The organism is Mycoplana rhizolycopersici (assembly GCF_013378445.1).
Taxonomy (GTDB): domain Bacteria; phylum Pseudomonadota; class Alphaproteobacteria; order Rhizobiales; family Rhizobiaceae; genus Mycoplana; species Mycoplana rhizolycopersici.
Window position 1 is genome coordinate 170,883 of the sequence record NZ_JABXYK010000009.1, and the last position, 56,647, is coordinate 227,529.

Sequence of the window (56,647 nt, forward strand, 5' to 3'; positions counted from 1 at the left end):
GCGCGGCTATCGCGACGGCGGCCGGTACTATCGCGGCGGCAACCGCTACCATGGTGGTGGAGGATATTATCGCGGTTACCGCGGCTATCCCTACTACCGCGATGGCTACCGCCGCTATGACGACGGCTACTGGTATCCGCTCGCGGCCTTCGGCGCCGGCGCGATCATCGGCGGCGCGATCGCGAGCCAGCCGCGCTACGTAGAGGAAGGCGGCATCAATCCCCGTCACTTCGAATGGTGTGCGGCGCGCTATCGCTCCTACCGGGCTTACGACAACACGTTCCAGCCCTATGGCGGCCCGCGCCAGCAGTGCCTGTCGCCCTACTATTGAAATGACGAAGGGCGGCGCCAAGGCCGCCCTTCCCTTTTCCCGCCGGTGAACACGTCACCGCACCAATCCTGCTATTCCGCGACTTTCTGCTGCGCTGCAGAAGCGTCGCCCTTCTTCAGGAGCACCACTTCATCGGATGGGGGTGCCGACTGCTGCGAGATGCTTGCGGTCGTCGTGGTCTTGTCGACATCGGCGGAGGCACTTGTGTTTTTGTGATAGGCGCAGTCGGCAAAAGCCATGGGAGCGGACAGGCCGAGCGCGCAAGCGATTACGAGGATGCGTTTCATGATCGTCTCCTTGTTCGTTGCGGCGGCAGAATAGCGGCGGCATCCGGAAAGTGGAAATCACAAAGTCGCGCGGCCGAAGCGTGTCTGCCCTGGCGCGAACCGCAGGTAACGCGTTTCGCCGATGTGGCCGGCCGGCCACCTCCCGTTAAACCGTCCTTAACCACCCCTTAAATCGCCGCAATTACAGTTCAACCGACCACCGTGTGTTTGCAGGCGCAGCGCGTCCGCAAAATCAAGACCTTAGGGCACTCGCGGCGATTTTCGCCGCGCACGGCCGAAGCAGGAAAGGCGCATTTCCCCCAGCATGGCAGGCCGGCGCAACTCAGGACGGATCGAGCCCTCATTCGAGGTTGAAGACGACGATCTGCGTATCGACGAGGATGATCGCGTGACCAGAACTCCGAAGCGCAAGGCGAAGGCAAGCGCGCGCAAGCCCGCAGCTGTGCCGCGCGGAAAGAGCCCGGCCCGGCGCCGCACGCGCAGCGGCGGCATCTTGGCGCCCATTCGCTTCCTTGCCTACTGGTGCATCGTGCTCGGCATATGGGGCGGCATGGCTATCGGCGCGCTTGTCCTCTACTACGGCGCGCAGATGCCGAGCGCGACGACCTGGTCGATCCCCGCAAGGCCGCCGAACGTGAAGATTGCGTCGACGGACGGAACGGTGATTGCCAATCGCGGCACGACGGGCGGGGAAGCGGTGCCGCTGGAACAGATGTCGCCGTATATCCCGCAGGCCGTCCTCGCCATCGAAGACCGCCGCTTCTACTCGCATTTCGGCATCGATCCGTTCGGCCTCGCCCGCGCCATGGTCACGAACCTGACGACCGGGCGCATGGTGCAGGGCGGCTCGACGCTGACGCAGCAGCTCGCCAAGAACCTGTTTCTTTCGCCCGAGCGGACGATGGAAAGAAAGGTCCAGGAGGTGCTGCTCGCCTTCTGGCTGGAGCACAAGTACACCAAGGACGAAATCCTCGCGATGTACCTCAATCGCGTCTTCTTCGGCTCCAATGCCTATGGCGTGGAGGCGGCCTCGCGGCGCTATTTCGGCAAGTCCGCCCGCGACGTCAATCTCGGGGAGGCGGCCTTGCTTGCAGGACTCTTGAAAGCGCCTTCACGCCTTTCGCCGGCGCGCGATCCGGAAGCGGCCGAGGAGCGGGCACAGGTCGTTCTCGGCGCGATGCGCGATGCCGGCTTCGTCACGGATCGCGAGATCACGACCGCGATGTCGCAGCCGCCGACGCGGGCCAAGAGCTACTGGTCGGGCGCCGAGCACTATGCCGCCGATCTTGTAATGGACCAGGTGCCGAAGCTCGTCGGAGACATTACCGAGGATCTCGTCGTCGAAACCACCATCGACCTCGACCTGGAGAAGAAGGCCGACGAGGCCATTGCCGCGGTCATCGACGCGGAGGGCGAGAAGCTCGGCGCCTCGCAGGCGGCACTTGTCTCGATCGACGGAACCGGCGCCATCCGCGCTCTCGTCGGCGGGCGCGACTATGCGACAAGCCAGTTCGACCGCGCCTCCAGGGCCAAGCGCCAGCCGGGCTCGGCCTTCAAGCCGTTCGTCTATGCCGCCGCGCTGGAAATGGGGCGCTCGCCGCAGTCGGTGCGCAACGATGCGCCGGTGCGGATCGGCAAGTGGACGCCGGAGAACTACGACCAGAAGTACCGCGGCGAGGTGACGCTCGCCGATGCGCTGGCCAATTCGCTGAACACGATCGCCGCGCAGCTCGTCATGGAGGTCGGCCCCAACCAGGTCATCAAGCTGGCCCATCGGCTCGGGATCGAATCGGAGATGCAGTCGAACGCCTCGATCGCGCTCGGCACCTCCGAGGTGTCGCTGGTCGAGCTCACCTCCGCATACGCCCCCTTCATGAACGGCGGCTACAAGGCGACTCCGCACATCATCCGCCGTATTTCCACGGCTGCCGGCAAGGTGCTCTATGAGAACACCTACGACAACCCGCCGCGCGTGCTGCAGCCGGAAATCGTGGCCATGATGAACGGTATGATGGTCGGCGTGATAACGCACGGCACCGGCAAGAACGCCAATATTCCGGGTTGGCAGGCCGCCGGCAAGTCGGGCACGACCCAGTCGTTCCGCGACGCGCTGTTCGTCGGCTACACCAGCAACCTCACGACCGGCGTCTGGTTCGGCAACGACGACGGCAAGTCGATGAAGAAGGTGACCGGCGGCGGGCTGCCGGCCAAGGCCTGGAGCCGCTACATGACGGCCGCCCATGAGGGGCTTTCGCCTTCGCCGCTGTTTGGCCTCGGCAGCGGCGATGTCCCTGTCGCGGCAGTCGGCTCCGGCGCTGGCCCGGACGCCGGTGCGGCACGGCGCGATTCCTGGGCCGAAATGGTGGCACGCGCACTTGGCACGAGCAGCCGGGAGACCGGCCCCAACCAGGGACCGACGGCCATACCGGATCGCCAGATCGACGACGAGGGGCTGCCCGTCCCGCCCGCCGATGTCGGTCAGCAACAACAGCCACAGCCTCGCCGTTCGACGCTTCTCGACGTGCTGATGGGCGGCTGATCGTTCTTCCCTCCGGCCCCAAAGCAGATCGCGATCCTTCCGTTTCCCTTGCGGCGCTTTTAACCGTTGATTTTACACCTGTTATAGCCGCAATGCCGGCGCGCACTCATGTGCGACATGCTGCATATCGAGCCGCGTCCTGCCGCAGCTCTTGACGGCAACGGGCGGGCCTCCCACATTCCACGATGGCGGAGCTTTCTGCGGCCGCGCATCGGTTCGAAATGCCTGCCATCAGGGAAGATTGATGCCTTGCAGTCACCTAGACTGATCCTTATATAGCCGGAAACCGCGGCTTCCGTCGCGTATTCGTGCAATACCATCCCACTAGGGACTGCCGAACGAATGCCAGAATTGGGTTCCGGCAGTTCGCTTCAAGGAGAGAATGACATGGCAAAAGTTATCGGTATCGACCTCGGAACGACAAATTCCTGCGTCGCCGTCATGGATGGCAAGGACGCAAAAGTCATTGAGAACGCCGAAGGCGCGCGCACCACGCCCTCCATGGTCGCCTTTTCGGACGACGGCGAACGCCTTGTCGGCCAACCAGCCAAGCGCCAGGCCGTGACGAACCCGGAAAATACCCTCTTTGCGATCAAGCGCCTGATCGGACGGACCTTCGACGATCCGACCACCCAGAAGGACAAGGGCATGGTGCCCTACAAGATCGTCAAGGCGCCGAACGGCGACGCCTGGGTCGAGGCACACGGCGAAACCTATTCCCCTTCGCAGATCTCCGCGATGATCCTTCAGAAAATGAAGGAAACCGCTGAGTCCTATCTCGGCGAGAAGGTCACGCAGGCCGTCATCACCGTTCCCGCCTACTTCAACGATGCTCAGCGCCAGGCAACCAAGGACGCCGGCAAGATCGCCGGCCTCGAAGTGCTGCGCATCATCAACGAGCCGACGGCTGCTGCCCTCGCTTACGGCCTCGACAAGAAGGACGGCAAGACCATCGCCGTCTACGACCTTGGCGGCGGCACTTTCGATATCTCCGTTCTCGAAATCGGCGACGGCGTCTTCGAGGTGAAGTCCACCAACGGCGACACCTTCCTCGGCGGTGAAGACTTCGACATGCGTCTGGTCGAGTACCTGGCCGGCGAGTTCAAGAAGGACCAGGGCATCGACCTGAAGAACGACAAGCTTGCCCTGCAGCGCCTGAAGGAAGCTGCGGAAAAGGCAAAGATCGAGCTTTCGTCCTCGCAGCAGACAGAAATCAACCTGCCGTTCATCACGGCTGACGCATCCGGGCCGAAGCACCTGACGATGAAGCTGACGCGCGCCAAGTTCGAGGCACTCGTCGACGACCTGATCCAGAAGACCGTCGCGCCCTGCAAGGCTGCGCTGAAGGATGCCGGCGTTTCGGCTGCCGAGATCGACGAAGTCGTTCTCGTCGGCGGCATGAGCCGCATGCCCAAGGTCCAGGAAGTGGTCAAGCAGCTGTTCGGCAAGGAGCCGCACAAGGGCGTCAACCCGGATGAAGTGGTCGCCATGGGTGCCGCCATCCAGGCCGGCGTTCTGCAGGGCGACGTCAAGGACGTGCTGCTTCTCGACGTGACCCCGCTGTCGCTGGGCATCGAGACGCTGGGCGGCGTCTTCACCCGTCTGATCGAGCGCAACACGACGATCCCGACGAAGAAGAGCCAGACCTTCTCGACTGCCGAGGACAATCAGTCGGCCGTGACCATCCGCGTCAGCCAGGGCGAGCGCGAAATGGCCGCGGACAACAAGCTGCTTGGCCAGTTCGACCTCGTCGGCATTCCGCCGGCTCCGCGCGGCGTGCCGCAGATCGAAGTGACCTTCGACATCGACGCCAACGGCATCGTCCAGGTCTCGGCCAAGGACAAGGGCACCGGCAAGGAACACCAGATCCGCATCCAGGCATCCGGTGGTCTTTCCGACGCCGACATTGAGAAGATGGTCAAGGACGCCGAGGCGAATGCCGAGACCGACAAGAAGCGCCGCGAGTCCGTCGAAGCCAAGAACCAGGCCGAAAGCCTGATCCATTCGAGCGAGAAGTCGCTCAAGGAATATGGCGACAAGGTCTCGGCCGATGACCGCAAGGCCATCGAGGACGCCATTGCCGCGCTGAAGACATCCGTCGAGGCTTCCGAGCCCGACGCCGACGACATCAAGGCAAAGACCAACACGCTCATGGAGGTTTCCATGAAGCTTGGCCAGGCGATCTACGAAGCCCAGCAGGCCGAACAGGCCGGCTCTTCCTCGGCCGAAGGCGGTGACAACGTCGTCGACGCGGACTACGAGGAAGTGAAGGACGACGACGATCGCAAGCGGTCGGCATCGTAATGAAACCGCCGGTCGCGCCTGCCGCGACCGGCCTTCCTCCGGATAGGAGCGGACCAAAGACGAAGGGCAAATCCATGATGCTTGGCGTTCACTACGGTGACGAAATCATGGTACCGTCTGCTCGAAGCGTCCCGCCACCTTGCTTTTTGGCCGTGAAGCCGGATAGATCGACTGACGGCTGGCATTTCCTCCTTCAACGAACAATGATCCCGTACACGAAGCGGGCGCGGCAGTGATATGGCTAAAACTGACTTCTACGAGACGCTGGGCGTTTCCCGGACAGCTGACGAAAAGGAGCTGAAGAGCGCCTTTCGCAAGATGGCGATGAAGTATCACCCGGACAAGAATCCGGGAGATGCGACCGCCGAGGTCCGGTTCAAGGAAGTCAACGAGGCCTACGAGATCCTGAAGGATCCGCAGAAGCGCGCCGCCTACGACCGCTACGGCCACGCAGCCTTCGAGCAAGGCGGCATGGGCGGCGGCGGCTTTGGCGGCGGCGGGTTCGGTGCAGGCGGCTTCTCGGACATCTTCGAAGACATCTTCGGCGAAATGATGGGCGGCGGGCGCCAGCGGCGCTCCTCCGGCGGCCGCGAGCGCGGGGCCGACCTGCGATACAACATGGAGATCTCGCTCGAGGAATCCTTCACCGGCAAGACGGCGCAGATCCGCGTTCCGACCTCTATCACCTGCGACGTCTGCACTGGAACGGGCGCCAAGCCGGGCACCAAGCCGCAAACCTGCGGCACCTGCCAGGGGGCTGGCCGCGTGCGCGCGGCCCAGGGCTTCTTCTCGATCGAGCGCACCTGTCCGACCTGCCAGGGCCGCGGCACGATCATTCCCGATCCCTGCACCAAGTGCCACGGCCACGGCCGTGTCACCGAAGAGCGCTCGCTTTCCGTCAACATCCCGCAGGGGATCGAGGACGGCACCCGTATCCGTCTGGCCGGCGAGGGCGAGGCGGGCGTGCGCGGCGGACCTGCCGGCGATCTCTACATTTTCCTGTCGGTCAAGCCGCATGAGATTTTCCAGCGCGATGGAGCGGATCTGCACTGCAGCGTGCCGATCTCGATGACGACGGCTGCCCTCGGCGGCACCTTCGACGTCTCCACGCTGGACGGCACGAAGTCGCGCGTGACGGTGCCGGAAGGCACGCAGAACGGCCGCCAGTTCCGCCTGAAGGGCAAGGGCATGCCGGTGCTGCGCTCCAACCAGGTAGGCGATCTATACATCCAGATCATGATCGAGACGCCGCAGAAACTGACGAAGCGCCAGCGCGAGCTACTGAAGGAGTTCGAGGAAATCTCCTCGAAGGACAACAATCCGGAATCGACGGGCTTCTTCGCCCGCATGAAGGAATTCTTCGAAGGCTGATTGCCGCGATTTTACGACACGTTTCCAATGCCCGGCACAGCCGGGCATTTTCATTTCGAATGGCTGTTAGCCTACCGGATCCTGTCGACGATGAAATCTGCGCGGCTCTCAATGGAGGTCTTCGGCAGTTCCAGCGGGTGGTAGTTCAGCCTGCGGAACGTCGAAAGGGAGGCGTCGTATTGGGCGACGGCCTCCTCATAGGAATGGCGGCGCTCCCTGTCGCCTGAGTATATCTCCGGCCAGGGCGGGGTGACGAAGACCGTCCGACAATAGCGCAGAAGCCCTGCCGCCCTTTCGAGGTGAGCGGGCACGTCGCGGCGTAGATATTCGAAGAAGGCGACGGCGTCGACGATACCGCGGTCGAAGAAGACGGACCCGGTACATTCGGCCGCGGCCGTCATCTGCCGCATGGCGCGGGAAACGCACAGCTCGGCGAAGAGCGCCTGGTCGCGCCAGGGCAGCGCCGGGCCGTCGATCAAAAGCTGCTCCCGCACCACCTCGCGGCCCGGCTCCTCGAAAGCGGCGAAACCACGCATTCGCAGGGCGGAAAGCAGCGCCGACTTTCCTCCGCCGGAACAGCCGGACAAGAGAACGAAGCGGTCTGCGTAATCCGCCAGGCGGTCCAGCGGAAGGGTTTCTTCAAGCATGAAGCCTCCATGAATGAACGAACGCCGCCCCGCGTCCGCGCAGGTGTCGATTATTCCTCAATGTTCGGGAAGGGCGGGCGTGATGTGCCGCGGCTCTTTTCTGTCACCGCCAGTCGGGATCGTCAAGCGTTTCAGCTGTCCAGCTCGGCTGCGGCAAGGGCTGCGACGGCGAGATCGATGTCGGCCGGCATTCCGTCGTCCAGATACCAGACGGCCGACAGCCCCGCCCAGGCGACAATCCATTGCAGCAACCGGTGAGGGTCGAGGTCGGCCTCGGCGCAGACGATCCCGAGACGCGCTGCGAACCGTTCCGGCAGCGTCGCGACCGGAACCGACGGATCGGCAAGATCGGGATTGCAGAAGATGTTGGCATAGTCGAAGACGCGCTCGCCAAGCAGCCCCTTGGGATCGATCGCCAGCCAGCCACGCTCGCCGAAATCGAGGAAATTGTCGTGATGAACGTCGCCGTGCAGGACCACCATTTCGCGCTGGCTGGCCAAGAGTTCACGCGCCGTGGCGGCGCAGCGGTGCAGGATGCCGCCGTGACTGACAGCGCCGGGCTCGAGCGCCTCGAACCATTTCCCCAAAGGGACAAGTTCCGGCAACGCGCGTGGCTGGGGCCGATGCAGGCGCTCGACCGCAGTACAGAGGATATGTGTGGCCTCGTCGTCCCGACCACTGCGGGCGAGCGCGGCAAGCGACTGTGCGCCGCAGGCGCGCTCCAGCAGAATGGCGTCCCCTTCCGCGGCATAGACCGACGCCGCCCCCTCGCCGTTCCACCAGGCCATCAGCCTGCCGCCGGTCGCTTCGTCCGGCACCGTCGCCACCTTCAGCATCGCCGGGCGGCCGTACCATTGCACGGGAAGCAGATGGCTGCTTGGCGTGGCGACGGCTACACCGTCCGGCACAAGCTTCCATTTCCTGACGAACGGATCGAGGAGGGGATTGGACGTGAAGTAACTCCCTCTCAGGATGTGACGGCGGGTGCCAGTGTCAGAACGCCGCTCGCATCGACGCTCAGGCGCAACTGGCGATAGCTTGCGATCGACGGATGGCCTGTCACCGGTTCCTCCGCATGGGTCGCGGTGACGACGACAACGCCGGCGCCGGCGCGCTCTCCCGCTTTCACGCCGGCCTCCACGTCCTCGAACACCAGGCAGCGTGCGGGATCGACACCGAGCCGTGAAGCGGCGAGCAGATAACCCTCGGGCGAAGGCTTGCCGGTCTTGACGTCTTCCGCCGTCACGATCGTCTGCGGAAGCGCGATGCCGGCGGCCTCCAGCCTGCGTCGCGCCAGCGCGATCGGCGCGGAGGTGACGATCGCCCAGCGATCGGCCGGCAAGGCCGCCAGGAATGCGATGGCGCCGTCGATCGCCACCACACCCTCGACATCCTCGATCTCGCCGCGCTCGACCTCTAGCGCCTCGGCGCGCGGATCGACACCCGGAAGGTTCAGCGCAGTGATCGTATCGATGCCCCGCCTTCCGTGCATCGTCGGCAGGAAGGCCTCGACGTCGAGCCCGTGCTTGCGCGCCCAATTGCCCCATACGCGCTCGGTGGCCGCGATCGAATTGATCAGCGTGCCATCCATGTCGAACAGGAAGGCGTCGAAGGTTTGGCCAAAGGTCGGGAAAGTCTGTGTGTCCACGTCTCGTCCATCCACCATTCAGGATTGCATGCGCCGTGATGGCGCGGTCAGGACGGGATACCGCCCGCCGGCGGCAGAAGCAACGCTGTCGCGTTCACGATCAATAACGTCCGTTTTGTGGACGGTCCATTCAATCCCGGGATACTGGCGGAGTCCGGAAATGGCAATTATGTTTCTCTACAAGTCGGCGCCGGACAGGACATAAGGGCGCCAGTCGGCCGCGATCCGGCCAAGGGGTGTTGCGATGCTCTTCCGATCCTTTCTTCTGCTCACCGTCTCCGTAGCGCTGGCCGGCACCGCCTCTGCCACGTCTCGCGACCGGCGTGACCACCCATCCTACGACCTGCCGGTTGTCGTGCGCGGCAAGACCAGCATGCGCCAGGCCATGGGAACCAGTTCAACGTTCAGCTTCAAGACGTTCCAACGGGACGGACAACAGAAGCCAGAGCCCTATTCCTATCCCGAGCCCGACAGCAACCGGTAAGCCGGCCGACGCGCCTTGCTCTGGGCGCGACGGCCGGCTCTGGCCTCACATGGCGCTGGCCTCATATGTTGAAGGCGGCGCCGATCAGGGATTTCGTGTAGGCGTTGGCGGGCGCCTCGAAGATCGAATCGGTCTCCCCCTCCTCGACGATGCGGCCATCCTTCATCACCACGACATAGTCCGACATCGCCTTCACCACCGATAGATCGTGGCTGATGAACACGTAGGAGAGACGGTGGCTCATCTGCAAATTGCGCAGAAGCTCGATCACCTGCCCCTGCACCGATCGATCGAGCGCCGATGTCGGTTCGTCGAGAATAACGACCTTCGGCTTGAGGATCATGGCGCGGGCGATGGCGATGCGCTGACGCTGGCCGCCCGAGAATTCGTGCGGGTAACGGTTGCGCGCCTCGGGATCCAGTCCCACCTCGCTCAACGCTGCGATCGCCCGCCGATCGCGCTCGGCCTTGCCGAGTTCCGGCTCGTGCACGAGCAGGCCCTCGGTGATGATCTCGCCCACCGTTTGGCGTGGTGAAAGCGATCCATACGGGTCCTGGAAGACGAGCTGCATCGCCTTGCGCAACGGACGCATGCGCGAACGGTCAAAGCCCGAAATGTCCGTCGAACCAAACCGGTATCGTCCCTCGGCGTGGACGAGCCGCAGCAATGCACGTCCCAGCGTCGATTTTCCCGATCCCGATTCTCCGACGATGCCGATGGTCTGCCCCTCCCGCAGCCTCACCGTCACGCGGTCCACCGCGCGGAACTTCGACGCACCGCCCGAAAAGAGCCCGCCGCCGATCCGGTAGTCCACGACGACGTCGCGTCCTTCCAGAATGATCGGTGCGGTATCGGCCGGCGGCGCCTTTCGGCCATGCGGTTCTGCGGCGAGCAGCATCTTCGTGTAGTCGGACGTCGGCCGCTCGAAGATGTCGGCGGTCGTCCCCTGCTCCACCACCTCGCCGCGCCGCATCACCGCCACGCGCTCTGCGAAATGCCTGACGATGCCGAGATCGTGGGTGATCAGGACGATCGCCATGCCGAAGCGCTCCTGCAGCGAGCGCAGAAGCTTGAGGATCTGCGCCTGGATGGTGACATCGAGCGCGGTCGTCGGTTCGTCGGCGATCAGGATGTCCGGGTCGTTGGCGAGCGCCATGGCGATCATGACGCGCTGGCGCTGCCCGCCCGAGAGCTCGTGCGGATAGCTGTCGATGCGCCGGGCCGGCTCGGGGATACCCACGAGCTCCAGAAGCTCCAGCACCCGCTTGCGCGCCTCCTTGTAGCTGCCGCCACGGTGGTGGACGATCGGTTCTGCGATCTGGCGCCCGATCGGATAGAGCGGATCGAGCGAGGTCATCGGCTCCTGGAAAATCATCGTGACCTTGGCGCCGCGGACCTTGTTCAGCTCTGCCGGCGGCAGGCCGATCAGTTCCTTGCCGCGGTACTTGGCCGAGCCCGTCACCGCGCCGTTGCCGGCGAGAAGACCCATGATGCCCATCATGGTCTGGCTCTTGCCGGAGCCGGACTCGCCGACCACGGCAAGCGTCTCGCCTGCCTTGACGTCGAGGTCGATGCCCTTGACGGCATTGACCGTTCCGTCGGGCGTGGTGAAATTCACCTTCAGCTCGCGGATGGCGAGGATCGTTTCGTTCGTCTCTGCCATCTCAGCGGTCCTTCGGGTCGAACGCGTCGCGCAGGCCGTCGCCGACGAAGTTTAGCGAGAACAACGTGGCGACGAAGAAGATCGACGGGAAAATCAAGAGCCACGGCGCGGACTGGATGTTGTTCGCCCCTTCCGAAATCAGCGCGCCCCAGCTCGTCAGCGGCGCCTGGACGCCAAGGCCGAGGAAGGACAGGAAGCTCTCGAGCAGGATCACCTTCGGTACGACGACGGTGACGAAGACGATGACCGGGCCGATCGTGTTGGGGATGATGTGCCGGCGGATGATCTGCCAATCGGTGAGCCCCAGCGCCTGCGCGGCGCCGACGAATTCACGCCGCTTCAGCGCCAGTGTCTGGCCGCGCACGATGCGCGCCATGTCCAGCCACTCCACCGCGCCGATCACCAGGAAGATCAGAACGAAGCTGCGGCCGAAGAAGACGACAAGAACGACGACGAGGAACACGAAGGGCAGTGAATAGAGGATCTCGACGAAGCGCATCATGACGTTGTCGACACGCCCGCCGATATAGCCCGACGTCGCGCCGTAGACGACGCCGATGCCGAGCGAGACGAGGCTTGCGAGCAGGCCCACGGCAATCGAGATCTGTCCGCCGAGCATGACGCGCGCGAGAAGGTCCCGCCCGTTGGAATCGGTACCGAAGGGAAAGTACTCGCGGTTCACCTGCCCGCTCAGCCTCATGACACGGCCGTCATTCTCGGTCGCGTCGACCTTGGTGTCGCGGAACTCGTTGGCCCTGTCGAAGTAGCGCGTCGCACGCGGATCGATCGGCTCGTCGGCGCTGATGGTCGCGGTAAATGCTTGCCCGTCCACCGTGAACGCGTCGAGCTTCACGCGCGCCCGGGCGGCAACACCCTCCATGACCTCCTGCAGCGTCGACACGTCGGGGCGCGGCTGCAGGCTGGGCGGGATCGTCACGTAGGACGGAAACACCTGGTCATAGGTGTGCGGAACGAAGAGCGGGCCAAGGAACGAGAAGAGGGCGATCAGAAGCAGCGTCACGCAGCCCGCCATCGCCGCCCTGTTTCGGCGGAAACGGATGAGTGCGAGCTGGAACAGGCTGCGGCTGACGGTCTTCGGCGGCTCGTGCAGCGGGTTTGCGGCAATGTCAGTCATGGCGGACCCTCGGGTCGAGAAGGCCATAGAGGATGTCGACCAAAAGATTGAAGACGATGACGAAGATGGCGATCAGGATGACCGTGCCCATGACCAGCGTATAGTCACGGTTGATCGCCCCGAGGACGAAATAGCGGCCGACGCCGGGAATCGTGAAAATCGTCTCGACCACGGCCGACCCCGTCAACAGGGCTGCGGCGCAGGGCGCCAGGTAGGACACGACCGGCAACATCGCGCCGCGCATGGCATGCGTGACGACGACGACGCGGGCCGGCAGGCCATAGGCCTTGACCGTGCGGATATGATCGGCATGCAGCGCCTCGATCATCGAGCCGCGCGTCAGGCGGGCGAAAACGGCCAACTGCGGCAGCGCGAGTGCGATCATCGGGAGGATCAGGAAGCGCAACGATCCATCCCCCCAGCCGCCGGCCGGCAGCCACGACAGGATGATCGCGAAGATCAGCGTCAACACCGGGCCGACCACGAAGTTCGGCACGGTGGTGCCCACGGTCGCAAGCGACATGATGCCGAAGTCGAGCGCGCTGTTCTGGCGCAGCGCGGCAACCGTGCCCATCGCGACGCCGCCGATCAGGGCCAGCAGCAGCGCATAGAAGCCGAGCTCCATCGAATAGGGCAGGCCCTTGCCGATCAGTTCGGCGACCGAATTGTCCTTGTAGACGTAGCTCGGGCCGAAATCGCCTGTCACGGCATTGCTGACATAGGTCGCGTACTGCCGCCACAGCGGCTGATCCAGCTGGTAGGTGCGAACCAGGTTTTCCATCGTCGCCGGCGGCAGCGGTCGTTCCAGATTGAAGGGCCCGCCGGGGGCAAACCGCATGAGGAAGAAGGAAATCGTGACGACGATGAACAAGGTCGGCACGGCGCTCGCAAGGCGGCGCAAGACGAAGGCTATCATGCCCGTACTCCTGTGAAGCAGCGCATGGGACGTGCCCGTGCGCCACCTCGGATCGCAGCTGTTATTCGGATACGCTCAGGAAGCGGCTCAGGTGCTGGTTGGCGGCATTGTCATGCCAGCCCTGCACGCGCCCGGAAACGAGCCACAGGTCCGCCTGCGTCAGGAACGGCGCGATCGGCTGGTCCTTCATCAGCAGCGTCTCGGCCTCGTGCAGGAGCTTCGAACGGGCGGCCGGATCGGTCTCTTCGTAGGACTTCTTCATCAGGTCGTCGAACTCCGCGCTCTCGTAGTGACCGTAGTTGAAGGTCTTGTTCGAGCTCAGGCTGAGGGCGAGGAAATTCTCCGCATCGGCATAGTCGGCGACCCAGCCGGCGCGGGCGACGTTGAACTTGCCGCCTTCCTGCAGGTAGGCGTAGTGCGAGGACACGTCGAGGTTCACCATCGAGACGGTTGCGCCGAAGGTGTTCTTCCACATGTCGGCGATGGCGGTGGCCACGCGCTCATGGTTCGGGTTGGTGTTGTAGCGGATCTCGATGTCGAGCGGCTTGCCGCCCTCGCCGTAGCCCGCCTCCTTCATCAGAGCGATCGCCTTGTCCTCACGGTCGAGCTGCGACAACGCCGAAAAATCGGCCTTCGCCGGCTCACCATAGGTCTCGATGCCGGGCGGCACCATGGAATAGGCCGGGATCTGCGAGCCGGAGTAGATCTCCTTGGCAAGGAAGTCTCGGTCCACGGCCATGGACAGCGCCTGGCGCACGCGCACGTCGCTATAGGGCTCCTGGCGGGTGTCGAAGGCGTAGTAGTAGGTTGCAAGCGTCGGCGACACGTGCACCTGGTCGCCATAGGCGCCGCGCAGGCGATCGATCTGGTCTGCGGAGAAGTTGTAGACGAGATCCATCTCCTTCGCCTCGAAGCGCCGAACGGAGGCCGCCTGGTCGTCTATCGGGTAGAAGATCACCTTGTCGAGCTTGACGTTGGCGGCGTCCCAGTAGTTCGGATTCTTCTCGACGACGAGGTTGTCGTTCGGCACGTGGCTGACGAGCTTGAAGGCACCGTTCGAGACCATGGTGCCGGGCTTTACGAAATCAGCGCCATTCTTCTCGACGCTCGCCTTGGAGACCGGCAGGGCCGTCTGGTGGGCCAGCAGTTCGAGGAAGAAGGGGGTCGGACGTTCGAGTGTGATTTCAAGCGTCTTCTCGTCGACTGCCTTCACCCCGAGATCTGTCGGCTGGGCCTCGCCCTTGTTGACCTTCTCCGCGTTCTTGATCGGATAAAGGATGTTGGCATAGCCGGCAGCCGTCTTCGGGTCCTCGACGCGGCGGAACGAGAAGGCGAAATCCTCCGCCGTCACCGGCGATCCGTCGGACCACTTGGCATCGCCGCGCAGCTTGAACGTGTAGGTCAGGCCATCGTCGGAGAGATCCCAGGTCTCGGCCGCACCGGGAACGATCTTGCCGCTGGCATCGTAAATCGTCAGGCCTTCATAGAGATCCTTGAGGATGAATTCCTCAATGTTGATGGAGGTGTGGGCCTGGTCGAGCGTCTGCGGCTCGCCGGCATTGCCGCGATGAAGCACTGCCTCGGCCAGCGCCGGACTGCTTCCGACAAGCACTGCACCAAGCAAAAGAGCTGCGCGCAGGTTGAAGCGACGATAAGCCATTTTTCTTTCCTTCCCCGTGTTATTCTGGCGTGAATGGCCGGAGTGAATGCCAGAAACAGCGGGAACGCAAGGAAATTTGCAGCGGCTCGACCTCGAAGCATCGACCGTGAGATGCGGCGGTAAACGTCAGGATTGCGGCAGGCACAGCCCTGTCTCGAAATGCGCCGGATAGCGCGCAAGCAGCCTTCGATCATAGCGCGATGCCCGGCCCTCTCGCGCTCTGCGCAATATTTCGCAAACCAAGCTTCCCTTTACGTAATATGTGCAAATGAAATTGTAGCGGACGTTTTCCTTTCCTGCGCCACGGTTATCGTCTGTGATACGGGCCGCATCCCGGCCGGGCATTTCCCCGGCACGACAAGATCGCGCCAGTTCTACTTATGCGAGCGCCGCAAAAGGGTTCAGGCATGCGGAGGAGATGTGGATAGGCGGCCGATTTTTCGCCCGTGTCCGTCCAGATACAGGGCACTCCTCACGTCCCAAGGTGTTCTCGCCACGAAGCGCGCCGGCGAAGCAGCAAGGTCAACAGTCGTGCCTTGCCCGGTCAGCGCTTCGCGGCTAACGTCGCCGCAGCGAATTGGGGAGCCATTGGATGCGCGTCGTATTTTCCGAAGACCACAAGCTCAGAAATGCCAAGACCGAACTCTACGGCGGCGAACTGGTGCCTCCTTTCGAGGCGCCGTTCCGCGCCGAATGGATCCTGGCAGCGGTCAAGGAAGCGGGCTACACCGATGTCGTGGCGCCGGCGCGGCATGGGCTGGAAACCGCGCTGAAAGTGCACGATGCTGGCTATCTCGCATTCCTCGAAACCGCCTGGGACCGCTGGCAGGCGGCCGGCCACCGGGGCGAGGCGATCGCAACATCGTTCCCCGTGCGCCGCACCTCGCCGCGTATCCCCACCGACATCGACGGCCAGCTCGGCTACTATTGCAACGCCGCGGAAACGGCGATTTCGCCGGGCACATGGGAAGCGGCACTGTCTTCGATGTCGTCTGCGATCGATGGTGCAGACCTGATCGCAGCCGGCCACAAGGCGGCATTCTCGCTCTGCCGCCCACCGGGCCATCACGCCGGCATCGACATGTTCGGCGGCTATTGCTTCATCAACAACGCCGCCGTCGCGGCCCAGCGCCTGCTCGACAAGGGCACGGGCAAGGTCGCGGTCCTGGACGTCGATTTCCATCACGGCAACGGCACGCAGGACATCTTCTACGAGCGCGGCGACGTTTTCTTTGCCTCGCTCCACGGCGACCCTGCCGAGGCCTTCCCGCATTTTCTCGGCTACGAGGAGGAAACCGGCAAGGGTGCCGGCGCCGGTACCACGCGCAACTATCCCATGGGCCGCGGCACGCCCTATTCGGTCTGGGGCGCCGCCCTCGAAGATTCGCTGAAACAGATCGCCGCCTTCGGCGCGGAAGCGATCGTCGTCTCCCTCGGCGTCGACACGTTCGAGAAGGACCCGATCTCCTTCTTCAAGCTGACCTCGCCGGACTATATCAGCATGGGGCGGACGATCGCCGCCAGCGGAGTGCCGGTTCTGGTGGTCATGGAGGGCGGCTATGGCGTTCCGGAAATCGGCCTCAATGTCGCCAACGTGCTGAAGGGCATTTCCGGCTAAACGCCAAGTTTTCAGCCGGACAGCTTCCCAGGATGCAATCCGCTGGGGAAAGCCCGTGGGCTTTCATGTTGCTGCCGCAATCGATAGTTTGAAGCAGAATCACGAAGAACGCTCGGAATCAGGCTCTTTCATGTACAAAAAGATCGCAATCATCTCCCTATCCGCCATCTATCTTTCCGCCTGCACCACCACCGATCCGTATACCGGTGAACAGAAGGTGTCGAACACCGCAGGCGGCGCGCTGATTGGCGCCGGCCTTGGTGCTGCGACCGGCCTGCTTGTCGGCAACAATCCCGTGCAGCGCCGCAATGCGGCCCTGATCGGCGCCGGCGTCGGCGCGCTGGCCGGCGGCGCCATCGGCAACTACATGGACAACCAGGAGGCCGAACTGCGCGCGCAACTGCAGGGAACGGGCGTCTCCGTCACCCGTAACGGCGACCGGATCATCCTGAACATGCCGTCGAACATCACCTTCGCGACGGACCAGGACCAGATCGTGCCGGCCTTTTACCCGACGCTCGATTCCGTCGCGATCGTGCTGCGCAAGTTCAACAGGTCGCTGATCGACGTCGACGGGCACACCGATTCCACCGGCTCGGCGGCGCACAACCAGGCGCTTTCGGAACGCCGCGCCTATTCGGTCGCCAACTATCTCGGCTCGCGCGGCGTCGACCAGCGCCGCATGTCGGCGATAGGCTACGGCCAGGACCGCCCGATCGCCTCGAATGCCACCGAGGCCGGCCGCGCGCAGAACCGCCGCGTCGAGATCTCGATCTCGCCGCTCCGTCAGGGCTGACGACCGCTCGCATCTCTTTCCCGCTCTTCCTCGACGCGCACCGCCCGGTGCGCGTCGTCGTTTCCGGCATTGCTCGCAAGTATCAATTCTGCTGAAGCAAAGCCTCACCGCAATCAATTTGTCGGAATGAGATCCATCCGCTACCACGGTAGGCCGGAGGTACCGCCATGGCCGACCAGCAAGTCCAGAATGCGTTCGACAGCCCCTCGCCCGGAGCACCCGGCGAGCGGACGGCACTTTTGTCGGGCGTGACGCTATGCCTGTTTTCCATGTCGAGCGTGCAGGTGGGCGCGGCTCTTTCCGCCGGCGTAATTGCGCAGCACGGACCCTTCGCCACGAGCTTCATCCGCCTGCTGTTCGCCTCGCTGATCCTGCTTGCCATCCTGCGCCCGCCGGTCCGCTCCTATAGCCGGGAACAATGGAAAAGCGCCCTTGCGCTTGGCCTGACCATGGCGGTGATGACCGTCTGCTTCTATGCCGCGATCGCGCGCATCCCGCTCGGACTGACGGTCGCGGTCGAATTTCTCGGGCCGCTCGCCGTCGCCACCTTCGGTCTTGGCGGATGGCGGCTGATATGGCCGCTGGCAGCATTCGTCGGCGTGGGCCTACTGTGTCACAACGGCGAGAGTTGGTCGGCCGATCCGCTCGGGCTTCTGCTCGCGGCTGGCGCCGGCGCCGGCTGGGGCGGCTACATTCTCCTCATGAAGAAGTCGGGAAAGCTCTTTCCCGGGTTGGAGGGACTGGCCATCTCGCTGTTCGTTTCGGCGATCGTATGCCTCCCGGCCGGAATGCAGGAGCTGCCGCAGATGTTCTCGGCGGATATGCTGCTGACGATGCTGGGGCTTGCCGTTCTCGTGCCGCTGCTGCCCTATGCGCTGGAAATGATCGCGCTTCGGCGCATGCCGACTGCTGCTTTCGGCATCCTGATGAGCCTCGAGCCGGCCATCGGCGCGCTGGCCGGCTTCACGATCCTCGGCCAGCCGATGACGCCGCTGCAGATGCTGGGCACCGGGCTGGTGGTCGCCGCCAGCGTGGGCGTCACCTCTAACGCCAGGAGCGAGGGCGGCTAGTATCTGGAGCAAAGACGCGTCGCGGTTTGCGATGAGCGTCAGGCGGAGCGCAGAGCCGGATCGTCGTCAGCGGGGTTGTAGAAGAGCGACAGGACCAGGCTGCGGGCGATCCGCTCCGCCGTCGCCATGAACCAGGCCTTTGCCTCGGACGTCGGTGCTATATCGTCCAAGGTCGCCGAGAACAGGCCGAGCCAGACCTGGAAGAGCGGCGCGTCGAGGTTGGCGACACCCTGATGCGCCATGACCGGCTTGCCGCCATAGCCGCCGTCCTTGAAGGCGACGGCCGACCAGAAGCGCTTCATCTTCTCCATATGCTCCGGCCAGCGTCCGGCCAGGCGCGCCTCGAACACCGGGCCGAGCTGCGGGTGTGCGCGCACGCGGCCGTAGAACGTGTCGACCAGCAGCGGAATGAAAGGGTCGGTGATGCCGATGGCGGCCATGTCGCGCCGGGCGCGGGCGCGCAGCTCCTCGAAATGGGATCGCGGGGTTTCTATGTCTTCGTCCATAGGGCGGATTTAGGCGTTTCCCGGCTGTTCGGCAATGACGCGGTTGGTCGCAGGCCTGACTGGGCGCGCTGGCTGCCCCAGACACTGACGAGCACCACGGCGATGCCGGCGACCTGCAACGGGCTGAGGCTCTGGCCCAATAGCCCCCAGCCGAGCAGCACGGCCGTCATCGGGCTGAGGAAGCCGAGGGAGGCGACGGCCGGCGGACCCAGCCGCGAAAGGCCACGGAACCAGAGTATATAGGTGAAGGCCGCGCCGACGAGGCCGAGATAGGCGAAACCGAGAATGTTGAGATAGGTCGGCGGCGGCAGTGCCGGTTCGAGCATCAATGCGGCCGGCACCAGCAGCAGGCCGCCTGCCGCAAGCTGCCACGCCGTGAAGGTCAATGGCGAGACCGGCGGCTGCCAATAGCGGGAGAGCACCGTGCCGGCCGCCATGGAGACGGCGCCGGCAAGGCCGGCCGCGACACCCACCGGATCGAGGTTGGCTGCGGGCGTCAGCACCAGGAGCGCCACGCCGGCGATGCCCGCCAGACCCGCGAGGATGGACAACGGCCGTATGGGCGAGCCGAGCACCATCCGCGACAGGGCGATCACAATCAGCGGCTGGATCGCGCCGACCGTCGCCGCCACACCGCCCGGCAGGCGATAGGCCGACACGAACAGCATGGCCCAGAAGAAGGAGAAATTCAGAGCCCCGAGAATGAAGGTCCGCGCCCACCATTTGCCTTTCGGCAATCGCCGGACGACGAGCAGCAGCAACAGGCCCGCCGGCAGGGCCCGGAGCAGCGAGACGGTGAGCGGATAACCCGCCGGCAACAGCTCCGTGGTGATGATGTAAGTGCTGCCCCATATGGCGGGCGCAATCGCGGTCAGCAAAATGTCTTGCAGGCGGTTCATCATTTCGAATCCAGTTATCTTGATGTCAAAATATATCGGTTTATCTTGACGTCAAGAAAAATTTCGCGATAGTCGTCGCATGGATCACGTCGACCGCATCATTGCACAGTGGAACCGGGAGCGGCCGGACCTCGACGTCGGGCCAATGGCCCTGCTCGGCCGGCTGAACCGCGTCCGCCAGCATCTCGGCCGCGAGATCGAACAGGTGCTCGCCAAACACGGCCTGTCCGTTGCGGGCTTCGACGTGCTGGCCACATTGCGACGATCGGGCGCGCCGTTCCAGCTCTCTCCGGGGGACCTTCTGGCGACCACCATGGTCACATCGGGCACGATGACCAACCGGATCGATCAGCTGGAAAAGGAAGGGCTGGTCGAGCGGATCAAAAATCCTGACGACGGCCGCAGCGTGCTGATCAGCCTGACACCGGAAGGACGCGAGCGCGTGGACCGCGCCGTGGAAGCCCATGTCGCCAACCAGCATCGCCTGGTCGATGGCCTTGACGCCCGGCAACGACAGGAACTGGACGCGGCCTTGCGCGTGCTTCTGGCAGCCTTCGAGTGAAGGCTGGATGCCTCCGCCACTACGCTCTAGAAGAGCGATCCCTGCTTTGGCGGCGCCGAACCTGAATCTTCGGACTTGGCAGGCTTGCGTTTCGGCGGCTGCGGGGGTGATTCCGGCGGCGTGACGTCTGACGCCGTTGCCCCTGCGACGGCATCGACCTTGCCATCGGCGAATTCGATCGAGATAACAGCCCCTGCAGAGACGGCGGCCGCCTGCTTGACCGCATGGCCGGTCTCGTCCCGCACCAGCGCATAGCCGCGGCTGAGAACGTTGCGATAGGAAAGGGACTGCAAGATCCTGTCCTGCGCGCCCAGCAGCGCCTTGCGCCGCGAAAGGTCCCCGGCCAGCGCCGTATCGGCGCGCAGAGCCAGCCCCTTCAGCCGGTCGCGCGAGCGCTCGGTGCGCGCGAGGATGCGCGAAGGCGTCGTGCGCAACGCCGCATCGAGCGCCGTAATCCGCGCCCGCCCCTGGTCCAGCCGCCTCTCGACGACGCGCTCGGCGCGCCGCAGCGCTTCGACGAGGCGCTGGCGGCGCTCGACGAGCCGGCCGGAAAGAAGCTCCGGCCGCAGGTGCGCCGAAACCCGCTCGAAGGCGCGCCTCTTGTTCAGCGTGTTCATGTGCAAGCCGCGCCCGAGACCGGCGGACGCCTCGTCGAAGCGGCGGCGCGGCAGCGCCAGAAGCTGATCCAGCGAAGGAAGAGCGCGGGCAAGCGCCCGCAGGCCTTGGCGGCGGCCATCCATCTGGCGTACCGCAGCACCGCGCAGCCGGGCGGCAAGGGCTGCGACGGCCGCCTCGAGATCAGCCTTTACCGGGACGGCCATTTCCGCGGCCCCCGTCGGCGTCGGCGCGCGCCGGTCGGCGGCATGATCGATCAGCGTCCAGTCGGTCTCGTGGCCGACGGCCGATATCAGCGGTATTTCGGAGGCCGCGGCGGCCCGGACGACGATCTCGTCGTTGAAGCTCCAGAGATCCTCAAGGCTGCCGCCGCCACGCGCCACGATCAGGACGTCGGGCCGCCGGATCGCCCCGCCCGGCGCAAGCGCGTTGAAGCCGCGAATGGCTGCTGCCACTTCCTCGCCCGAGCCTTCGCCCTGCACCTTCACGGGCCAGACCAGGACGTGGACCGGAAAGCGATCCGATATCCGGTGCAGGATATCGCGAATGACCGCGCCGGTGGGCGAGGTGACGACGCCGATCACATACGGCAGGAACGGAAGCGGCCGCTTGCGGCCCGCGTCGAACAGGCCCTCCGCCGCCAGCTTGCGCCGCCGCTCCTCAAGAAGCGCCATCAGCGCGCCGGCCCCGGCCGGCTCCAGCGTCTCGATCACGATCTGGTATTTCGACGACCCCGGGAAAGTGGTGATCTTGCCGGTGGCTATGACCTCCATGCCCTCCTCGGGGCGGAAGCGGAGGCGGGAGAAGCTGCCTTTCCAGATGACCGCGTCGATGCGGGCGCGGTCGTCCTTCAGGCTGAAATAGGCATGACCGGACGAGTGCGGCCCGCGATAGCCGGAAATCTCGCCTCGCACCCTAACCTGATCGAAAGCCTGCTCGACCGTACGCTTGATCGAGCCGGAAAGCTCCGAAACGGAATATTCCGCGAGGTTGGTGGGCGAATCATTATCCGAAAACATGCTCATGCCCCATTTTGACCGGCGGCGGCGCGGCTGACCAGTGGGCCGCGGAGGCCGTCCCCGGAAAGACCTGCCGATGACGGCGCAGCGTCGCCACCGCTAGGCCATGCTCCTGTTCGAAGGCCCGCTTTCGAAGTGCCTGCGCGTCTGTTCGTCCGCCGGAAAGAAGGATTCGATCAGGACGCCTTGCACCAGTGCGTCCTGGGCGGAGCCGAACGAGGTCAGCGTGGTGATGAAGGAGAGCCGTGTCTTTTCCATGCCGATCTCGACCGGAAGAACGGGCAGCCGCTCGCTTTGCGGGAAGGCTTCCAGTGCTGCGCGCACGTCCGCATCCGCCGCCAGCCGCTCGATCCGCCGCGCAAGCGCGCTTCGCGGCCCCTGCAGCCAGGCATCGGCCCGGATGCGGTGGACGAGGTCGGCGGCCGTCCGTTCCCAGTTGAGGATGATGGACCGCAGGGGTGACGGGCCAAGATAGGCATCGAGGAAATTGTCGCCGGGCCGTAGTGCGAGGCCTGCCATTGCTGCCAGCCCCTCAAGCGCGCCATTCGCGGCAAGCACGTTGTAGTCGTGGTCGAAGACGACGCCGGGATAGGGATCGTGGCGCGCCAGAATCAGGCTGATCGCCTCCTTAACCGCACTGGGCATCGCATCCAGGGCCGTTGCCGGACGGGTTTCGTGCCGGGGCCGAAAACCGGCCGTCGAAAAGAGAATGCCCTGGTCGCGCGCGGGGATGGCCAGCACATCCGACAGGCGCAGGATCATCCCCTCAGACGGCCGAGACCGGCCCGTCTCGAGGAAGGAAAGATGGCGCGTCGAGATGCCGGCTTCGGCGGCAAGCTGCATCTGGCTCAGGCGCCTGTGGCTGCGCCATTCCTTTAGCCGTTCACCAAACTCCATCGACACCTCCCTGCGTCGCAAGCAGGAGACGACGGATCGGGGCGAAAATCCATTACCTCCAAGGTAATTGTTTCTGATCGGCAGCTTCTGGAGGATCGGGCCATCAGCAACGAAAGGACGATCCCCATGTTTGCAAACCTCAACCGCAACCTCCTCAAGGCCGTCATGCTCGCCGACGGCGCCTTTTCGCTCGTGGCCGGCGCCGGGCTGGTGGCCCTTGCCGGGCCGATCGCCGGCTTGCTCGGGGTTTCCGTCGATCCCGCAATCGTCAGCTCGGTCGGCTTGTTCCTCCTCGGATGGGGCGTGTTCCATCTCGCCGCGGGGCGACCGGCGCAACCGCGCGCGGGCGCCATCAGCATCGCCATTGCCGGCGACGGGCTCTGGGTACTCGCGAGCGCCGCCATCCTCTTTGTTGCCCGGGAGCAGCTTTCGACGATCGGCATGGCGGCGATCGCGCTCGTGGCACTGGCCGTGCTCGATATCATGCTCCTGAAGCTTGCTGGCTGGCGCCGGCAGGCAGGAGCTTGATGCGACAAGGCCGATTGATCGGCCGGGCTCTCAGGGAGACGGACGAATGTCAGACCGTCTCCCAGCCATCCTTGTCGCTGGCGCGATAGATCGCGTCGATCAGCTGCTGGTTCCTGACGGAGCTTTCGAGCGGAACCACCTCCTCTACCGCTCCCGCCGCTGCGCGGGCGAAGGCCTCCGCCTCAAGCTTGTACTGGCGCGAATCCTGGAAGCGGAACAGTTGCGACTGGGAGTGGTTCTGGTTGGTCAGCTCGAGCTCCTCCGCGCCGTAGCGATCGGCGTTGAAGGGCGATTTCACCTCGATGAAGCCCTTGTCGCCATGGAACACCATCACCTGACGGGCCGCGAGCTGGGTGGAGACATAGAAGCTCAATTCGAAATCGCCGAAATCCGCTCGCACGCTGGAATAGATGTCGGTACCGAACTCTGGATCGCGCTCCGTCGAAGCCTGCACCCGGATCGGCTCCTTGCCGGTGGCGAAACGGGTCGTGATCGTCGGGTAGACGCCGATATCCGGAAGGCCGCCACCGCCCAGTGCCGGAATGTTGCGCATGTTGCCCGGATCACGGTTGAAATAGGTGAAGGCGCCCTGAACGTGGCGGAGCTTGCCGATCGCTCCCTCCTTCAGAAGCTCGCGCACCTTCCGCCACACCGGCGCGTAGGTGACCATGTAGGCCTCCGACACCACCACCTTGTTGCGGTCGCGGGCCGCGATCAGCGCGTCGATCTCCGATGCCTTCAGCGCGATCGGCTTTTCGCAAAGGACATGCTTGCCGGCATCGGCGGCCTTGATCGTCCATTCGGCATGCTGCGAGGTCGGCAGGGGGATATAGACGGCGTCGATCGTGTCGGACGCCAGCATTTCCTCGTAGGAGCCGAAGGCGTGCGGCACCGAGAAGCGGTCGGCCATCGCGCGGGCCTTGGCGAGATCGCGGCTGGCGATCGCCGTGACGACGCAGTTCTCCGCGTCCTGAATGGCAGGCACGACCAGTTCGCGGCCGATCTTGGCCGTCGAGAGAATACCGAAACGCAGCATGGGATTTCCTCCTTGAAACGGGTCGAACACTAGTCGTGAGGTACGTGCCTAGCAAGGGCGGCGGCCGGCAAAATTTCCGCACTACCGGGTGTACATGGCAGGGTGTCGCCCTATTCTAGCGATCGCCCGCCTCGATTGTTTCATCAGTGAAATTTGGAGAACTTGCATGCAGAAGCGCTCTCTCGGCCGCACCGGCCTCGATATCGCGCCCCTCGTCTTCGGCGGTAACGTCTTTGGCTGGACCGCGGACGAAAAGACCTCGTTTGCGCTGCTCGACGCCTTCGTCGGCGCCGGCTTCAACGCGATAGACACGGCTGACGTCTATTCCCGCTGGGTATCCGGAAACAGCGGCGGCGAATCGGAGACCATCATCGGCAAATGGCTGAAGCAATCCGGGATGGCGCGCGAAAGTGTCGTCCTGATTACCAAGGTCGGTTCCGACATGGGGCAGGGCCATCGCGACCTTTCGAGGAACTGGATCGCCGAAGCGGTCGAGGCATCGCTGAAAAGGCTGCAGACCGATCATATCGATCTCTATCTGTCGCACTGGCCGGACGAGCGCACACCTTACGAGGAGACGCTCGAAGCTCATGCGGCGCTGGTCAAGGCAGGCAAGGTGCGGGCCTTCGGCGCCTCCAACCTCGATGCCACGCAACTGCAGGCCTCCTTCGATGCCGCCGACGCGGCCGGCCTGCCGCGCTACGCCGCCCTTCAGCCGGAGTACAATCTCTACGACCGTTCCGGGTTCGAAGGCCCGCTTGCCGAGCTTTGCCTGCGCGAGAACATCGGCGTCATCACCTACTACAGCCTGGCGAGCGGTTTCCTCAGCGGAAAGTATCGCTCGCCTGCCGATACCAAGGGTGCTGCCCGTGGTGACGGGGTCGCGCACTACCTCGACGACAAGGGCATGCGCATCCTCGCCGCTCTCGACATGGTCAGCGCGGAGGCGGGCGCGAAGCCCGCAGAGGTCGCGCTGGCGTGGTTGATGGCCAAGCCCGCCGTGACCGCGCCGATCGCAAGCGCGACCAACCTCACGCAGATTGAGAGCCTCATCAAGTCGGCCAGCCTCACGCTGACGCCGGAGCAGATCGCGACGCTCGACGCTGCCGGCGTCTGACCGCATCCGCAGATCGACGGTTTTCGGGCCCAAAACGGACCGGCGACGTCGCCGGTCCGGCTTCGGCGAACGATGCAAGGCGAAAGTCCGCATCATCCTGGAACATCTGCGCCGGCTCTCCGTTGACGGCAGGTCACCACAGCGTGACTTTCACTCACACCGACGGAAGGACGAGGCAGATGGCCAAGGAAAAGACATTGGACGATCTCTTCTACGACACCCTGAAGGACATCTACTATGCGGAACGGCAGATCCTGAAGGCACTTCCCAAGATGGCACGCGGCGCGCAGTCGGCCGAATTGAAGGCGGCTTTCGAAAAGCACAAGGAGCAGACGCAGGGCCAGGTCGAGCGCCTCCAGCAGGTGTTCGAGATTATCGGCAAGCGCGCCCAGGGCAAGACCTGCGAAGCGATCGAAGGCATTCTCGCCGAGGGCGAGGAGGTCATGGAGGAATTCAAGGGCACCACGGCGCTGGATGCCGGCCTGATCTCGGCCGCCCAGGCCGTCGAGCACTACGAGATCTCGCGCTACGGAACGCTGAAGACCTGGGCGCAGACGCTCGGGTACAAGGAGGCGGTCAAGCTTCTCGATGCAACGCTGCAGGAAGAGGGCCAGACCGACCAAGACCTGACGAAGCTTGCCGTGGCGAACTCCAACAAGAAGGCTACCAAAGCCGCCTGACACATCCCACCCGGCGAGAGGCGCCGGGGCGGGCTGGAATGGCGGGAGGGATGGCCCACAGCAGGACTTCCGCATCCAATCGATGCCGAAAGGCAGGCGGGCGACGGGACGTATCATGCGTTTCGTCCACCGCCTGCGTGCGAAGCGGCCGGCGGATCGCCCTGCCCGTCATTTCAGCTCCGGGAACCGGCAGGATCCGGTCCCGAAGCCCGTATAGAGCCCTCAGCGGGTCAGGCTCCGGCGCGCAAACTCAGGCGCGCAAAACCCCGCCGGTGGTCTTTGCGACATTGGCGACGATCTTGGCCGTCAGAGCCTCGAAATCCTCGTCCGTCAGCGTCTTGTCGGTCGGCTGGATGACGACCTCGATCGCGATCGACTTCTTGCCTTCTCCGACAGAAGCGCCCTCGAAGACGTCAAAGACATTGACCGCGGTGACGAGCTTGCGGTCGGCGCCTGTTGCAGCGCGGACGATCGCGCCCGCTTCGACGGCTTTGTCCACGACGAAGGCGAAGTCGCGCCGAACCGCCTGGAACGGCGACAGGTCGAGCGCGGGCTTCGTGCGCGTCGCCTTCTTCTTCGGCTCGGGCATGGCATCGACAAAGATCTCGAAGCCGGCGAGCGCGCCGGAAACATCGAGCGCCGCCAGCGTCTTGGGATGGAACTCTCCGAAATAGCCGAGAACGATCTTCGGGCCCATCTTGATCGTGCCGGAGCGGCCGGGGTGATACCAAGACGGACCGCCCGGCTCGATCTGGACATTGGCCATCGGCAGGCCGCAGGCCTCGATCACGGCCAACGCGTCGGCCTTGGCGTCGAAGACGTCAACCGGCTTGCCGCCGCCTTTGGCCGCATTGGACCACAGCCGTCCCGCGCCGGCGAGCGAAGCCGTGCCGCGGCGCACGCCGCCGGCGACACGCCGCTGGCCTTCCGGCCGGTCGTTCTCATAGGTTCCCGAGACTTCGAAGATCGCAACGTCGCCATGCCCCTTGTCGGCATTGCGCTGGGCAGCCGCCAGAAGACCCGGCAGCAGCGAGGGGCGCATGTCCGACATGTCGGCAGCGATCGGGTTCGACAGCGCCAGTTCCGGGGCGCCGCCGCCGAAAAGCTCGGCCTGCGCCTTCGGGATGAACGACCAGGTGACGGCCTCCATCATGCCGCGGGAGGCAAGCGCGCGCTTCGCCTGCCGCGAACGGATCTGCAGCGTCGTCAGGATCTTGCCGTTGACGCTTCCGTGGCTCGGCAGCGGTGCGGCATGGATCTTGTCGACGCCGTGGATCCGCATAACCTCCTCCACGAGATCGGCCTTGCCGTCCACGTCCGGGCGCCAGGAGGGCACCGTGACGCTCAGCCGCTCGCCTGCGCCTGTGACGCCGAAGCCGAGCTTCGTCAGGATCTCGCGGCTTTCCTCCGGCGAGACTTCAAGCCCCGTCAGGCGCTTCACCTCGGAGACCGGAAAATCGATCGACTTCGGCTCGTAGCCCTTGTAGCCGACCACATCCGCCTTTGCCGCCGTGCCGCCGCACAGCTGCAGCACGAGCTCGGTCGTCCGCTCGAGGCCGGGGACCATGTACTCGGGATCGACGCCGCGCTCGAACCGATAGCGCGCATCGGTGATGATGCCGAGCGTGCGGCCCGTGCGGGCGATGTTCATCGGGTCCCACAGCGCCGATTCGATGAGCACGTCGGTCGTGTTCTCGTCGCAACCCGAATGCTCGCCGCCCATGACGCCGCCGATGGACTCGATGCCGTTGTCGTCGGAGATCACGACATTGGCCGGCGACAGCGTGTATTCGCGCTGGTCGAGCGCCAGAACGGTTTCGCCCTCCTTGGCACGGCGGACGATCAGGTTACCCTTGACCTTCGCCGCGTCGAAGACGTGCATGGGGCGGCCCTGGTCGAAGGTCATGTAGTTGGTGATGTCGACCAGCGCATTGATCGGGCGCAGGCCGATCGCCAGCAGCCGCTGCTGCATCCAGCGCGGGCTCGGACCGTTCCTGACGCCGCGCACGAGGCGGAGACCGAAGCCGGGGCAAAGATGGGTATCCTCGCCGAGCTCCAGCGCCACCTTCACCGGGGTCTCGCCTTCCACGGCAAAGGACGGTGCCTTCGGCGTCTTCAGCGTGCCGAGACCGGAGGCGGCCAGGTCGCGGGCAATGCCGTAGACGCTGGTGCAATCCGGGCGGTTGGGCGTCAGATTGATCTCGATAACCGGATCGTCGAGGCCCACATAGGACGCGAAGCTGGTTCCGACCGGCGCATCCGCCGGCAGGTCGATGATGCCGTCGTGATTGTCCGACATCTCCAGTTCCTTTTCCGAGCACATCATGCCGCGGCTTTCGACGCCGCGGATGTTGCCGACGGAAAGCGTCACGTCGATGCCGGGAACATAGGTGCCGGGAGCGGCGAAAGCGCCGACGAGGCCGCCGCGGGCGTTCGGCGCGCCGCAGACGACCTGAACCGGTGCGCCCGCCCCGGTGTCCACCATCAGCACGCGCAGCTTGTCGGCGTTGGGATGCTGTTCGGCGGAGACGACCTTGGCGATGACGAACGGCTTGAACGAGGCCTTGTCGTCGACGTCTTCAACCTCGAGCCCGATCGCGGTCAGGCGTTCGCAGATCTGTTCGAGCGAAGCGTCCGTTTCCAGATGCTCTTTCAGCCAGGAGAGTGTGAATTTCATCGTTTCTGATCCTTACGCGCGCGACTTATGCACTGAGGCCGCCGAACAGGGTCGGCACGTCGAGCGGGCGGAAGCCATAGTGGTTCATCCAGCGGACATCGGCGTTGAAGAAGTCGCGCAGGTCCGGCATGCCGTATTTCAGCATGGCGATGCGATCGAGGCCCATTCCCCAGGCAAAGCCCTGGTACTCGTCGGGATCCAGACCGCCGGCGCGCAGCACGTTCGGATGCACCATGCCGCAGCCGAGGATCTCCATCCAGTCGGTACCCTCGCCGAACTTGACGATCGGGCCGGACGAACGGTCGCACTGGATGTCGACCTCGAAGGAAGGCTCGGTGAAGGGGAAGAAGGACGGGCGGAAACGCATCGTCACGCTGTCGACCTCGAAGAAGGCCTTGCAGAACTCCTCCAGCACCCAGCGCATGTTGGCGACGTTCGCGGTCTTGTCGACCACGAGCCCTTCCACCTGATGGAACATCGGCGAATGGGTCGCGTCCGAATCCTGCCTGTAGGTTTTGCCGGGGATGATGATGCGGATCGGCGGCTTCTGCGCCTCCATGGTGCGCACCTGAACCGGCGAGGTGTGCGTGCGCAGCACCTTGCGCTCGCCGTTCGCATCCGGCGGGAAAAAGAATGTGTCGTGCATCTCGCGGGCCGGATGGCCTTCGGGAAAGTTCAGTGCGGTGAAATTATAATAGTCCGTCTCGATGTCCGGCCCTTCGGCGATCGAGAAGCCCATGTCGGCGAAGATCGCGGTAATCTCGTCGACGATCTGGCTGATCGGATGGATGCGGCCGCGCTCGGCAGGGGAGGAGCGCACCGGCAGGCTGACGTCGACCGTCTCGGCGACCAGCCGGGCTGCGATCGCAGCGTCCCGCAGCTCGGCCTTTCGGGCGGCAATCGCCTCGGTCAGTTCGTTCTTCAGGGCGTTGATCGCCGCACCGCGGGTCTGGCGCTCTTCCGGCGTCATCGTGCCGAGCGTCTTCAGGAGTTCGGAGACGGAGCCCTTCTTGCCGAGGGCTGCCACGCGCACGGCCTCGATGGCCGCTTCATCGCCGGCGGCTGCGACGTCCGCCAACAGGGTCTGCTTCAAAGTGTCGAGATCGGACATCGCTCAAATCCATTGGCTCAAAGAAAAACCCGCGCCAGCCCTGCCAGCGCGGGTTTCCCAACTTCTATGTACAAAGGCTTGGGAAGCGCTGGCTTAACGAACCGCGCTTTCAAACTCGTTGGTGGTGCCGGCGTCCTTGAGGTACTCAAGCGCCTTCTTGGAAGCTGCGACGAGAGCGCCGAACGCTGCCGGATCATGGATCGCCATGTCGGAGAGGACCTTGCGGTCGACTTCGATGCCAGCCTTGTTGAGGCCGTCGATGAAGCGGCCGTAGGTCAGGCCGAATTCGCGGACGGCAGCGTTGATGCGCTGGATCCAGAGAGCGCGGAAGTTGCGCTTGTTAACCTTGCGGTCGCGGTAGGCGTACTGCTTGGAACGGTCAACCGCAGCCTTGGCGGCGCGGATGGTGTTCTTGCGGCGGCCGTAGAAGCCCTTGGCTGCCTTCAGCGTCTTCTTGTGCTTGGCGTGCGAGGTAACGCCGCGTTTTACACGTGCCATGTCATGATCTCCTTAACGTATCCAAAAAGCCTGAAAGTCTCAGAGACCGTTCGGCAGGTAGTTCTTGATGACCTTCTTGCCATCGGGCTCGGCGAGAACCATGGTTCCACGCGCGTCGCGAATGAACTTGTTGGTACGCTTGATCATGCCGTGGCGCTTGCCGGCGGCGGCAGCACGGACCTTGCCGGTAGCGGTGATCTTGAACCGCTTCTTGGCAGACGATTTCGTCTTCATCTTGGGCATTTTGCTACTCCATTCTTCTTGGTTTCGAGACGGCTGACGAGGCACGTCTCCAGCGTAAAGAACGGCCACGGCATGCCCTGCCGGACCGTTCGGACGGGGGCTTGTAACCGAAGTGCCCCGAAAGCGCAACCGGTTTCCTTAGATCTCGGCGCCCGCGCCAGAATGCAAAAAGCCGCCAGGTCGGCGGCTCATGCACATTTCATGGGGTCGTCACCCAAGCCGGCCGGATGGCCGGCCCGTCGGTCACGTCCGGGGTGCAAGCACCATCATCATCTGACGGCCTTCGAGCTTCGGCTCGGCTTCGACCTTGGCGATCGTCTGCGTGTCTTCCTTGACCTGAAGCAGCAGCTTCATGCCAAGCTCCTGGTGGGCCATTTCGCGGCCGCGGAACTTCAGCGTCACCTTGACCTTGTCGCCGTCTTCGAAGAACCGGTTCATCGCCTTCATCTTCACTTCGTAATCGTGAGTGTCGATGTTCGGGCGCATCTTGATTTCCTTGATCTCGACGATCTTCTGCTTCTTGCGCGCTTCGGCCGCCTTCTTCTGGTTGGCGTACTTCAGCTTGCCGAGATCGAGAATCTTGCACACCGGCGGATCGGTGTTGGGGGAAATCTCCACGAGATCGAGACCGGCGTCTTCCGCCATGCGAAGGGCCTGATCGGTGGGCACGATGCCGTGGTTTACGCCTTCGGCATCGATCAGCTGAATCCGGGGGATCCGGATTTCACGGTTTGAGCGGGGGCCGTCCTTGACCGGAGCGTCCGCTTTGAAGGGTCTGCGAATGGTCGTATTCTCCTCGAATCGTTTCGGATAGGGATCGCAATTTGCTGGGCGATCCTGCCGCCGGCGTTGCGCATCCGCGCTGCTTGGCCGCAATGTGTCAATCGCCGAGGCGAAGTCAATAGCATGTCGCGCGGAAAAAATCACCACCTGTGCCGTCCTCGGCAAAATCGTGTAGATCAGGGCTCAGGAGGCGGCCCCGCCAGCATCGAGCGCGACCGCACGCGGCACTTCAGGAGAAACCTATGAGCGCAGACGAAACGAAAGAGACCGACGCCACGCTGACGGTGGGGACAGGCCCCGACAGCAGGGAGATCGCCATGCGTCTACTTGGCGAAAAGCCCGGCAACCCACATGCGCATTTCGTCTGGCTCGGCGGCTACCGGTCCGACATGACGGGAACCAAGTCAGCCGAACTCGCCAGCCTTGCCGCGCAGCTCGGCACCGGTTGCATCCGCTTCGACTATTCCGGTCACGGCGCGTCGGGCGGGGCCTTCGTGGACGGGACGATCTCGCGCTGGCTGGAAGAGGCGCTGGCCGTGATCGAGCATGCGCGCCGGCAGCTCGGTACCGGACGCATGATCCTTGTCGGCTCGTCCATGGGCGGATGGCTGGCGCTCCGGGTCGCCCAGGAATTGCGCCGGGCGGGCCGGGTGGGCGACATCGCCGGCATGGTCCTGATCGCGCCCGCGCCCGACTTCACCAGCGAGCTGATCGAGCCCAACCTCACCGAGGCCGAGCGGACCTCACTTGCCGAGCGTGGCTATTTCGAGGAGCCGACGCCCTACGGTCCCGACCCGAACATCTACACGCTGAAGCTGATCGAGGACGGCCGTCGGAACCGGGTGCTCGGCGGGGTGATCGACACCGGTTGCCCCGTCCACGTGCTGCAGGGAATGGAAGATCCCGACGTGCCGTATACCCATGCAATCCGCCTGATGGAGCACCTGTCCGGCGACGACGCAGTGCTGACGCTTATCCGTGACGGCGACCATCGCCTGTCGCGTCCCGAGGACATCGAGAAGCTGAAAGAGGCGGTTTCCCACATGCTTGATGCTGCATGATTGCCACGCAAGGCGGCGCATTTTAACCATGTTGCCGCATTGCGAATTATCGTGATTGACGACCAGCCCCTTAAAAATTTAACGTTTTGTTAACGATTGAGGGGACACCCAATGGCGCGAATGATTGGTGCTAAGGCATTCTTTGTGGCAATTTCAGCCCTATTTGTATCTTCGTCAGCAACGTTTTCGGCACCCGCTTCCGGTCTTTCGATGCAGACCGGCGCCATCACCTCGCAACCGATCGGTCACTACGAGTTCTGCCAGCAGTACCGGTCCGAATGTGCCGCCGGCCAACGCGATCCGGGCCCGGCAAAGGTGACCGAGTTCGGTTGGAACGTCGTTCGCAACATCAACAGCACCGTCAATCACGAGATCACGCCTGTCACCGACAAGGAGCTCTACGGCAAGGACGAGCACTGGGCCTACCCGGACACGGCCGGCGACTGCGAAGACTTCGTGCTTTTGAAGCGCCGCAAGCTGATCGAGCACGGCTTTTCGGCCGCTGACCTCGTGATCACCGTCGTGCGTAAGCCGGATGGCGAGGGCCATGCGGTCCTCACGGTTCGCTCCACCGATGGCGACTACATCCTCGACAACCTCGACAACGACGTGAAGCTCTGGACCGAGACCCCCTATCGCTATTTGAAGCGGCAGGCCTCCTTCCACCCCGGCCGCTGGGTCTCCATCGAGAATGGCGATGCGCTCATGGTGTCGTCGGTCGGCAAGTAAGCACGGCACCAAGCCAATCCAGAGTGCAGTGTACGGCGGCCCACGGCCGCCGTTTCCGTTCGGTCAGGCGTTGCCGATCAGGACACCGCAGGCGAACACCAGCCCGCCGCCAAGCACCACCTGGAAGGTCGCACGCCAGAACGGCGTTTCCATGAAACGGTTCTGGATGAAGGCGATCGCCCAAAGCTCGACGAAGACGACGGATGCCGCAATGGTGGTGGCGATCCCGAAATGGGGTATCAGATAGGGTAGCGCATGCCCGAGACCGCCGATCGCGGTCATGATGCCGGAGGCCAGACCACGCTTGATCGGCGAACCACGGCCGGAGATCTTGCCGTCGTCATGGGCGGCTTCGGTAAAGCCCATCGAAATGCCTGCGCCGACGGATGCGGAGAGGCCGACGAGAAAGGTCTGCCAGGTATCCTGCGTGGCAAATGCCGCGGCAAAGATGGGTGCCAGCGTCGAAACGGACCCGTCCATCAAGCCGGCGAGCCCTGGCTGGACGTAGGTCAGGATGAACTGTCGGCGGGCGACCTGATCCTCGTCGGCAATGGCTGCCGCGTTCTCCTCGCCCTCGCCCATATGGCGGGCCTTGTCCTCATGGGATTTCTCCGCGATCGCCAGGTCGCCGAGAAGCTTTCGGGTGGGCGCATCCGTCGCCCGCGACGCCGCCTGAAGGTAGAACCGGTGGGCGGCTTCCTCCATCGCCTTGGCCTGCGCGCGGGCGGTCTGAACCGGCATGTTGGCGATCAGCCAGTCGGGCTTGCGCTCGGGAAAGTCGCGTAAATGCTCGCGCCGGACAAGCGGGATGCGCTCTCCGAACCTGCGGATATGCATGTCGATCAGCATGCGGCGATGCTCGTTCTCCTCCTGCGCCATTTCGGTAAATATCTGCACGGTGTGCGGCGACGTTTCCCGCAATGCATCGGCATAGGCGAGGTAAATGCGGCTATCGTCCTCTTCGGACGAGATCGCAAGGGCCAGAATTTCCTGTTCGCTGAGCGATTCCAGGGCGCGTTTATAGCTGCGGAAAAAGCGGGAGAGCATTACGAGACCTTTTTAGAATAATTCTAAAAATAGAGCCGAACACATGCCACGTCAACGGTTTGCCCTACGCTATGGCAATACCGCCGAAACCGATTTAACCGAAGATCTGGAAGCTCAGAGCAGCCCCTTCGCAGCGCGCCGACGGGCGGCCGAGAGGCCGCGAAAGATGGGCGAGGCAATATCCGCCTCGATCATCGCCGAAAGGCCGGCAGCGGTCGTGCCGCGGTAGTCAAGGAAGACGTCGACGAGATCCGAAGGAGTGGTGTCCGACTCCGCCATCAGCACGCCCGCTCCCAGGAAAAGCTGGCGCACGGCGGCATCTGCCGTCTCCGGATCGATCCCCGCCCCGATCGCGTGCCGGATCATGGCATCGGCAAATAGTGCCGGAAACGCAGGTCCGGAGCCGGTCAGCGCGGTGAAGTAATCGAGCTGCGCCTCATCGAGAATTCCATGCGCCTGCCCGGAGGCGGAGAAGAACCGGTAGACGAAATCGGCCTCGCGATCCGTCACGCTGTCGGTGGCGAACCAGGGTGTGAACGACAGCCGGTGCTCGGCGCAGGCATTGGGCATTGCGCGCACGACGCGTGTCGCGCGGTAGCTCCGGGCCAGATCCGCCACCGTCACGCCGGCGACGACGGATATGAGCAGCCTGTCGCGCAGGTCGATCGCGATCTCGGCCAGATCCTGCGGACGAACGCAGAGCATTACGATATCGGACGCCGCCGCCAGTTCCTCGTTGTCCGCGGTCACTTCGATGTCCGGCCATTCCTCGAAACCCGGCACGCGGCCGGAGCGCGACGAGAGGATCAGTCTGTCCGGCCGCAGCAGACCATCCTGCAGTGCGGGGCGCAGAAGTGCGCCGGCCAGCCAGCCCCCGCCGCCGATGACACCGATCGTCGTCACGCGCCCCTCATGCCCATTCGCCGCCGCGCATCACCGGCACACGGCTGCCGTCGCCGCGGACGCCATCGATGTCGATCTTGTCCGAGCCGATCATCCAGTCGATGTGGATCAGGCTCGAATTTCCGCCCTGTGCGGCGATCTGCTCCGGCGAGAGGTTCGCGCCATCCAGGAAGCACTTCGAATAGCACTGGCCGAGCGCGATATGGCAGGCGGCGTTCTCGTCGAAAAGGGTGTTGTAGAACAGCAGCCCGCTCGCCGAGATCGGCGAGGAATGCGGCACCAGCGCGACCTCGCCCAGGCGGCGCGCGCCGGCGTCGGTATCCAGCACCTTGGCAAGGACGGCCTCGCCCTTCGAGGCGTGCGCCTCCACGATGCGGCCGCCCTCGAAGCGCACGCGGATGTCATCGATGAGGGTCCCTTGATGCGACAGGGGCTTGGTGCTGGAAACATGCCCTTCGACGCGCAGTGCATGCGGCGTGGTGAAGACTTCTTCGGTCGGGATGTTCGGGTTGCAGGTGATGCCGTTCTTTGCGGTCGATGCCCCGCCATGCCACTCGTGACCATCGGCAAGACCGATGGTGAGGTCCGTCCCCGGCCCTTTGAAATGAAGGGCCGAAAAGCGCTCGCCGTTCAGCCAGGCGGAACGGCTGTTCAGGTTCGCATTGTGCGCCTTCCAGGCGCCGATCGGATCATCGAGGTCGACGCGCGACGCGGCGAAGATCGCATTGGCAAGCTTCTCGACCGCCACGTCCTCCGGATCGTCCGGAAACACCTGCCGGGCCCAGGAAGGGTTGGGATAGGAGACGATGTTCCAGTTGATGTCGAAATTGGCGATCTTCTCCAGTGCCGGCTTGTAGGCGATCGAGTTCGCCCTGTTGGCGCGTGCGACCTTGGAGGGATCCTCGCCGGCAAGCAGCATGGGGTTGTCGCCGGCGATCGCCAGGCGGGCGGCGCCATCGGCATAGGCCTTTGCCATACCCTCATACAGCCAATCCGTGGCCCGGTCGAAACTTTCGTCCGGGGCGTGGCGATAGCGCGAGAGCGTGGCCTCTTCGTCGGCATAGAACGTGCTGACCAGACCGGCGCCGGCCATGTAGGCATGCTTGGTGATGAGGCGGACCAGCGGCAGGGCCGCGATCGGTGCGGTCATCACGAGATCCTGCCCCTTCTGCAGCCGAAGGCCGACATTGACGGCCACATCTGCAAGCTTCTCGAGCTTGACCGGATCGACGGGGGCGGTGCGAACGGGTGCGTTCATCGCGGTTCCTGCTGTCTTCGATTGCAATCTCCCTTCTTAGGACGGATTCGCAAAAAACAGAAGCCGGGCGTGCGGATAGCTGCGCCTCGCAGCCGCGCGGCCTCTCTACGAGACAAGCGGCGCGGCCACGGCGTTCAGCGCCTTGCAGATGTCCTGCGGCGACAGGCGAACCTGCAGGCCGCGCTGGCCGCCGTTGACAAAGACGCTCGCATGCGCCAGCGCCATGGCCTCGATTGCGGTCGGAACCTGCTTGCGCTGACCCAACGGACTGATGCCGCCGACGTGGTAGCCAGTCAGCCGCTCCGCGTCCGCAGGCTTCATCATGCTTGCCGACTTGCCTTTGAAGGTTGCGGCGAGCTTTTTCATGCTGACCTCACGGTCGGACGGCACGATGGCACAGACGGGCTTGCCATCCACCTCCGCCATCAGGGTCTTCAGCACCCGGTCCGGCGTCTCGCCCAGGGCTTCGGCGGCCTGCATCCCGATCTTTTCGGCAGACGGATCGTATTCATAGGCGTGGGTGGTAAAGGCGATGCCGGCCCGGATGAGGGCCTGGGTGGCGCGTGTGGTTTTCGACATGACGGCCGTGACTGCTTGTTTCTCCAGCGCCTATCGGTGCGACAGCGAACTGCGTTCTGTCAACAGCGCGCCGGACGCTTCAAGATTACAAACACGCGGGCGATTGACGATAGTCAAGCAACGACCGAGCTGAACTGAGGGCAACCCGCTGCCCGACCTTGCCTTGCCACAAACTATTGGTTACTGCGAGGTTTATCGATCCGCCGGGATCAGCAACAGGTGTCGCTCACCCTGGACGATCTCCGGCAAGCGGGTGGTCCGTGCTGCAGTTCCGTCGTATCCAATTCCACTACCTGATCTCGACCAACCGGTTTGCGGAAGCGCTTGCACTATCGCAGTCCGACAGCATGCGCGCCGGCCGTGCCTGGGCATTTTACCGGCTCGGCTGTTACCGCTCGGCGAGCGCTCTCGTCCGGGAGCCGCGCTCGGGACGCGAGGCGCTGGCGCTCGGCATCTCGCTGGCTGCCTCGGGGCAGAATGATGCAGGCGTGCGGCTCTTGCGGAAAGCAAGGGCAAACGGCCTGTTGAAAGGGCGCCAGCTTGCCGCGGCGACGGAGGCGATTGCGGCCTACAGCCTGGAGACGGCCGCTGAATTCGTCGACGCCGGCGCACCTGTGAGCAGCGGCCTGCGCATAGCCCTGCTTCTGGCGCAAGACCGACGCGACGAAGCACTTGCGGCCGCGAAGGCCGCCATCGACCACGGTGACGGCGCACGGGAGCCGGACCTATTTCTGCTGCTCGCCAATGCAATGCCGCAGGACGGCACGCAACTGGATCTCGCAAACGCCTATCTGTCTTCTCACGGGCTGTCCCCCGTCGCCCTGATCGACCAGGCAAAGCCGATGTCGGCTTCCAACCTTGCCAGCCGGGTTGCGGCCGGAAGCGTCCGCGGCCCGCTCGTCACGATTACCATGCCGGCCTACAACACCGGCGCCCGCATCGGGCGCTCGATCGAGTCGCTTCTTGCCCAGACCTACCGCGATATCGAGGTCCTTGTCGTCGACGATGCGAGCACGGACGACACTGTCGCCGTGGTCAGGGAGCTTGCGGCGCGCGATGCGCGCGTGCGGCTGATCGTGCGCGACGGCAATGGCGGCCCGTATGCGGCCCGGAACATGGCGCTCGCCAATGCGAGGGGCGAATTCGTCACCTGCCAGGACTCCGACGACTGGGCGCATCCCGAAAAAATCGCAAGGCAGGTTAAGCCGCTACTCAAGGACAAGGGGCTTTTCTTCACCCTGTCCAACTGGGCGCGGGTCGATGACCACGGCCATTTCTACGCCCGGCAGGTCTATCCCCTCACGCGACTCAACCCGGCCTCGCCGCTCTTCCGCCGCGAAGAGGCACTGGCGCAGGCGGGCTATTATGAAGACGTGCGCACGGGTGCGGACAGCGAATATATCGCCAGGCTGAAGCTTGTGTTCGGCTGGCGTGGCTGGAAGCGCCTGCGCCAGCCGCTTTCCTTCGGCGCGCATCGGCCGGGATCGCTGATGACGGATGCGGGAACCGGGATCGCCCGCGGCGGCGTCAACCTGGAACGGCTGGACTACTGGGAAGAATGGAGCGCGCGCCATATCGGCCGCTTTGCAAAGCGGTGACGGTGCGCGGGCACGGCAGGTGAAGACCTGCCGGCCACGATATCAGCAGGGCCCGTTCAGAAGTCGCGCTGCACGCGCAGGACACCGCCCCAGTTTTTTGCTTTCGGGCCGGCCTTCTCGTCCATGTTGTTGACGAAATCGAGTTCGGGGGTGATCGTCAGTCCGGGAACGACGGTGTAGACCACATTCAGCGCCGCTTCGATGTCGTCGCCTTCGTCGAAGTTGATCGAGGCATTGAATTGCGCCTTGTCGGACAGATCATAGGTCGCGCCCAACCACGCTGCCCAGTCGCCTTCCCAGAGCGCATAGTTGTTGATCCGGTCACCGTCGGTGCTCCACCCGCCCATCGCAAACAGGGACAACTGGCCGATCTTGCCGTCGATACGAACCTTGACGGCTCCCTCCTCCATCGAGGCGTCATAGCCGCCGGCGCCCCGGATCATGAAGTCGCCTGCGGTGTACCCCGCCGCGACGACCAGATCGGGCATGTAGCTGTCTTCGGCCACGGCGTAGTCGTAGACGCGGTCGTTGTTCTGCTCGCTCGGATCTTCCACGGCCAGGCCGAAGCTGAAACCGGAACCCGGATCGTAGGTGTAGCGGAGCTGATTGCGGGCGAAGTCGCCGTAGTCGACATAGTAATAGTCATTGATGCCGTTGCCGGCATAACCTGTAAATTCGGTGTAGAGCGTGTCGCTGAGCCCGGCGCGGAAGCCGGCAAGCTCGATGTAGGCGGCCTTGATGGTGTCGTAGGCATCATTGTTGTCGTCGCGGTCTATCTCCACCTCGAAGTAGGTGTTGAGGTTGCCGAAGTCGGTCGCCGACGCCGTCTCCATCGCGAGCAAGAGCCGCGAGCGCGTGAACCAGGAATCACCGCCTCCGCCAGGATAGGTATCCTGCCCGTTCGGGTCGCCTCCGGCGAACTCGGCCCGGAGGTAACCGCCGATCTTCAGGCAGGTTTCGCTGCCGGGGATATAGAAGTACCCCTCCCCATGAGCGTCGCAGACACGGACATAGTCCATCGGTTCCGGCTCGGCCACGATGACCGCGTCGGCCGCATGCACACCATATGCGGTGGCCGCGACGGCCCCCGCGGCGACAAGACCGCTAGTGATTTTCATGCATCCCCACTCCGTTGTCGGAGGCCGAAGCCGGCGAATCAGGGCTTGCCACCGATTTCAGCGGAGAATTGCAGCGCTTTGCGGTCAAGGCAACATCGTTGCCTAATTTAGCAACGTGACGAGGACGGCAACGAATATTCAAGCCCGGCTGAGATGAGATTGCCGCTCGGGGTGGAATGAGTCGGCGGGCGCAACGCGGATTCGGCGGTGAGCCAAGGGGCTACTCGAACAATGCATTGCTGTGGCGGGCGCTGCGGAACCTGGCTGCGGCCTCGGTGCGATTGTGGACGCCGAGCTTGCGGATGATGTTGTGCAGGTGGATCTTCACCGTGTGCTCCGACAGGCCGAACGCGGCGGCGATCAGCTTGTTCTGCATGCCGCGCGAGACCATTTCGAGGATTTGCAGTTCGCGTGCGGTGAGGTCCGAAACGCCGTTCTCAGGCTTGCGCGGCGGAGGCTGCGCCGGCGCGTTATAGGCAAGGATGGGGCCGACATCGGCCGGCCGCGCATGGACCATCGACCCGGGCGGGAAGTACTCGCCGCCGCACAGCATCAAGCGGATGATCGAAAGCCAGATGTCGAGACGCATGTCCATCGGTAGGACGCTACGGAAAAGCGGCGAGTCGACGATGGCCGAGAGCGAGGCGGCCTGCTGCTTCTCATGGGGCTCGATCACCGCGGCGAGCGCATGGGAATGGATGCGGTTGAGTGCCGCGGTGGCGGCCTCCGCCTCCCCCATCAGGCCCACGTCGACGAGCATCAGCGCCACGGGGTGGGAGAAGCTCCGGCATGCGGCGGCAACGCTACCGACCTGTTCGACCAGGATCCAGGGGAACTCGCGCTCCACCGCATCAACCAGCCGCGGAGAAACGCTGCCGGTGTTCGACATGATCAGCATCACGCGCTGCGGCTCAGGCCCACCCCTGATTCCGGCTACGCCCAAACCCGCTTCCGCGTAATCGTTCCCGTCCAAAAGCACCATATCCTTCACCCGCGCGACTCGTCGGCCGGCAGCCGTGACAGCCGGCCAGACGGACGCATTCGCGCATCACCGCCAAAACCTTAGCGCACGTCCGAAGCGACCGCGACGACACAAATGGGCTGAGTGGAGGGCGCGAAAGGCAGCGCATGTGGAAACGCTCGGCGGCGAACAATCATCCAAACGAACTAGGCGATTGAGCGCTCATCCACCATCTAAGGAGCCCGGCGCAGGGGGCGCCCTACCTCGCCCGTCCAAGCACCACCCATAGATTGCGCAAGATTATGCGCGGGCACGGGAAGGGCGACGTGGGTAGGTATGGCATATACACTTTCACCAATATTGATGAAGCCGAAGCAACGTCCTTCCCCTTCTCAATATTTCAATAATTTGCACACTGGAAAGCGCCGTCGCTAAGGCAAGCCGGGCGCTGGCGGGCGAGCATATATCTTGAGCCGCCATTGATGCCCCGGATCTTTCAGGTTGGAGACACACATGCCAGGCACCACCCTGCATCGTCGCCGTTCGATAGGAGCCGGGACCATGGTCTCGGCGCTTCTGCTGGGCATGTTCCTGGCACCCCTGCCCGCATTCGCCTCGAAGCTCGTGCCGCAGACACGAATACGGCTGAACGTGGTACAATGGATGCCAACGCGGGGCGCCTACGAGCGGTGGGATGCGCTCGGCGGCGAATTTGTCGTATCCGACCAGGGCACAATCGCCCTGCCGGTTCTCGGCAACGTGCCGGTGGGCGACCTCGACGAGGCACAGCTCGCCGCCAAGATCGCCGACGAGCTGAAGGCCAAGATCGGGCTTGTCGAAAAGCCGGAAGCCTCCGTCGCCATCGTCGACTATCCTCCGATCTATGTCGTGGGCGACGTGACGACCTCGGGCGAATTCCGTTTCCGGCCCGGGCTGACCGTGTTGCAGGCACTCGCGCTGGCGGGCGGCGAGTTCCGTCCCGAGGGCCTCAGCGGCACACGGGATCGGGCCGAATTCGCAGGCGAACTGCGCGAACTCAACGATTCCATCCTGCGCAGCACCATTCGCGTGGCGCGCCTGGATGCGGAGATGGCCGGGGCCAAGGAGTTCAAATTCGACATGAAGCCCTATCGCAAAAACTCGCTGGCGGCGGGGATATACGATCAGGAGAAACAGATATTCGCCGCACGCGCCGCGGTCGTCGAGCGCCAGTCGCGCTCGTTTGCCGAGCTGCGCGACCTGATGGCGCAGGAAATCGACGCGCTGGAAAAGAAGATCGACTCGAACGACGAGGATCTCGATTCGGTTCGCAAGGAATTGGCCACCATCAAGCCGATGGTGGACCGCGGCGTCATCCTGCCGACGCGGCAGACGGACCTCGAACGAACGCTGCGCAGCTATCAGGCCTCCCGGCTCGACATGGTGACCGCGATCATGCGGGCACGACAGAACATCGCCGAGGCGACACGCAACCTCGAGGGCCTTGCCGACAACCGGCAGGCCGACGTCACGGCACAGCTCCAGTCCGAGCGCGGCGCGCTGAAGCAGCTGCAGTTGCGGCGCGATACCAGACAGGGGCTCCTGACGGACACGCTGGGCGTCGATACCGACGAGGAAAACGGCGCCCGGCCGTCGATCACCACCTACAGCATTTCCCGGCGTGTCGAGGGAAAGGTGACGCCGATCGAAGCTGAGGAGACCACGACGCTCCTTCCCGGCGACGTCGTTCGTGTCCAGCGGGTTCGCATCCGGGACGCCGACCAGGCCGCCGACGCGGCTTCAACGGACCAGGCGAGCCAATGAAGCGGGGGCCACACATGCCGCAATGTCAGGGGCCGCAAAGTCAGGGGCCACGATATCAAGATTCGCAGTATCAGGGATTAGAGGGGCATACGCGATGAAGGGCATCATTCTCGCCGGAGGAAGCGGGACGCGCCTCTATCCGCTCACGATCGCCGTGTCGAAGCAGATACTTCCGATCTACGACAAGCCGATGATCTACTATCCGCTCAGCGTGCTGATGCTCACGGGCATCCGCGAAATCATGATCATTTCCACGCCGCGCGACCTGCCCTGCTTCCAGGCGCTGCTCGGCAATGGATCGGACTTCGGTCTCGACATCTGCTATGCCGAGCAGCCGCATCCGAACGGCCTTGCCGAAGCGTTCATCATCGGGCGGAAGTTCATCGGCGACGACAACGTCGCCATGATCCTCGGCGACAACATCTTCTTCGGAAGCGGCCTGCCGAATGTCTGCCGGCAGGCAGCGGCACGCAACACGGGCGCGTCGGTTTTCGCCTATCACGTGGAGGATCCGGAACGTTACGGTGTCGTCAGCTTCGACAAGGAGACCGGCAAGGCGCTGACGATCGAGGAGAAGCCGCTTTCGCCGAAGTCCAACTGGGCGGTCACGGGCCTCTACTTCTACGATAACGACGTCGTCGACATCGCCCGCTCGATCGAACCCTCGACTCGAGGCGAGCTCGAAATCACCGCGGTGAACAACATCTATCTGGAGCGCGGCGACCTGAACGTCTGCCAGCTCGGACGCGGCTATGCCTGGCTCGACACCGGCACCTATGACAGCCTGCAAGACGCTTCGTCCTTCGTGCGCACTGTGGAGCGGCGGCAGGGCGTACAGATCGCATGCCCGGAGGAGATCGCACTCGACATGGGATGGCTCGGACCGGAGGACATACGCCACCGAGCCAGCCTGCTCGGAAAGACGTCCTACGCGGCCTACCTCAATCGCCTGGCCGAGGAATACGCCGTATGACGTTCGAATTCAGGCCGCTCGAACTGGATGGGGTGCTGGAGATCCGGCCGAGGAAGTTCGTCGACGAGCGCGGCTTTTTCTCCGAAACATGGAGCGCGCGCGGTTTCGCCGACGCCGGCATCGCGCTGACATTCGTGCAGGACAACCATTCCTATTCAAGCGCGCGCGGCGTTCTGCGCGGGCTGCATTACCAATTGCCCCCCTTCGCCCAGGACAAGCTCGTGCGTGTGGTGAAGGGCTCGATTTTCGATGTCGCGGTCGACATCCGCAAGGGTTCGCCCACGTTTGCACGGTGGTGCGCCGCGCGCCTTTCGGCGAGGGAATGGAACCAGTTGCTGGTGCCCAAGGGGTTCGCGCACGGGTTCCTCACGCTCGAGCCGGAGACGGAGGTGATCTACAAGGTCAGCAATCCCTACTCCGCCGCGCATGATCGCAGCATCCGGTTCGACGATCCGGAAATCGGCATCATCTGGCCGCTCGCCGCCTCGCAGTTGCAGCTTTCGGACAAGGACCGCAACGCGCCGCGGCTGGCGAAGGCCCAGCTCTTCGAGGCCATGGAGGAGGCCAGCCCATGAACATTCTCGTGACCGGCGGCGCCGGCTTCATCGGCTCCGCCCTTTGCCGCCATCTCGCAACGAACCCGGACAACCGCGTCGTCAACCTCGACAAGCTGAGCTATGCCGGCAATCTCGCCTCGCTGTCTTCCATCGCGGCATTGCCGAACTACCGCTTCGTCAGGGCCGACATCTGCGACGAAGCCGCGGTCGTGCAGCTGCTGCGAAGCGAAAACATCGGCTGCATCATCCACCTGGCCGCGGAAACGCATGTCGACCGGTCGATCGACGGGCCGGCAGCCTTCATCGAGACCAATGTGCTCGGGACGTTCAAGCTGCTGCAGGCAGCTCTCAAGCACTGGCGCGACCTGCCAGAGGCGTCTGCTGCGTGCTTTCGCTTCCATCATGTCTCAACCGATGAAGTCTTCGGGGATCTTCCCTTCGACGACAGCAGTTTCAACGAACAGACGCCGTATGCGCCGTCTTCGCCCTATTCGGCCTCGAAGGCCGCTTCCGACCACCTCGTGCGTGCATGGCACCACACCTTCGGCCTGCCGGTCGTTCTCACCAACTGCTCGAACAACTACGGCCCCTTCCATTTTCCGGAGAAGCTGATCCCGCTGGTGATCCTCAACGCGCTCGAGGAGAAGCCCCTGCCGATCTACGGCGCTGGCATGAACGTGCGCGACTGGCTCTACGTCGAGGACCATGCCCGGGCGCTGGCGCTGGTCGCCGCCCGCGGCAGCATCGGCCAGAGCTACAACATCGGCGGCGCCAGCGAACGCACCAACGTCGCGGTCGTCCAGGCAATCTGCGACGCTCTCGATGGCAAGCGACCGCGCAGCAACGGCGCCAGCCATCGCGATCTGATCACGTTCGTTGCCGACCGTCCGGGCCATGACCGACGCTATGCGATGGACACCAGCAAGATCGAGCGCGAACTCGACTGGCGGCCGGAGGAGACCTTCGAAAGCGGTCTGGCGCAAACCGTGGACTGGTATCTGAACAATGAATGGTGGTGGCGCCCGCTTCGCGACGGCATCTATGGCGGCGACCGCCTGGGCAAGCTGGCAGCGGTGAAATGAGAATTCTCGTGACCGGATCGCGCGGACAGGTCGTGTCCAGCCTCGTGGAACTTTCGGCCACCCGCCCCGACATCCACCTTGTCGCCGTCGGCCGTCCCGCACTCGACCTGACAGATGCCGCCTCGATCCGCGGCGCCATCGTGGCGGCAAATCCCGACGTGGTCGTCTCGGCCGCAGCCTATACGGCGGTCGATCGCGCAGAGGATGATCGGGACACGGCCTACCAGGTCAACGTAATCGGTGCGGCGAACGTCGCGGAGGCGGCGGCGGCGCTGCGCGTGCCGGTCATTCACATCTCGACCGACTACGTCTTCTCGGGAAGTGCCGATCATCCGTACAAGGAGGATGACGAGCCGCAGCCGAAGACGGTGTACGGCTATACGAAACTGCGGGGCGAACATGCGGTCGCCTGCGCCAATCCGCGGCACTTCATCCTCAGGACCAGCTGGGTTTACAGCCCGTTCGGCGTCAACTTCGTCAAGACCATGCTGCGGCTTGCTTGCGAGCGCCGCACCGTTCAGGTCGTTTCGGACCAATGGGGAAACCCGACCTGTGCACTCGACCTCGCCGCCGCCATCCTGCAGGTGGCGACGAACCCCGTGGCGGATCGCTACGGCATCTATCACGTCACCGGCACCGGCGAGACGACCTGGGCAGGCTTTGCCAGGCGTGTCTTCGCAGCGAGCCAGGCGGCAGGCGGGCCTTTTGCCGAAGTCCTGGACATCGTCTCGGCGGATTACAGGACAAAGGCAGTGCGGCCGGCAAATTCACGCCTCAACTGCGATAGGTTCGAGAGCGCCTTCGGCTGGCGCGCCCCGCCATGGCAGGCAAGCACCGACGCCGTCGTGCAACGGATGCTTCAGGCAGATCACATAAACCTTTCCCAGAGGACGGGCGTCTGATCGGCGTCTGCAACGGCCAATGGCATCGCAGGAACACCATTCGGAAGGCCACAGCTACTTCCACATCCTCAAGACAATGGTCATGATCGGCGGATCGTCGCTGGTCAACGTGCTGTTTTCCATCGTTCGCAACAAGACGCTGGCAGTGCTGCTCGGTCCTGCCGGCATCGGCCAGGTCGGCCTGTATCAATCCATCGTCGACCTCACCCAGACACTTGCCGGCTGCGGCGTCGCCTCAAGCGGCGTGCGCCAGATCGCGGAGGCGACGGGAACGGGCGACAATGACCGGATCGCACGGACGGCGACGGTTTTGCGGCGAACGTCCATCGTCCTCGGCTTGCTCGGTGCCATCACCCTTGCGGCGCTCGCGCAACCGATCGCGCGCCTGACCTTCAGCGACGACCAACATGTCTATGGCGTTGCGCTGCTGTCGGTCGCCGTCGTGTTGCAACTCGCCGCCGGCGGGCAGGTGGCCTTGATTCAGGGGCTGCGCGATATCGGTGGTCTGGCGCGCATGCAGATCATCTCCGGGCTCGCATCGACTACGATCACCATCGTCCTCGTCTACATGTTCGGACCCAGCGCAATCGCGCCCGCCATCGTTGCCGGAGCTGCGGCACTGCTTGTGACGTGCTGGTGGTTCAGCCGTAAGGTGGCAATCAGTCCCCCCAGGATGACCTTCCGGGAGATCTGGCAGGAAGTGGTTCCGTTGATGCAGCTCGGCTTCGTTTTCATGCTGGCAGGGCTGATGGGATACGGCGCGTCCTATATCGTCAGGCTGTTCGTCCTCTGGGAAGAGGGCATCGCCGCGGCCGGTCAGTATCATGCCGCCTGGGTTCTGGGCGGCATCTATGCCGGCTTTATCCTGCAGGCGATGGGGGCGGATTTCTACCCCCGGCTGACAGCCGTCGCCAACGACCACGCTGCGGTCAACCGCCTCGTCAACCAGCAGACGCAGGTAAGCCTCCTGCTTGCGGCACCCGGCGTGCTCGCCACCCTGACGTTCGCGTCAGTGGCAATGTGGTTGTTCTACACTCCGGAATTCTACCCGGCCGCGAACATATTGCGCTGGATCTGCCTCGGCATGCTTTTGCGGATTATCGCGTGGCCGATGGGCTTTATCATGGTCGCCAAGGGCCGGCGGGTGATCTTCCTGGTGAGCGACGCTACGGCCTTTCTGGTGCATATAGGACTGGCATGGTTGCTCGTGCCACGCTTCGGCCCGATAGGTTCCGGCATCGCCTTCTTCGGCCTCTACGCCTGGCACTGCCTGTTCGTCTACTGCATCGCCCGCAAGCTGTCGCAATTCCGTTGGTCGCCGGCCAACCTTAAACTCACTATCCTGTTCCTGATGATCTCTGGGCTTGTCTTCTGCGCGACCGTCTACCTGCCGCCATGGCAGGGCATGGCCGTTGGGACACTGGCGACAATTCTCAGCGGCCTCTATTCGCTGCATTACCTCGTGGGCCTGATGCCGCCGGAATCGCTCCCTTCACCGATCAGGACATGGGTAGCCAAGTCCGCGGTATCCAAATCGGCCTGAAATCGCATCTGGCCCTGTAGCGCGGCAACGCACGAACGGCGCTGCCGCCTTTCGCATTGCCTTTCATGAAGTAGTGGCAAGCGAAGTACGGCCGCACAAACAACTCTCACACTGTCGGCGAATTCCCCGACCCCGGTTTCGACGGTTGCAACCCTGTGCGAGATAGCTGACGCAAAACGAAAAGCAGCCCGGACCGATCAGGCCGGGCTGCTTGTTGTGATTTTGTTCAGACGTCTCGCGAAAGCGGAGACGTACCTTCTCCTTCAGGCCAGAAACGCACCGCCGTTTTCCAGCATGGCCACCAGCCATGCCGGCAGCGCCAGCATTCGTGCCGCCCCTGCCATGACGGTGCGATCTGCACATGGCAGCCTGCAGATCTCGCGCAGTTGCTGCAGCACGGTGGCGAGTTCCGTCTCCGCCATCTGCGCATAAAGCGGCAGGACAATGGAGCGCTCCTGGGCAGCGACACTGCGCGGAAGCCTTCCGACCGTACGGTGTGTGCCGGGATCGGCATATGCTGGCTCGCGGTGGATCGTCATGATGCCCCTTCGCGTCGAAATACCCTGATCGAGCAGGGTCTGCATGACCTTCAGCTGGTCAAGCCTGTCGGAAAGGCGAAGGCAGTAGCTCTGCCAGTTGCTGCGGGCCCAGGACGGTTCGACGGGTGCCTGGACGCCCGGTATTGCGGCGAGCCCGTCCCGGTAGCGCTCCGCGAGGCGGCGGCGGGCCGACACGAGTTCCGGCAGCCTGGCCAGTTGAACGCGCCCGATCGCGGCCTGAAGGTCCGTCAGCCGGTAATTGTACCCTAGCTCCGGATAGCTCTCGAAGATGACGCGCTTCGAACCATGGCGCACGGTGTCCGGCACGCTCATGCCGTGCTGACGCCACAGGCGGAACTTTGCATCGTATTCGGGGTTCGCCGTCGTCAGCATGCCGCCGTCGCCCGTAGTCAGAAGCTTGCGCGGATGGAAGGAGAAGCAGGCGACGTCACCATGCGGCTTGCCGATCTTCTCCCAACGCCCGTCCCAAAGGATCTCGCTGCCGGACGCGCAGGCAGCGTCCTCCACGAGTGCGATGCCATGCCGCTTGGCAATGGGAACGATCTTCGCAAGATCGCAGGGCATGCCAAGCTGGTGGACGCACAGGATCGCCTTCGTACGCGGCGTAATTGCCGCCTCGATGGATGCCGGATCGATGTTGAAACCATCCGCCTCTATGTCGACGAAGACCGGTATGGCGCCGCAATAGCGAATGGCGTTTGCGGTTGCGATGAAGGAGTGGCTGACCGTCACAACCTCGTCGCCCGGCTCCACGCCCACGACCTGCAGGGCCAGATGAAGGGCGGTCGTGCAGTTCGATACGGCGCAGGCATGCCGAGCGCCGACATAGGTGGCGAATTCTTTTTCGAAAGCCGCGACTTCCGGTCCCTGCGTCACCCAACCGGACATCACCACCCGCCGGACGGCCTCGATTTCGAGTTCATCCATCATCGGCTTTGCTATGGGAATCGGAAACGTCGTCACGCCGCTTCTCCCTCCGCTTTCTCAACCTCGCGGCGCCACCAGTCGACGAGTCCTACGAGCCCTTCCTCAAGCGAAATTTCGGTGCGGAAGCCGAGCATTCGCTCCGCCTTGCTGGTATCGGCAAGCCGGCGTGTCACGGGGTTGACCTTGCGCGCCGGCTGAAACTGCGGCTCCACGCTGGAGCCCATGATGCGAACGAGCAGATGCGCCAGCTCGAGAAGGTTGGTCTCGGTGCCGCTCGCCACATTGAAGATTTCGTCGGTAACATCGGATTTCGCCGCCAGCATGTTGGCGCGGGCGATATCGCGCGCATGGACGAAGTCCATCGTCTGCAGGCCGTCACCGAAGATGATCGGCGGCAGGCCGGCCGCAATGCGCTCCATCCAGCGGATCATCACCTCCGTATAGACCCCATAGGCGTCCATGCGCGGCCCATAGACGTTGAAATAGCGCAGCGCAACGTAGCGCATGCCGTACATATCGGCAAAACTGCGCAGCAGCGCCTCATTGAAGACCTTGGCCGCACCATAGATCGTACGGTTGTTATAGGGATGATGGTCCTCGGTCGTGGGAAAGCTTTCTGCCAACCCGAGCACGGACGCCGACGAGGCGGCAACGACCTTCTGGACGCCGGCGTTGACCGAGGCCTCCAGGACGTCGAACGTTCCCCCCGCCAGAACTTCGAAGGCCAGACGCGGCTCTTCGGCGCACTGCGTGATCCGGATGGCCGCCTGGTGGAAGACGATGTCGACGCCATCAAGCACTTCAGCCAGCAGCCTTCGATCCCGTATGTCGCCCTCGATGACCGTCAACGGCGCTGCGGAGGCGGCGGCCTCGAGATTTTCACGTCGCCCGCGCACGAAATTGTCGAGAACAAGAATTTCGCGAGGCGCCTCACGTGCAACCAGATCGGCAATGTGCGAACCGATCAGCCCGGCGCCGCCAGTAATGAGTACCCGTTTATCCTTCATGTTTCGCCCCTTGCTTCCAACCCTGATCGCGACAGCCCATCGCGCCCGGCCGATGCGTTGTTTCACCATGGCCAGCGGCACCTGCTCCGCGGACCGGTCGTATCGCCCGGGCAGGCACCGGGGTGTCTTCTGCTGCGTCGCACCAACGGCTCTCTAATCGACGCAGGCGCTCGCCCGCACCGCCGTCACGACGCTTTCGACCTGCCTGACGGTCATCTCCGGATAGATCGGCAGAGAAAGAACCTCCCGGGCAGCCAACTCGGAAACGGGGAAATCACCGGGCCGGTAGCCGAGATCGGCGTGTGCCGCCTGAAGATGCACGGGAATCGGATAATGCTGGCCGAACTGGACTCCGCTCGCCTGCAGCCTATGCTGCAGGGCTGCGCGGTCGTCGGTGCGCACGGCATAGACGTGATAGACGTGCCGTCGACCGGCGATTTCGACCGGATGACGAACGTCACGGGAATCCGACAGCATCGCCGTATAGCGTGCCGCATGGGCGCGACGCATCGCGATCCAGTCCTCCAGGTGCCGCAGCTTCACGCGAAGGATGGCGCCCTGGATGCCGTCCATACGGTAGTTGAAGCCCTTGAGCACGTGATGATAGCGCTGCTCCTGTCCCCAGTCGCGCAGCATGCGTATCCGTGCGGCATGCTCGTCATTGCCGGTGACAACGATGCCCCCCTCGCCGCAGGCGCCGAGGTTCTTGCCGGGGTAGAAACTGAAACAGCCGGATACGCCGAGGCTGCCGGCGCGCCGGCCCTTGTATTCCGCACCATGGGCCTGGCAGGCATCTTCGATCACCGGCAGGCCGTGACGGGTGGCAATGGCCGCGATCTCGTCCATTTCGGCCATCTGGCCATAGAGGTGAACCGGCACGATCGCCTTCGTCCTCGGCGTGATTGCTGCCTCGAGTGCGGCCGGGTCCATCGTCAGCGTGACCGGTTCGACGTCTACGAAGACCGGACGGGCGCCGGTGTAGCAGATGGCCGAGGCGGTCGCGACGAAGGTGAACGGAACCGTCAAGACCTCGTCCCCGGGGCCGACGCCAGCGGCAAGCAGCGCCAGATGCAGCGCGCTGGTCCCGGTATTGACGGCGATCGCATGTCTTGCACCGCAATATTCCGCAAACTCCCGCTCGAAGGCTGCCACCTCATCGCCGAGCACATATTGCGCCGAGGCGAGAACGCCGAGGACAGCCGCATCGATCTCTTCCTTGATCGAGGCGTACTGGGCCTTCAGGTCGAGAAACGGGATCATGCGATCATCCTCGCCTGGCCAAGTTCGACGACGCGGCCGCGCTGGGCCAGCGATTGCGTCGCCGCCTCAAGGATCCGCACGACGCGAAGGCCGGCATGACCGTCGGCAACCGGCTGTTCGTTGTTCTCGACGCAGGATATGAACTGGCGCAGTTCGCGGTTCAGCGCCTCGGTCATGTCCAACTGCGGCGCGTACATGTCGCCGGTGCGGTACCCCACCAGCATCTGGTAGACGTCACCGTTGGTGTGCGGCCCGCCGTTGAGCGTGATGCCCTTGTCGTACACCTTGATCTTCTCACTGGGCTCGAGATCGTCATAGACGATCATCTTGCTGCTGCCGCCAATCAGGGTGCGGCGAACCTTCACAGGCGCCAGCCAGTTGACATGGATGTGAGCGATCAGCCTGCTTTCGAAGAAGAGGTTCAGATAGGCGATGTTCTCCGGCTCGCCGAGCACGTGGCTCATGCCCGTCGCGGAGACGGCCACGGGCTTTTCGCGCAGCACGTAATCCATGATCGAGAGATCGTGCACGGCAAGGTCCCAGATGACGCTGACGTCATGCTGGAAAAGCCCGAGGTTCACCCGCACCGAGTCGTAGTAATACATGTCGCCGAGCCCGTCCTCGACGATCTCACGCATCTTGCGCACCGCGCCGGTGTGCACGAACGTGTGGTCGACGGCGAGCTTGAGCCCGCGTCTTGCGGCCTCGTCCACCAGGCGGCGCGCTTCCTCGGTCGTCGCGGCCATCGGCTTTTCGACGAAAACGTGCTTGCCGGCCATCAGCGCCTTCATCGCGATCTTGAAATGCGTCGATACCGGGGTCGCGATCGCGATGGCATCGACGCGCGGATCGCGCAGTACCTCCTCCAGGTCGTCCGTGACCGCCACCGTCGGATAGCGCGCCTGGATCGGCGTCAGCCGTTCCTTGCGGATGTCGCAGACGTGGATGAGGCGCGCATCGGGAATGTCGGCGAGATTGCGGACGAGGTTCGGGCCCCAGTAACCGTAGCCCACGACTGCGATTCCGATCATCGTCTTCTCCTGCTGGGAATGGATTCCACCGAAGCATTCACATGACCGATCACGCGGGCGGGGACACCCGCCACGATCGCACCATCGGGAACGTCGCGCGTGACCACGGCGCCGGCCCCCACCTGCGCCCCCTCGCCGATCGTGACACCGGGGAGGATCGTGGCATTGCTGCCGATCGAGGCGCGGCGCTTCACGCATGTCGCAACGAGTTGCCAGTCCGCATCTGTCTGCAAGCTGCCGTCCGCATTGACCGCAAAGGGATAGACGTCATTGGTGAACATGACGCCGTGGCCGATGAAGACGCCGTCCTCGATGGTCACCCCTTCGCAGATGAACGAGTGGCTGGAAATCTTGCAGTTGCTGCCGACGAAGGCGTTCTTCTGGATCTCGACGAACGTGCCGATGCGCGATCCCTCGCCGATCGTGCAGCCATATAGATTGACCAGATCCGGGTGATGGATGATGACGTCGGAACCCATCTTGACTGTAGATGCGATCATGCCACGCGCCTTCGGCTGCTTCATCGACCTGGGCACCGGGTTGTTCGATCATAGCGGGCCGAAACTGTCCCGCCTGGCCGAGCTAAAACCAGCCCGCATAACGATAGCGGACCTCTTTTGGCCGCTACCGTAAAGCTTGCAAATATCGGTATGCGCCCAACAAAAGAGGTATGCGGGTGCCAGAGCTTTCCTACGTCAAGGATTAGAAGCGACCGGAGACAGCGCTAGACCGGCGCCACATTCCGGATAGCCATCACCGTTCATACGTCCAAATTCCGATCGCACATCAGAAACGGTATTGATCTTAACCGTCTGGAAGAAACGGCGACGCGTGAAGCTTGGAAGTGCAGAGATTGGCTGGCGACATCACCGTTCCACATCCGTCAGGAGGCTGTATCCGCGCCTGTCGTTAGCGATCCAGCCTGCCGACATTCACCGACACCGCGGTTGCGCGCCGTACTTCGAACCGGGAGGGTTAAAGGATGGACAACAAGCCTCAGCGAGCGAACCTCTAGATGTCGGAGAATCTCGCGCTCGCTCCCAAACGACGCCTTCCGACGGCAGATTTGCCAGGAGCACCCGACCCTGAGATCAACGCTGCGTTCATTCGGAGCAACAGCGACGCTTACGAATGGCTGGTCCAGGCCATTCAGGCAAACATGGGCACAGTGTCCGCCGAAGAGACACTGAAGAAAATCGAAGACGCGGCGCGCTTCGCCGGAGACTACCACACGGGCAGGTTCTGCGACGGCGCCATAGAGAATCTGGCTCTGCAGATCGGGCGCAGCCTGGATGATCAGTTCGCAGAATCGGAATTCGGCGTGCGCCGACATCCCGATAGCCCGCGCCGCGTACTTCATGTGAGCCACCGCGTCCTTGGTGTCGGGGGACATACGCGAACCATTCTGCACTGGACGCGCGCGGATAAGAGTTCCATCCACTCTCTTTTGCTGCTGAACCAGGGAGATGTGGAGGTTCCATCTTGGCTGGACGAGGCGATTAGGGACGGCGGTGGGCAGGTCCGTTCACTGCCCTCAGCAATTCCTCTCTTGCAAAAGGCGGTTGCCCTGCGGGACCATGCCAGAACCAACGCGGATCTCGTCATTCTTCATCATTTTGCATCGGACATCGTTCCGACCGTCGCCTTTGCAGGCCGGAACAACCCGCCGGTGGCCGTGTCCAATCACGCCGATCATCTGTTCTGGCTCGGAAGTTCGGTTATCGACATCGCCATAAATTCGCGCAGCGCGTCATCGTCGCTGTCGCGCGGCAGACGTCAGATCTCTCGAAATGTCGTCCTACCGCTGCCGCTTGTCGACGACAGTGCAGATATTCGGAGAGCAGACGCGAGGGCCAAACTGGGAATTCCGGATGACGAACTTGTGATCCTGACGATTGCGCGGGCGGAGAAGTTCCGCCCCTGCCCGCCCTACGACTTCTTCGCCACCGTTGCCAGGATTCTGGATCGCGCCCCGCAGACCAGGCTGTATGTGGTGGGCGAGACGCTTGAAGGCATGCTTCCCCTGCTCAGCACCCAACCGCACCCCAATGTTCATTTCGTGGGATCCGTTGAGAACCACGCGGAGTATCGCGCTGCCGCCGATCTCTATCTTGAGAGCTTTCCCTTCGGGTCACTCACCGCACTGTTGGAGGCGACCCTGTCGAAACTACCCGTCGTACCCGCCTATGCACCTCTGCATCCGCTGCTGGTTTCCACCGACGACGCTCTCGAAACCGGGCTTCTCAATCCCAAAAGCGAGGAGGAATACATCGAGCGGGCATTGCATTTGCTTCAAGATTCCGAGCTGCGCCGATCGGAGGGAGAAATACTTCGAAAACTTGTCCTCGCCGATCACGTCGCGGATGGCTGGATGCGACGGCTCCGCGACGTCTATCGGGAGACCGACCGGTTGCGCCACGCCCCACACCCAATCGTGCCAGCGTCCTGTATCGTTGAGGAGGGTGACATGGAGTTGAGTATGTGGCAGGCAGTATCCCGCCGCAAAGCGGTCCGAGACGATCCCCTGCGCGAGGAGCAGCATGCGTTGCTGCATGCAGTCACCGCTCATGCATTCGTCGAGAACTATGCTGGAGTGCGAAGCATCGTGAGTCGCTCACTTTGGCGCGCGCCGCTACAGCGATTTTCCTGGCATCTGTTGGCAATCGGGCTGCGAAAGCACGCTGGTGGAGTGAAACGGCGCCTATGGAGCGTGTTTCGAAGCGGACGGCATGCGCCGTCGAATGATCGAAAGGCGTAAAGCCGCGTCACCAACCGCTGACACGCATACCAACCCTTTAGCGTAACATGGTCAACTTGCCGACAAACATGGTCTGAATGAGAATAGTTGCGAAGTTTGGAAACGCGCATCACGTCGCCTCCCGGGTCTGTGACGGAAACCAAGAAATGGATGCTTATAACGTGCGAGCGGGCGGCCGAACTGTAGATGCGGGCGCTGTTGAAGATCGGCGGATAGGGCCGCTCCTGCTAGCCGCAGATTCCGCCTTTTCCGTTCCATTGGCGACGTCGCTTCGGTCTCTTGCGGAGAGATCGCCGCTTTCATGGCCGCTGGAAGTCCATGTCCTCTACGACGGCATCAACGAGGAAGCCAGAAGGAAGATCGCTGCCTCCTTTCCGCTCGGCTCGATGGTTCTTCACTGGCACCAATTCGACCTGTCAGAACTTGTACGCGGATATTCGACTCTATCCCACGTCTCAAAGATGACCTATGCACGGCTCGTTTTGCCTCGACTGCTCCCGGAAGACTGCCAAAAGGCGCTCTATCTGGATGGCGACATCCTGGCATTCGACGACCTGTGGCAGCTATGGAGCACCGACCTCGAAGGCGCCGTTCTGGGCGCCGTCACCGATCGATGCCTCGATCCAACGGGACACGCGGGACTGCCGCGCGTCAAACGCTACTTCAATGCCGGCGTTCTCCTGATGGATCTACGAAAGTGGCGCAGCGAGAGGATTTCCGAGCGTGCATTCGACTATCTGGATCGTCATCCGCATACCCCATATTGCGACCAGGATGCGCTGAATGCAGCGTGCGATGGCCGATGGAAACAGCTCGACATGCGATGGAATTACCAATGCGGCCCGCTGGAAGAAATCGAAGGCAAGGCACAAAGCGGCGCGTTGTCCATCATCCACTTCGTGACGCCGGTTAAGCCCTGGCAGCCCGGCAACCTAAGTCCGAACGTCGCCTTCTATAACAGCTTCCGCGGACGAACTCGCTTCGTCCGCACACGGAGCGAATACGTGAAGCATGTTCTCAAGCGGACGGGCTACCAACTTCTCGAAAAATCGCCCACGCTTCGGATTTTCTGGCATAGGACGAAGGCCGTGGCTTTCTGGGCCGGCTCCATTCTTGCCAAGCCGAAATCGGGTAGACGCTCCAAGACCGGCCACAAGCGCACCCACGATCCGATGGGGCAAAGCTGACCGCATGTCCACGACACGCAGCGCCCCGCTCATCTCCGTCATCATCCCGACGTTCAACCGGCGGCGCTTCGTACCGGATGCCGTGGAAAGCGTTCTTCAGCAGGGCGTCGAGAGTACAGAGGTCGTCGTCGTCGACGACGGCTCGTCCGACGACACGCGGGAA

The 56,647-nt window shown here is 63.6% G+C and carries 53 protein-coding genes (2 of these 53 only partly in view); 24 read left to right on the top strand and 29 right to left on the bottom strand.

Annotation, left to right across the window (positions count from 1 at the left end; all coding sequences use genetic code 11):
- Window positions 1-331 carry the 3' portion of a BA14K family protein gene (locus HV823_RS16085; RefSeq protein WP_176950743.1) on the top strand. 146 nt of this gene lie to the left of the window's left edge, so only the last 331 of its 477 coding nucleotides appear in the window; its start codon lies off the left edge, out of view; its stop codon occupies window positions 329-331.
- 71 nt (window positions 332-402) lie between these two features.
- On the opposite strand, the gene HV823_RS16090 is transcribed toward HV823_RS16085, so the two are convergent.
- Window positions 403-618, bottom strand: a complete 216-nt coding sequence (locus HV823_RS16090) for a hypothetical protein (RefSeq protein ID WP_176950744.1) — start codon at window positions 616-618, stop codon at window positions 403-405.
- A gap of 304 nt (window positions 619-922) precedes the next feature.
- On the opposite strand from HV823_RS16090, the gene HV823_RS16095 reads away from it, so the two are divergent.
- From HV823_RS16095 to dnaJ, 3 genes are all read left to right on the top strand, one after another.
- A complete protein-coding gene (locus tag HV823_RS16095; RefSeq protein WP_176950745.1) occupies window positions 923-3,157 on the top strand; it encodes a transglycosylase domain-containing protein in 2,235 nt (744 codons plus the stop codon).
- A 387-nt stretch (window positions 3,158-3,544) separates the two neighbouring features.
- The gene (dnaK, locus tag HV823_RS16100) at window positions 3,545-5,461 is read left to right on the top strand and encodes a molecular chaperone DnaK (RefSeq protein WP_176950746.1); all 1,917 of its coding nucleotides are present in this window, start codon (window positions 3,545-3,547) and stop codon (window positions 5,459-5,461) included.
- 237 nt (window positions 5,462-5,698) lie between these two features.
- Window positions 5,699-6,832 (top strand): molecular chaperone DnaJ, encoded by a 1,134-nt coding sequence (dnaJ, locus tag HV823_RS16105; protein WP_176950747.1) that lies wholly within the window; start codon window positions 5,699-5,701, stop codon window positions 6,830-6,832.
- Between the two features lie 71 nt (window positions 6,833-6,903).
- Here the strand turns inward: dnaJ and HV823_RS16110 are convergent, their stop codons facing one another.
- The 3 genes from HV823_RS16110 to HV823_RS16120 form a co-directional block, all read right to left on the bottom strand.
- Window positions 6,904-7,479: an AAA family ATPase gene (locus HV823_RS16110; protein WP_176950748.1), complete on the bottom strand. Its 576-nt coding sequence runs from the start codon at window positions 7,477-7,479 to the stop codon at window positions 6,904-6,906.
- Window positions 7,480-7,610: 131 nt separating this feature from the next.
- Entirely contained in the window at window positions 7,611-8,450 is an 840-nt protein-coding gene (locus HV823_RS16115) for an aminoglycoside phosphotransferase family protein (protein WP_176950817.1), read from the bottom strand.
- On the bottom strand, window positions 8,447-9,145 hold the full coding sequence (locus HV823_RS16120; protein ID WP_176950749.1) for an HAD-IA family hydrolase: 699 nt from the start codon (window positions 9,143-9,145) through the stop codon (window positions 8,447-8,449). The genes HV823_RS16115 and HV823_RS16120 overlap by 4 nt, the downstream gene beginning before the upstream one ends.
- A gap of 226 nt (window positions 9,146-9,371) precedes the next feature.
- Between HV823_RS16120 and HV823_RS16125 the strand changes: the two genes are divergently transcribed.
- Entirely contained in the window at window positions 9,372-9,611 is a 240-nt protein-coding gene (locus HV823_RS16125) for a hypothetical protein (protein WP_176950750.1), read from the top strand.
- Between the two features lie 61 nt (window positions 9,612-9,672).
- On the opposite strand, the gene HV823_RS16130 is transcribed toward HV823_RS16125, so the two are convergent.
- The 4 genes from HV823_RS16130 to HV823_RS16145 all read right to left on the bottom strand — a co-directional run bounded on the left by HV823_RS16130 (window position 9,673) and on the right by HV823_RS16145 (window position 14,985).
- Window positions 9,673-11,274, bottom strand: coding sequence for an ABC transporter ATP-binding protein (locus tag HV823_RS16130; protein WP_176950751.1), 1,602 nt, complete (start codon window positions 11,272-11,274; stop codon window positions 9,673-9,675).
- 1 nt (window position 11,275) lies between these two features.
- Window positions 11,276-12,409, bottom strand: a complete 1,134-nt coding sequence (locus tag HV823_RS16135) for an ABC transporter permease (protein ID WP_176950752.1) — start codon at window positions 12,407-12,409, stop codon at window positions 11,276-11,278.
- Entirely contained in the window at window positions 12,402-13,325 is a 924-nt protein-coding gene (gene oppB, locus HV823_RS16140; RefSeq protein ID WP_176950753.1) for an oligopeptide ABC transporter permease OppB, read from the bottom strand. Before oppB ends, HV823_RS16135 begins: the two co-directional genes overlap by 8 nt.
- Before the next feature lie 61 nt (window positions 13,326-13,386).
- Window positions 13,387-14,985 carry a peptide ABC transporter substrate-binding protein gene (locus HV823_RS16145; RefSeq protein ID WP_176950754.1) on the bottom strand — a complete coding sequence of 533 codons (1,599 nt, stop codon included), beginning with the start codon at window positions 14,983-14,985 and terminating at the stop codon, window positions 13,387-13,389.
- Window positions 14,986-15,577: 592 nt separating this feature from the next.
- Between HV823_RS16145 and HV823_RS16150 the strand changes: the two genes are divergently transcribed.
- The 3 genes from HV823_RS16150 to HV823_RS16160 all read left to right on the top strand — a co-directional run bounded on the left by HV823_RS16150 (window position 15,578) and on the right by HV823_RS16160 (window position 18,469).
- Window positions 15,578-16,603 (top strand): histone deacetylase family protein, encoded by a 1,026-nt coding sequence (locus HV823_RS16150; RefSeq protein ID WP_176950755.1) that lies wholly within the window; start codon window positions 15,578-15,580, stop codon window positions 16,601-16,603.
- A gap of 130 nt (window positions 16,604-16,733) precedes the next feature.
- Entirely contained in the window at window positions 16,734-17,399 is a 666-nt protein-coding gene (locus HV823_RS16155; protein ID WP_176950756.1) for a YiaD family glycine zipper/OmpA-like lipoprotein, read from the top strand.
- Between the two features lie 167 nt (window positions 17,400-17,566).
- The gene (locus HV823_RS16160; protein ID WP_176950757.1) at window positions 17,567-18,469 is read left to right on the top strand and encodes an EamA family transporter; all 903 of its coding nucleotides are present in this window, start codon (window positions 17,567-17,569) and stop codon (window positions 18,467-18,469) included.
- A gap of 38 nt (window positions 18,470-18,507) precedes the next feature.
- Here HV823_RS16160 and HV823_RS16165 read toward each other — a convergent pair whose 3' ends face one another.
- Both HV823_RS16165 and HV823_RS16170 read right to left on the bottom strand, forming a co-directional pair.
- Entirely contained in the window at window positions 18,508-18,975 is a 468-nt protein-coding gene (locus HV823_RS16165) for a group III truncated hemoglobin (protein WP_176950758.1), read from the bottom strand.
- Window positions 18,960-19,877: an EamA family transporter gene (locus tag HV823_RS16170; RefSeq protein ID WP_176950759.1), complete on the bottom strand. Its 918-nt coding sequence runs from the start codon at window positions 19,875-19,877 to the stop codon at window positions 18,960-18,962. Before HV823_RS16170 ends, HV823_RS16165 begins: the two co-directional genes overlap by 16 nt.
- A gap of 76 nt (window positions 19,878-19,953) precedes the next feature.
- Between HV823_RS16170 and HV823_RS16175 the strand changes: the two genes are divergently transcribed.
- Entirely contained in the window at window positions 19,954-20,436 is a 483-nt protein-coding gene (locus tag HV823_RS16175; RefSeq protein ID WP_176950760.1) for a MarR family winged helix-turn-helix transcriptional regulator, read from the top strand.
- Between the two features lie 26 nt (window positions 20,437-20,462).
- On the opposite strand, the gene xseA is transcribed toward HV823_RS16175, so the two are convergent.
- Together xseA and HV823_RS16185 are read right to left on the bottom strand one after the other, a co-directional pair.
- Window positions 20,463-22,076 carry an exodeoxyribonuclease VII large subunit gene (xseA, locus tag HV823_RS16180; RefSeq protein ID WP_176950761.1) on the bottom strand — a complete coding sequence of 538 codons (1,614 nt, stop codon included), beginning with the start codon at window positions 22,074-22,076 and terminating at the stop codon, window positions 20,463-20,465.
- 93 nt (window positions 22,077-22,169) lie between these two features.
- Window positions 22,170-22,967 carry a helix-turn-helix domain-containing protein gene (locus HV823_RS16185; protein ID WP_176950762.1) on the bottom strand — a complete coding sequence of 266 codons (798 nt, stop codon included), beginning with the start codon at window positions 22,965-22,967 and terminating at the stop codon, window positions 22,170-22,172.
- 126 nt (window positions 22,968-23,093) lie between these two features.
- Between HV823_RS16185 and HV823_RS16190 the strand changes: the two genes are divergently transcribed.
- A complete protein-coding gene (locus HV823_RS16190) occupies window positions 23,094-23,495 on the top strand; it encodes a hypothetical protein (RefSeq protein ID WP_176950763.1) in 402 nt (133 codons plus the stop codon).
- 49 nt (window positions 23,496-23,544) lie between these two features.
- On the opposite strand, the gene HV823_RS16195 is transcribed toward HV823_RS16190, so the two are convergent.
- Complete coding sequence (locus HV823_RS16195) at window positions 23,545-24,531, bottom strand: Gfo/Idh/MocA family protein (RefSeq protein ID WP_176950764.1); 987 nt, start codon at window positions 24,529-24,531, stop codon at window positions 23,545-23,547.
- A 166-nt stretch (window positions 24,532-24,697) separates the two neighbouring features.
- Here HV823_RS16195 and HV823_RS16200 point away from each other — a divergent pair, with 166 nt between their 5' ends.
- Together HV823_RS16200 and HV823_RS16205 are read left to right on the top strand one after the other, a co-directional pair.
- Window positions 24,698-25,648, top strand: a complete 951-nt coding sequence (locus tag HV823_RS16200; protein ID WP_176950765.1) for an aldo/keto reductase — start codon at window positions 24,698-24,700, stop codon at window positions 25,646-25,648.
- A gap of 179 nt (window positions 25,649-25,827) precedes the next feature.
- A complete protein-coding gene (locus tag HV823_RS16205; protein WP_176950766.1) occupies window positions 25,828-26,328 on the top strand; it encodes a YciE/YciF ferroxidase family protein in 501 nt (166 codons plus the stop codon).
- A gap of 250 nt (window positions 26,329-26,578) precedes the next feature.
- Here the strand turns inward: HV823_RS16205 and pheT are convergent, their stop codons facing one another.
- The 5 genes from pheT to infC all read right to left on the bottom strand — a co-directional run bounded on the left by pheT (window position 26,579) and on the right by infC (window position 31,640).
- On the bottom strand, window positions 26,579-29,005 hold the full coding sequence (gene pheT, locus HV823_RS16210; protein ID WP_176950767.1) for a phenylalanine--tRNA ligase subunit beta: 2,427 nt from the start codon (window positions 29,003-29,005) through the stop codon (window positions 26,579-26,581).
- Between the two features lie 25 nt (window positions 29,006-29,030).
- Window positions 29,031-30,116: a phenylalanine--tRNA ligase subunit alpha gene (gene pheS, locus HV823_RS16215; protein WP_176950768.1), complete on the bottom strand. Its 1,086-nt coding sequence runs from the start codon at window positions 30,114-30,116 to the stop codon at window positions 29,031-29,033.
- A 93-nt stretch (window positions 30,117-30,209) separates the two neighbouring features.
- Window positions 30,210-30,614, bottom strand: coding sequence for a 50S ribosomal protein L20 (rplT, locus tag HV823_RS16220; protein ID WP_176950769.1), 405 nt, complete (start codon window positions 30,612-30,614; stop codon window positions 30,210-30,212).
- Window positions 30,615-30,653: 39 nt separating this feature from the next.
- Window positions 30,654-30,857, bottom strand: a complete 204-nt coding sequence (rpmI, locus tag HV823_RS16225; RefSeq protein ID WP_065372108.1) for a 50S ribosomal protein L35 — start codon at window positions 30,855-30,857, stop codon at window positions 30,654-30,656.
- 243 nt (window positions 30,858-31,100) lie between these two features.
- Window positions 31,101-31,640, bottom strand: a complete 540-nt coding sequence (infC, locus tag HV823_RS16230; RefSeq protein ID WP_176950818.1) for a translation initiation factor IF-3 — start codon at window positions 31,638-31,640, stop codon at window positions 31,101-31,103.
- 242 nt (window positions 31,641-31,882) lie between these two features.
- Between infC and HV823_RS16235 the strand changes: the two genes are divergently transcribed.
- Both HV823_RS16235 and HV823_RS16240 read left to right on the top strand, forming a co-directional pair.
- Window positions 31,883-32,701: an alpha/beta hydrolase gene (locus HV823_RS16235; RefSeq protein WP_176950770.1), complete on the top strand. Its 819-nt coding sequence runs from the start codon at window positions 31,883-31,885 to the stop codon at window positions 32,699-32,701.
- 111 nt (window positions 32,702-32,812) lie between these two features.
- Window positions 32,813-33,430, top strand: coding sequence for a transglutaminase-like cysteine peptidase (locus tag HV823_RS16240; protein ID WP_176950771.1), 618 nt, complete (start codon window positions 32,813-32,815; stop codon window positions 33,428-33,430).
- Between the two features lie 63 nt (window positions 33,431-33,493).
- Here the strand turns inward: HV823_RS16240 and mbfA are convergent, their stop codons facing one another.
- The 4 genes from mbfA to ybaK form a co-directional block, all read right to left on the bottom strand.
- The gene (gene mbfA, locus HV823_RS16245) at window positions 33,494-34,477 is read right to left on the bottom strand and encodes an iron exporter MbfA (RefSeq protein WP_176950772.1); all 984 of its coding nucleotides are present in this window, start codon (window positions 34,475-34,477) and stop codon (window positions 33,494-33,496) included.
- 114 nt (window positions 34,478-34,591) lie between these two features.
- The gene (locus HV823_RS27225; RefSeq protein ID WP_176950773.1) at window positions 34,592-35,380 is read right to left on the bottom strand and encodes a pyrroline-5-carboxylate reductase dimerization domain-containing protein; all 789 of its coding nucleotides are present in this window, start codon (window positions 35,378-35,380) and stop codon (window positions 34,592-34,594) included.
- 7 nt (window positions 35,381-35,387) lie between these two features.
- Entirely contained in the window at window positions 35,388-36,638 is a 1,251-nt protein-coding gene (locus tag HV823_RS16255; protein WP_176950774.1) for an aminopeptidase, read from the bottom strand.
- A 105-nt stretch (window positions 36,639-36,743) separates the two neighbouring features.
- Window positions 36,744-37,217, bottom strand: a complete 474-nt coding sequence (gene ybaK, locus HV823_RS16260; RefSeq protein ID WP_176950775.1) for a Cys-tRNA(Pro) deacylase — start codon at window positions 37,215-37,217, stop codon at window positions 36,744-36,746.
- Window positions 37,218-37,477: 260 nt separating this feature from the next.
- On the opposite strand from ybaK, the gene HV823_RS16265 reads away from it, so the two are divergent.
- Complete coding sequence (locus HV823_RS16265; protein WP_176950776.1) at window positions 37,478-38,815, top strand: glycosyltransferase; 1,338 nt, start codon at window positions 37,478-37,480, stop codon at window positions 38,813-38,815.
- Between the two features lie 56 nt (window positions 38,816-38,871).
- Here the strand turns inward: HV823_RS16265 and HV823_RS16270 are convergent, their stop codons facing one another.
- Together HV823_RS16270 and HV823_RS16275 are read right to left on the bottom strand one after the other, a co-directional pair.
- Window positions 38,872-39,933 (bottom strand): porin, encoded by a 1,062-nt coding sequence (locus HV823_RS16270; RefSeq protein ID WP_176950777.1) that lies wholly within the window; start codon window positions 39,931-39,933, stop codon window positions 38,872-38,874.
- 220 nt (window positions 39,934-40,153) lie between these two features.
- A complete protein-coding gene (locus HV823_RS16275; RefSeq protein WP_176950778.1) occupies window positions 40,154-40,915 on the bottom strand; it encodes a helix-turn-helix transcriptional regulator in 762 nt (253 codons plus the stop codon).
- Between the two features lie 492 nt (window positions 40,916-41,407).
- Between HV823_RS16275 and HV823_RS16280 the strand changes: the two genes are divergently transcribed.
- From HV823_RS16280 to HV823_RS16305, 6 genes are all read left to right on the top strand, one after another.
- Entirely contained in the window at window positions 41,408-42,697 is a 1,290-nt protein-coding gene (locus HV823_RS16280; RefSeq protein WP_176950779.1) for a polysaccharide biosynthesis/export family protein, read from the top strand.
- 94 nt (window positions 42,698-42,791) lie between these two features.
- Complete coding sequence (gene rfbA, locus HV823_RS16285) at window positions 42,792-43,670, top strand: glucose-1-phosphate thymidylyltransferase RfbA (protein ID WP_176950780.1); 879 nt, start codon at window positions 42,792-42,794, stop codon at window positions 43,668-43,670.
- Window positions 43,667-44,245, top strand: a complete 579-nt coding sequence (gene rfbC / locus HV823_RS16290) for a dTDP-4-dehydrorhamnose 3,5-epimerase (RefSeq protein WP_176950781.1) — start codon at window positions 43,667-43,669, stop codon at window positions 44,243-44,245. The genes rfbA and rfbC overlap by 4 nt, the downstream gene beginning before the upstream one ends.
- The gene (rfbB, locus tag HV823_RS16295) at window positions 44,242-45,309 is read left to right on the top strand and encodes a dTDP-glucose 4,6-dehydratase (RefSeq protein WP_176950782.1); all 1,068 of its coding nucleotides are present in this window, start codon (window positions 44,242-44,244) and stop codon (window positions 45,307-45,309) included. Before rfbC ends, rfbB begins: the two co-directional genes overlap by 4 nt.
- Complete coding sequence (rfbD, locus tag HV823_RS16300; protein ID WP_176950783.1) at window positions 45,306-46,211, top strand: dTDP-4-dehydrorhamnose reductase; 906 nt, start codon at window positions 45,306-45,308, stop codon at window positions 46,209-46,211. Before rfbB ends, rfbD begins: the two co-directional genes overlap by 4 nt.
- A 19-nt stretch (window positions 46,212-46,230) precedes the next feature.
- On the top strand, window positions 46,231-47,754 hold the full coding sequence (locus tag HV823_RS16305) for an O-antigen translocase (RefSeq protein WP_176950784.1): 1,524 nt from the start codon (window positions 46,231-46,233) through the stop codon (window positions 47,752-47,754).
- Between the two features lie 263 nt (window positions 47,755-48,017).
- Here the strand turns inward: HV823_RS16305 and HV823_RS16310 are convergent, their stop codons facing one another.
- From HV823_RS16310 to HV823_RS16330, 5 genes are all read right to left on the bottom strand, one after another.
- On the bottom strand, window positions 48,018-49,244 hold the full coding sequence (locus HV823_RS16310; protein ID WP_176950819.1) for a DegT/DnrJ/EryC1/StrS family aminotransferase: 1,227 nt from the start codon (window positions 49,242-49,244) through the stop codon (window positions 48,018-48,020).
- Window positions 49,245-49,273: 29 nt separating this feature from the next.
- The gene (locus HV823_RS16315; RefSeq protein WP_176950785.1) at window positions 49,274-50,248 is read right to left on the bottom strand and encodes an NAD-dependent epimerase/dehydratase family protein; all 975 of its coding nucleotides are present in this window, start codon (window positions 50,246-50,248) and stop codon (window positions 49,274-49,276) included.
- Between the two features lie 153 nt (window positions 50,249-50,401).
- Window positions 50,402-51,508 carry a DegT/DnrJ/EryC1/StrS family aminotransferase gene (locus HV823_RS16320; RefSeq protein ID WP_176950786.1) on the bottom strand — a complete coding sequence of 369 codons (1,107 nt, stop codon included), beginning with the start codon at window positions 51,506-51,508 and terminating at the stop codon, window positions 50,402-50,404.
- A complete protein-coding gene (locus HV823_RS16325) occupies window positions 51,505-52,539 on the bottom strand; it encodes a Gfo/Idh/MocA family protein (protein ID WP_176950787.1) in 1,035 nt (344 codons plus the stop codon). Before HV823_RS16325 ends, HV823_RS16320 begins: the two co-directional genes overlap by 4 nt.
- Window positions 52,536-53,039, bottom strand: coding sequence for an acyltransferase (locus HV823_RS16330; RefSeq protein WP_176950788.1), 504 nt, complete (start codon window positions 53,037-53,039; stop codon window positions 52,536-52,538). Before HV823_RS16330 ends, HV823_RS16325 begins: the two co-directional genes overlap by 4 nt.
- Before the next feature lie 515 nt (window positions 53,040-53,554).
- Between HV823_RS16330 and HV823_RS16335 the strand changes: the two genes are divergently transcribed.
- From HV823_RS16335 to HV823_RS16345, 3 genes are all read left to right on the top strand, one after another.
- Entirely contained in the window at window positions 53,555-55,297 is a 1,743-nt protein-coding gene (locus tag HV823_RS16335) for a glycosyltransferase (RefSeq protein WP_176950789.1), read from the top strand.
- Between the two features lie 146 nt (window positions 55,298-55,443).
- Complete coding sequence (locus HV823_RS16340; protein WP_210270820.1) at window positions 55,444-56,484, top strand: glycosyltransferase family 8 protein; 1,041 nt, start codon at window positions 55,444-55,446, stop codon at window positions 56,482-56,484.
- Window positions 56,485-56,488: 4 nt separating this feature from the next.
- A protein-coding gene (locus HV823_RS16345; RefSeq protein WP_176950790.1) for a glycosyltransferase family 2 protein crosses the window boundary here: on the top strand, window positions 56,489-56,647 show its 5' portion. The gene runs 762 nt beyond the window's last position; the window shows 159 of its 921 coding nt (coding positions 1-159); the start codon lies at window positions 56,489-56,491; its stop codon lies beyond the right edge, outside the window.

Bases quoted from the DNA above. Each gene is read 5' to 3' on its own strand.
- HV823_RS16135 (WP_176950752.1), bottom strand. From the start codon at position 12,409: ATGACTGACATTGCCGCAAACCCGCTGCACGAGCCGCCGAAGACCGTC.
- HV823_RS16255 (WP_176950774.1), bottom strand. From the start codon at position 36,638: ATGAACGCACCCGTTCGCACCGCCCCCGTCGATCCGGTCAAGCTCGAG.
- HV823_RS16110 (WP_176950748.1), bottom strand. From the start codon at position 7,479: ATGCTTGAAGAAACCCTTCCGCTGGACCGCCTGGCGGATTACGCAGAC.
- HV823_RS16155 (WP_176950756.1), top strand. From the start codon at position 16,734: ATGTACAAAAAGATCGCAATCATCTCCCTATCCGCCATCTATCTTTCC.
- pheS (WP_176950768.1), bottom strand. From the start codon at position 30,116: ATGTCCGATCTCGACACTTTGAAGCAGACCCTGTTGGCGGACGTCGCA.
- mbfA (WP_176950772.1), bottom strand. From the start codon at position 34,477: ATGCTCTCCCGCTTTTTCCGCAGCTATAAACGCGCCCTGGAATCGCTC.
- HV823_RS16330 (WP_176950788.1), bottom strand. From the start codon at position 53,039: ATGATCGCATCTACAGTCAAGATGGGTTCCGACGTCATCATCCATCAC.
- HV823_RS16240 (WP_176950771.1), top strand. From the start codon at position 32,813: ATGGCGCGAATGATTGGTGCTAAGGCATTCTTTGTGGCAATTTCAGCC.
- HV823_RS16340 (WP_210270820.1), top strand. From the start codon at position 55,444: ATGGATGCTTATAACGTGCGAGCGGGCGGCCGAACTGTAGATGCGGGC.
- HV823_RS16315 (WP_176950785.1), bottom strand. From the start codon at position 50,248: ATGAAGGATAAACGGGTACTCATTACTGGCGGCGCCGGGCTGATCGGT.
- HV823_RS16190 (WP_176950763.1), top strand. From the start codon at position 23,094: ATGTTTGCAAACCTCAACCGCAACCTCCTCAAGGCCGTCATGCTCGCC.
- HV823_RS16095 (WP_176950745.1), top strand. From the start codon at position 923: ATGGCAGGCCGGCGCAACTCAGGACGGATCGAGCCCTCATTCGAGGTT.
- HV823_RS16185 (WP_176950762.1), bottom strand. From the start codon at position 22,967: ATGGAGTTTGGTGAACGGCTAAAGGAATGGCGCAGCCACAGGCGCCTG.
- HV823_RS16160 (WP_176950757.1), top strand. From the start codon at position 17,567: ATGGCCGACCAGCAAGTCCAGAATGCGTTCGACAGCCCCTCGCCCGGA.
- pheT (WP_176950767.1), bottom strand. From the start codon at position 29,005: ATGAAATTCACACTCTCCTGGCTGAAAGAGCATCTGGAAACGGACGCT.
- HV823_RS16125 (WP_176950750.1), top strand. From the start codon at position 9,372: ATGCTCTTCCGATCCTTTCTTCTGCTCACCGTCTCCGTAGCGCTGGCC.
- dnaK (WP_176950746.1), top strand. From the start codon at position 3,545: ATGGCAAAAGTTATCGGTATCGACCTCGGAACGACAAATTCCTGCGTC.
- rfbD (WP_176950783.1), top strand. From the start codon at position 45,306: ATGAGAATTCTCGTGACCGGATCGCGCGGACAGGTCGTGTCCAGCCTC.
- rplT (WP_176950769.1), bottom strand. From the start codon at position 30,614: ATGGCACGTGTAAAACGCGGCGTTACCTCGCACGCCAAGCACAAGAAG.
- HV823_RS16305 (WP_176950784.1), top strand. From the start codon at position 46,231: ATGGCATCGCAGGAACACCATTCGGAAGGCCACAGCTACTTCCACATC.
- HV823_RS16275 (WP_176950778.1), bottom strand. From the start codon at position 40,915: ATGGTGCTTTTGGACGGGAACGATTACGCGGAAGCGGGTTTGGGCGTA.
- HV823_RS16150 (WP_176950755.1), top strand. From the start codon at position 15,578: ATGCGCGTCGTATTTTCCGAAGACCACAAGCTCAGAAATGCCAAGACC.
- HV823_RS16270 (WP_176950777.1), bottom strand. From the start codon at position 39,933: ATGAAAATCACTAGCGGTCTTGTCGCCGCGGGGGCCGTCGCGGCCACC.
- HV823_RS16145 (WP_176950754.1), bottom strand. From the start codon at position 14,985: ATGGCTTATCGTCGCTTCAACCTGCGCGCAGCTCTTTTGCTTGGTGCA.
- HV823_RS16170 (WP_176950759.1), bottom strand. From the start codon at position 19,877: ATGATGAACCGCCTGCAAGACATTTTGCTGACCGCGATTGCGCCCGCC.
- dnaJ (WP_176950747.1), top strand. From the start codon at position 5,699: ATGGCTAAAACTGACTTCTACGAGACGCTGGGCGTTTCCCGGACAGCT.
- xseA (WP_176950761.1), bottom strand. From the start codon at position 22,076: ATGAGCATGTTTTCGGATAATGATTCGCCCACCAACCTCGCGGAATAT.
- HV823_RS16130 (WP_176950751.1), bottom strand. From the start codon at position 11,274: ATGGCAGAGACGAACGAAACGATCCTCGCCATCCGCGAGCTGAAGGTG.
- HV823_RS16205 (WP_176950766.1), top strand. From the start codon at position 25,828: ATGGCCAAGGAAAAGACATTGGACGATCTCTTCTACGACACCCTGAAG.
- HV823_RS16090 (WP_176950744.1), bottom strand. From the start codon at position 618: ATGAAACGCATCCTCGTAATCGCTTGCGCGCTCGGCCTGTCCGCTCCC.
- HV823_RS16235 (WP_176950770.1), top strand. From the start codon at position 31,883: ATGAGCGCAGACGAAACGAAAGAGACCGACGCCACGCTGACGGTGGGG.
- HV823_RS16310 (WP_176950819.1), bottom strand. From the start codon at position 49,244: ATGATGGATGAACTCGAAATCGAGGCCGTCCGGCGGGTGGTGATGTCC.
- rfbC (WP_176950781.1), top strand. From the start codon at position 43,667: ATGACGTTCGAATTCAGGCCGCTCGAACTGGATGGGGTGCTGGAGATC.
- HV823_RS16280 (WP_176950779.1), top strand. From the start codon at position 41,408: ATGCCAGGCACCACCCTGCATCGTCGCCGTTCGATAGGAGCCGGGACC.
- HV823_RS16120 (WP_176950749.1), bottom strand. From the start codon at position 9,145: ATGGTGGATGGACGAGACGTGGACACACAGACTTTCCCGACCTTTGGC.
- HV823_RS16195 (WP_176950764.1), bottom strand. From the start codon at position 24,531: ATGCTGCGTTTCGGTATTCTCTCGACGGCCAAGATCGGCCGCGAACTG.
- HV823_RS16165 (WP_176950758.1), bottom strand. From the start codon at position 18,975: ATGGACGAAGACATAGAAACCCCGCGATCCCATTTCGAGGAGCTGCGC.
- rpmI (WP_065372108.1), bottom strand. From the start codon at position 30,857: ATGCCCAAGATGAAGACGAAATCGTCTGCCAAGAAGCGGTTCAAGATC.
- HV823_RS16200 (WP_176950765.1), top strand. From the start codon at position 24,698: ATGCAGAAGCGCTCTCTCGGCCGCACCGGCCTCGATATCGCGCCCCTC.
- ybaK (WP_176950775.1), bottom strand. From the start codon at position 37,217: ATGTCGAAAACCACACGCGCCACCCAGGCCCTCATCCGGGCCGGCATC.
- HV823_RS16320 (WP_176950786.1), bottom strand. From the start codon at position 51,508: ATGATCCCGTTTCTCGACCTGAAGGCCCAGTACGCCTCGATCAAGGAA.
- HV823_RS16175 (WP_176950760.1), top strand. From the start codon at position 19,954: ATGGATCACGTCGACCGCATCATTGCACAGTGGAACCGGGAGCGGCCG.
- HV823_RS16335 (WP_176950789.1), top strand. From the start codon at position 53,555: ATGTCGGAGAATCTCGCGCTCGCTCCCAAACGACGCCTTCCGACGGCA.
- rfbB (WP_176950782.1), top strand. From the start codon at position 44,242: ATGAACATTCTCGTGACCGGCGGCGCCGGCTTCATCGGCTCCGCCCTT.
- oppB (WP_176950753.1), bottom strand. From the start codon at position 13,325: ATGATAGCCTTCGTCTTGCGCCGCCTTGCGAGCGCCGTGCCGACCTTG.
- HV823_RS16325 (WP_176950787.1), bottom strand. From the start codon at position 52,539: ATGATCGGAATCGCAGTCGTGGGCTACGGTTACTGGGGCCCGAACCTC.
- rfbA (WP_176950780.1), top strand. From the start codon at position 42,792: ATGAAGGGCATCATTCTCGCCGGAGGAAGCGGGACGCGCCTCTATCCG.